Genomic DNA, 54,841 nt, shown 5'->3' with positions numbered 1-54,841 from the left:
CCTGACCAAGACCTATGCCACAGCCGATGGCCCGTTTGACGTATTGCGCGGCGTCAGCCTGGCGCTTGATGCTGGCGAAAGCCTCGCACTGACGGGCGAATCGGGCAGCGGCAAAAGCACGCTTTTGCATCTGATCGGTGGGTTGGACCGGGCCGATGCGGGCCGGATCGTGCTGCAGGGTCAGGACATCGCCCAGATGGACGACGCAGGCCGCGCGGCGTTGCGGCGCGGTACGGTGGGTGTGGTGTTCCAACAGTTCAACCTGATCCCCAGCCTGAAAATCGCTGATAACATCGCGTTTCAGGCCCGCCTTGCCGGGCGGTATGATGCCGATTGGTGCGCCACGCTGGCGGATCGGATGGGCCTGCGGGACCATTTGCGCAAATATCCCGAACAACTTTCGGGTGGCCAGCAGCAGCGCGTGGCGATCGCGCGCACGCTCGCACCGCGTCCCGCGCTGGTGCTGGCCGATGAACCCACCGGCAATCTGGATGAAACGACCGCCGCGACAGTGATGGACATGATGCTGGAACTGGTCACCAAATCCGGCGCGGGCCTGCTGATGGTTACCCATTCGCAAGCGCTCGCCGCACGGCTGCAGCGCCGTTTGCATCTGCGCGCGGGGCAGGTGGCATGACGCGCACGGCCTTTACTGCGCTTTTGTCACATTGGTGGCGCAATCCGCTGCAATTGTTCACGCTTCTGGCGGGTCTGGCGCTGGCTACAGGCCTGTGGTCCGGCGTGCAGGCGATCAATGCTGAAGCGCGGGCAAGCTATGACGCCGCCGCCAGCACCTTGGATGAAGGTCGCTATGATCGGCTGGTTGCCCGCGATGGCGCGCCGTTCGCGCAGGATATCTATATCGCGCTGCGCCGCGCGGGCTGGCAGGTCAGCCCGATGGTGTCGGGCGAACTGGAGGGCATCACCCTTGTCGGTCTCGATCCACTGACAGCACCGGTCGAAATGGGGCCGACAGCCCTTGGTGGTGATCTCGATATCGCGGCGTTTCTGACCGGGGGCGCGCAGGTGCTGGCAAATGCCGCGACCGCCCCCCGGTTGCTGGACCTTGATGTGATCGTGACCGATGATTTGGCCGATGCCAGTGCCGTCACCGATATTGGCACGGCGCAGGACCTGCTGGGGCGGGCGGGCCAAGTCGACAGCTTGCTGGTGTTGCCCGATCAGCCCATCGGCCTCCCAGATCTGGCACAGATCGCCCCCACCCTGACGCGGCAAGCCGCACAAGGCGGCAACGATGTCGCCGGGCTGACTGACAGTTTTCATCTGAACCTGACCGCCTTTGGCCTGCTTTCCTTCGCCGTCGGTATTTTCATCGTGCATGGTGCCATCGGACTGGCGTTCGAACAACGTCGCGGCATTGTGCGCACCCTGCGCGCGCTTGGCGTGCCACTGAACCGTTTGATCGGGCTGATGCTGGCGGAGCTTCTGGTCTTTGCCTTGGTAGCGGGCGTGATCGGCGTCGCACTTGGCTACGTCATCGCTGCGCTGTTGTTGCCCGATGTCGCGGCCACATTGCGCGGGCTTTATGGTGCGGATGTTTCGGGCAATCTGCAATTGCGCCCGGTCTGGTGGCTGTCGGGGCTGGGTATCGCTTTTGCCGGAACACTTCTGGCGGGCGGATCTGCACTGTGGGGCATCGCGCGCATGCCGCTGCTGGCGGCGGCACAGCCGCGCGCCTTGGCAATGGCGGCCGGGCGCAGGGCGCGTTGGCAGTTGATCGTCGCGCTGGTGCTGTTGGGGTTGGCGGCCGTGCTGGTCTTTACCGCCGACGGGCTGGTCGGGGGCTTTGTCCTGCTGGGGGCGTTGCTGGTCGGTGCGGCCTTTGCCCTGCCACCGGTGCTGAACGCGGTGCTGGCCTTTGCCTCTGCGCGCGCTAAAGGCGTCACCGCGCAATGGTTCTGGGCCGATAGCCGCCAGCAATTGCCGGGCCTCTCGCTGGCGCTGATGGCGCTGATGCTGGCGATTGCGGCCAATGTCGGTGTGTCGACCATGGTATCCAGCTTTCGGCTCACCTTTACCGGGTTTCTGGATCAACGGCTTGCCTCGGAACTCTACGTCACGACGGAAAGCGCCGACCAGACCGCCGCCTTGATCGCCTACGCCGCGACGCAAGACGTCGCGGTCCTGCCGATCCAATCCACCGATATCGCGGTTGCGGGACTGCCGACCGAGGTGTTCGGCACCCGTGACCACGCCACATACCGCGACAACTGGCAATTCCTGCAAAGCCGGCCCGGCGCATGGGACGCCACCTTTGCTGGACAGGCGGTGGTGATCAACGAACAACTCGCACGGCGCGGCGGGCTGGCGCTGGGTGATCCGGTCAACATTGGCGCGCAGACCTTGCCGGTCGTGGGCATCTACGGCGATTATGGCAATCCCATCGGGCAGGTCGTGCTGGGCGAGGATATCTTTGCCATTGAATTTCCCGACGTCACAGCACGCCAGTTCGGGCTGCGTGTGCCCGGTGACGTGGCGGATTTCGTGATCGGCCTGACGACGGCCACCGGCATTGGCGCGGGCCAGACCATCGATCAGGCCGGGATCAAGGCGGTGTCGCTGGCGATTTTCGAACGCACGTTCACTGTCACGACGGCGCTGAATATCCTGACCCTTGCCGTTGCCGGTTTCGCCATTTTGATGAGTTTGCTGACACTGGCCGCGATGCGCCTGCCGCAACTGGCCCCTGCCTGGGCCATGGGGATGACGCGTGCCGCACTTGGCCGCCTGGAATTGCTGCGCGCGGTGATGCTGGCGGTGTTGACCGCCGTGCTGGCCTTGCCTTTAGGGCTGGCGCTGGCCTGGGTTCTTTTGGCCGTAGTCAATGTCGCGGCTTTTGGCTGGCGATTGCCGATGTATCTGTTCCCGCTCGATTACGCCCGCCTTGGCGGTTTCGCGCTGCTTGCTGCTGTGCTTGCTGCAGGCTGGCCCGCATGGCGTTTGGCGCGCACGCCGCCCGGTGAACTGCTCAAGGTTTTTGCCAATGAACGCTAGAATACTGATCCTTTGCCTGCTGCCGGTCAGCGCAACGGCCCAGGGGTTTGCCGGTCTCGGCACCGATGTGGATGGCTTCTCAACCCCCGCCCCCAACCCCGAGTTCGATTTTCCCGCCGACCACGGCCCGCATCCCGATTACCGGATCGAATGGTGGTACCTGACCGCCAATCTGGAGGATGCAGACGGCACGCCTTATGGCCTGCAATGGACACTCTTCCGCTCTGCGCTTGCCCCCTATGACACGACAGGCTGGCAAAGCCCGCAATTGTGGATGGGTCACGCGGCGGTCACCACGCAGACCCACCATTTCGTCGCTGAACGCCTTGCGCGCGGCGGCATTGGGCAGGCGGGCGTTGTCGCCGATCCGTTCAACGCGTGGATCGACGACTGGACGCTGCAAGGCGATTGGCAGACCATGCAGATGCGCGCGACCAGCGCGGAATTCGCCTATCAGATGGAGTTGACCGCGACCGGCCCGTTGGTGTTTCACGGTGATAACGGCTATTCCGTCAAATCGGCCGTAGGGCAGGCGTCGTATTATTATTCGCAGCCGTTCTTCGACATCACAGGCACGCTGCAATTGCCCGATGGCGATGTGGCGGTATCGGGCAGCGCATGGCTTGACCGTGAATGGTCGTCGCAGCCTCTGGCAGAAAACCAGACGGGCTGGGACTGGTTTTCGCTATCTTTCGACGATGGTGCCAAGCTGATGGGCTTCCGGCTGCAACAAACGGACGGGAACAACTTTACCTCTGCCACATGGATCACGCCGCAGGGCGACACGACGCCATATTCCGATGGTGCGTTGCAGGTGGAACCGCTTGGCCTGAACGCTGCGGGCGTGCCGGTGCGCTGGCAACTGAGTCTACCCGCACGCGACGTCGACGTGCAGGTAGAGGCGCTGAATGACGACGCATGGATGACGACCAGCGTGCCCTATTGGGAGGGGCCCGTGACCTTCAACGGCAGCCATCAGGGCCGCGGCTATCTGGAGATGACAGGCTATGACTGACCGGTTTGAGACGCTCGACGGGTTGCACGCAAAAGCATGGGAGCTGCTGGGGAAGGGCGTGCACGATGCCAGCCATCCCTGCCGCTTGCCCACCATCAGCACGATCAGCCCAGACCACTGGCCAGAGGCGCGCACGATGGTCCTGCGCTCCGCCGACAAGGCGGCAGGCGGGCTGACCCTGCACACCGATCTTCAATCCACCAAACTGGCAAGCCTGCGCGTCAACGCGCGTATCGCCCTGCATGTCTGGGATGCGGAAACTGCGCTGCAAATCAGGCTACAGGCGAGCGTTGCGATTACCAGCGGCGATCCGGTTCGCGCGTTATGGGACAAAATCCCCGACCACGCACGCCAAAGCTATGGCGTCATCCCGCCCCCCGGCACACAGATCGCCACCGCGCTTGATTACGTCAAATCGCCCGATCCCGCGACCTTCGCGGTGCTGGATTGCCGCGTGATGCAGATCGACCTTGTTCATTTGGGCGAAGATCACCGCCGTGCCACCTATTCACGAAGCGATGATTGGGCAGGGCAATGGCTATCGCCGTGATCCGCCGTGGACTAGAGCGGACAGATGGATAAATTACCCCTCACCCGCGACCTTGTCCTGATCGGCGGCGGCCATACCCATGCGCTGGTCCTGCGCAAATGGGGGATGCAGCCCTTAGCCGGGGTGCGGCTGACTGTGGTCAATCCCGGTCCTACGGCGGCCTATTCAGGGATGCTGCCGGGGTTTGTGGCGGGGCATTACAGCCGCGATGACCTCGATATCGATCTGGTCAAACTTACCCGCTTTGCAGGGGCGCGGTTCATCGATGGCGCGGCCAACGCAATTGACCGTAAGGAACGGACCGTCACCGTCGGGGGTCGCCCACCCATTCACTATGACGCGCTGGCCATTGATGTTGGCATCACATCGGAAATGCCCGCCTTGTCCGGTTTTGCCGCGCATGGCGTGCCGGCCAAGCCCTTGGGCGACTATGCGCGCGCATGGGACAGGTTCCGCAGGGCGGCCAAGGCCCCGCAGATCGCGATCATCGGCGGCGGCGTCGCCGGGGCAGAATTGGCGCTGGCCATGGCCCATAACCTGCGCGCCAAAGCGCCCCAGGTCCGCGTCATCGACCGTGGGCGCGCGCTGTCTGGTCTGGGCTACAAGGCACGGCAACGCATGCTGGCAGCGATGACAGCCTATGGGATCGAACTCGTAGAAAATGCCGAAGTCACCCAAATCTTTCCCGAAGGTGTGCTTCTCAAGGATGGCCGACTGATCAACAGTGATTTCACCACAGGTGCTGCAGGGGCCAAACCGCATGACTGGCTTGCGGATACCGGGCTTGATCTGCACGACGGCTTTGTCGCGGTGAACCCACATCTGCAAAGCTGCGATCCGGTGATCTTTGCCGTGGGCGATTGCGCGCATATGTCCGCCAGCCCGCGACCCAAGGCCGGGGTCTATGCTGTCCGTCAGGCCCCGGTGCTTTATCATAACCTGCGCGCGGTCCTGTCGGGCGGGGCAATGCGTGCCTACACACCGCAGCGCGATTACCTCAAACTGATCTCGCTGGGTGGCAAATCGGCGCTGGCGGAAAAGTTCGGCATCACATGGCAGGGCGGGTTGCTGTGGCGGCTCAAGGATCGGATCGACCGCCAATTCATGTCGCAATTGGCTGACCTGCCCGTGATGCCCGCGCCCGCCCTGCCGCGTGTCGCAGCGCTTGGCCTGCGCGCGGCACTGGGCGACAAACCGATGTGCGGTGGCTGCGGGGCAAAGGTCGCGCGCGGCGCGCTGCAACAGGTCCTGGGTGACGTTTTCGGCGATGACGCGGGCGACGTGCAGCCGGGACAGGTGATCAGTACCGATCATCTCCGCGCGCTGACCGCCGATCCCGTCCTGATGACACGGATCGCCGCAATCCATGCGCTGGGCGATATCTGGGCGATGGGGGCCAGTCCACAGGCTGCGACCGCCAGCATCATCCTGCCCCGGATGAGCGCAGACCTTCAGCAGCGTACAATGACGGAGATCATCGCAACCGCGACTGACACCATGACAGCCGCGGGCGCGCGGATCGTCGGCGGTCATAGCTCGCTTGGGGATGAACTGACCATCGGCTTTACCATCACCGGGCTGGTGGACCGGCCCATCACCCTGGCCGGGGCGCGGGCGGGTGATGTATTGATGCTGACCAAACCACTGGGCAGCGGCACGATCATGGCGGCCGAAATGGTCGGCCAGGCGCGCGGCGCCGATGTGATCGCCTGTCTTGATCTGATGATCCAGCCGCAGGATGCAGCCGCCCGCATCCTGCGCAACGCGCATGCGATGACCGATGTGACGGGCTTTGGCCTTTTGGGGCATCTGCGGGGTATCTGCGATGCATCAGGCACCGGCGCGATGGTGGACTGGCCGCAGGTGCCATTGATGCAAGGCGCAGCGCACATGTCGGCGCAGGGCATCAGGTCCAGCCTTTTTGGCGATAATCAGGCCGGGGCCGGGGCCGTCACGGGCATTGTTCCCGATCTGGCCTATGATCCGCAAACAGCGGGCGGGTTGCTGGCCGCGGTCGCCGCCGAAAGTGCAAAAACCCTGTTGGCGCAACTGCAAAGTGCCGGTTACCGCGCCGCCATCATCGGCCAGATCACCGCCGGGCTCGACATCACTCTGCGCTGACCAGCGGCAGGATCGCCGCGATCAGCCGATCCTGTCCCGCGTCATCCAGCGTGTCAGTCACCAGTTCCGCCAGCACATCATGGTCCGCCGCCTTGCGCGATTTGGCATAGGCCGGGTCGTAATGCTGGCCCATGATCGCGGTGGCAAACCCCGTCAGATCACCCGCCCGCAGCAGCGCGATCCAGCCATCCACCACATCATGGCCGCGCACATAGCGCAGCGGTGCCAGCCGTTGCGCCACCCGATCGGGGGCAGCGCCAATATCGGCATAGGCCTGCGCCAGAAACCCCGCCCGCGCCTCCAGCGGCGCATGCAGCACGATCCGCCCCGCGCCACACATCGCCGCCCAAAGCATTGGGGGCACGATCAGACGGCCGATCTTGCTGCTTTCCGCCTCGATCACCACCGGGCGCGCGGGGTCGAGCCGGTGCAGCGCCAGCGCGATCCGCGTCTCGAACGCGCGCTGGGACGGCTGGCCTTCGTCCCTGCCACCCAGCAGCGACCCGCGATGATGTGCCAGATCCTCCAGATCAATGACCTGGACATTTCTGGCGGCCAGCCGTGCCAGCACCGCCGTCTTGGCGGTGCCGGTATTGCCATCCAGCAGGATGATCCGGTGCGGCAAAGGGGTTTCATAGACCGCCTCATGCACTAACCGGCGAAAGGTCTGATAACCGCCCTGCACCGTCTCTGCGCGCCAGCCTATCTGGCTCAGGATCGATGCGAAGGACCCCGACCTTTGTCCGCCCCGCCAGCAATAGACCAGGGGCCGCCAACTGCCGTCCTTATCCGCCATTGCCTGCGCGATATGGTCCGCGACATTGCGCGCGACCAGCGATGCACCCAGCTTGCGCGCCTCGAACGGGCTGATTTGCTTGTAGATCTTGCCGACCCGGGCGCGTTCCGCATTTGACAGGGCGGGTAGGTTGATGGCACCGGGAATATGGTCAATCGCAAATTCCGCAGGCGAACGCACATCGATCACGGTGTCGCTACCGTGGTTCAGGATATCGCCGAGTGATAGGAAATTGCGCGCCATGCGTCCTTCTACCTTGAAGGGATGTGGCGCGAAAGTCCCCCGCGCCCTGTCAGGCGCGGGGGAAGGATTGCTCAGATATCAAACCGCAGCGGCTTGACCTGCTTGAACTTGCCTGTCGCTTTCAGCTCTGAAATCGCGGCCTCTGGCAGTGGCTCGTCAAGGTACAGAAGGGCAATCGCCTCGGCCTTTGCCTCGGCGCGGCCCAGGGTGAAGTTGGCGATATTGACGTCGTTGTTGCCAAGGATCGTGCCCAGCAGGCCGATGATCCCGGGGGTGTCGTTATTGGTCGTATAGGCCATATGCGCCCCGATCTCGGCATCGATATTGATGCCCTTAATCTGGATGAAACGCGGTTTGCCATCGCTGAACACGGTGCCCGCAATCGACCGTTCCCGACTTTGGGTGACAACAGTGACTTTGATATAGCCGTCAAATGTGCCGGACTGGTCCTGCTTGGTCGTGGAAATCTTGACGCCGCGCTCCTTGGCCATCACCGGCGCCGACACCATGTTCACGTCCGGGTTGGTTGCCTTCATGATGCCTGCGACCGTCGAGGCCGTCAGCGCCTTGAGGTTCATTTCACTGGCTTCACCGTCGAACAGGATATTGATCGCCACAATCGGATCATCCGTCATCTGGCCGATGAAATTGCCCAAATGGCCGGATAGGGCGATCCATGGCCCCATGATCTTGGCTTCTTCCGCCGTGACGGACGGCATGTTGAGCGCATTGGTCACGGCCCCGGTCAGCAGGTAATCCGACATCTGTTCGGCAACCTGCAAGGCGACGTTTTCCTGTGCTTCGGTGGTCGCCGCACCCAGATGCGGGGTGACGACGACATTGGGCAGGTTGAACAGCGGGCTGTCGGTCGCAGGTTCGACGGCAAAGACGTCGAAGGCCGCACCGGCAACATGACCCGCCTTCAGCGCATCAGCGAGCGCCTCTTCATCCACCAATCCACCACGGGCGCAGTTGATGATACGCACGCCTTTTTTCAGCTTGGCGATGTTTTCGCGGGACAGGATGTTCTTGGTCTGCTCGGTCAGCGGGACATGCATGGTGATGAAATCGGCTCGCACCAGCAGATCGTCGAGTTCGACCTTTTCGACGCCGATTTCCGTGGCGCGATCCTCGGACAGAAAAGGATCGTAGGCCACGACCTTCATCCGCAGACCCAGCGCGCGATCAATCACGATCGACCCGATATTGCCCGCACCGATGACGCCCAGTGTCTTGCCGGTCAGTTCCACGCCCATGAAACGGGATTTTTCCCATTTCCCGGCATGGGTGGATGCGTTCGCTTCGGGGATCTGGCGCGCGACGGCCATCATCAGCGAAATCGCATGTTCGGCGGTCGTGATCGAATTGCCGAAAGGCGTGTTCATCACGATGATGCCCTTTTTCGACGCGGCGGGGATATCGACGTTATCGACACCGATGCCAGCGCGCCCGATCACCTTGAGGTTGGTGGCAGCAGCGATGATCTTTTCGGTCGCCTTGGTGGCGGACCGGATCGCCAGGCCGTCATAATTGCCGATGACTTCGAGCAGCTTGTCCTTGTCTTTGCCAAGGTCAGGCTGAAAATCCACGTCAATGCCGCGATCCTTGAAGATCTGCACGGCGGCGTCGGAAAGTTTGTCGGAAATAAGCACTTTGGGGGCCATGATGGCGCTCCTCTATCAGAATGGGGAAAGGGAAGCCGGGGTAAAAACCCCGGCCTACGCGTTGATCTCGGCCTCGAACGCCCAGGTGAGCCAGGGCAGCATCGCCTCGATGTCGGAGGTTTCCACCGTCGCACCGCACCAGATCCGCAGACCGGCAGGCGCGTCGCGGTAAGCCCCGATATCCAGCGCGATATTCTCGGCTTCCAGCCGTTTCGCGACAGCCTTGGCAAAGGCCGCACCATCTGTGATCCGGTCATCGGTGAATTTCAGACAAACCGATGTATTGGACCGTGTCGCCGGATCAACCGCCAGATTGGCGATCCAGTCATTGGCTGCGCAAAAGTTAAAGATCGCGCGCGCATTGGCATTGGCGCGGTGAATCAGCGCATCAAGGCCACCGATGGACCGGCCCCATTTCAGCGCGACCAGATAATCTTCGACCGCCAGCATCGACGGCGTGTTGATCGTCTCACCTTTGAAGATTCCCTCGATCAGCTTGCCCTCGGATGTCAGGCGGAAAATCTTGGGCAGCGGCCATGCGGGGGTATAGCTTTCCAAGCGCTCCACCGCGCGCGGGCTGAGGATGAGCATGCCATGTGCGGCCTCCCCGCCCATGACTTTCTGCCAGCTGAAGGTGGTCACATCCAGCTTGTCCCAAGGCAATTCCTGCGCAAAAGCGGCAGATGTCGCATCGCACAAGGTCAGTCCCGCACGATCCGCTGGGATCATATCGCCATTGGGCATCCGCACGCCGGATGTCGTGCCGTTCCATGTAAAGCAGACGTCATTGTCATAATTCAGCGCTGCCATATCGACGATTTCGCCATAAGGCGCTTCATGCACGGTGGCGTCGATTTTCAACTGCTTGACCACATCGGTGACCCAGCCTGCGCCGAAACTTTCCCAGGCGACCATTTCGGCAGGGCGTTCGCCCAGCAGCGACCACATCGCCATTTCATATGCGCCGGTATCAGAGGCTGGCACGATCCCGATGCGGTAATCGGCAGGCACGCCAAGGATCTCGCGGGTCAGGTCAATCGCCTCGGCCAGTTTCGACTTGCCAACGCTGGCGCGGTGCGACCGGCCCAAAGGGGCGTCGCGCAGGTCATCAAGTTTCCATGTGGGGGGTTTGGCACAAGGGCCGGAAGAAAAACGCGGGTTTGCCGGCCGCGCGGTCGGTTTGGTCATAACCATTTCTGGTATCCTCTCAGATATATGCCCTTCGTTGGGGAAGGGTGTCCCAAGACGGCACCTACAGAAACCCAGAAAAAACAGCAAGCCCCCTTGATGATCGCGCGACTGAATTGTGTAGCGGCGTTCGTTGATCAGCTCTGTGCGGATCAGTTGCGCCAAGACGGGTCGGTTTTGTCCAGTTGCGATTTGAGATAGTCGAAATGCGCCGTCGCCATCCCACGGTAATCGTGCCAACCCTCTGCCGTCTTTTGTGCCACCTCATGCGACAGCACGTTCAGGGGCTGGCCGCTGGCATAGGCAAGCATCAGCGTTTGCGCGGCCTTCTCGAAGAAATAGAGTTTTTCAAAGGCTTCGGCCACCGTCGCGCCGCTGACCGAGACGCCGTGGTTGCCCATCATGAGGCAGGAATGGTTGCCCAGTGCCGCGGCAAGCCGCACGCCTTCATCGGCCTGATCGGCAATGCCCCCAAAATCCGTGTCGATCGCCACATCGCCGTAAAAACGCGCGGTGTTGTTGTCCAGAGGCAGCATCGACGGGTCCTTTAGCACCGACAGCGCCGTCGCATAGGGCGTATGGGCATGGATCAGGACCCGCAGTTCGGGCCGAAGCCGGTGGATCGTGCCATGCACAGTCCAGGCCGATGCATCCGGGGCATTCGCGCGCTGCATCACCCCCGTGTCGTCGGCATCCAGAAGCAGCAGATCGCTGGCACGGATCGATCCGAAATGACGCCATTTCGGGTTCATCAGAAAGCGTTTCCCATCCGCCGACACGGCGGCGCTGAAATGATTGCCGACGGATTCATGCCAGTTCATCTGCGCGCAGAGACGAAAAGCTGCGGCCAAATCCAGCCGCAGATTCTGCAGCTCCGTGCCGTTCAGGTCGTCGGCTGGGTTGGCCGCCTCTTTCATTTGAACCGTCCCTCGCTCATGATCGCGCGGTAGGCGCTGCGCATCTCACCCCGGTCGGAATAGCAGCCGCGCAGATAACGTTCGCCGCTGGTCGCACTATAGGCAGCGCGGCCATGCACGATCCGGTGATTGTCAAAAACGATACATTCCGAGGCATTCAGCCGGAAACGCATCATATACTTATCCGATTGCAGCAAGCGCCCGAACTTGCAGAACGCGGGATAGTAATCGTCGAGGAATTCCTGCGGCAGATCGAAAATATCCGCCATGTGCTGGCTGATCGTCACGCCGGACACCTCGCCATGCTCGTCAAGTTCGATCACCCTTTGCCGCGCGCGCATGTCGTAATGGTCATGTTCACAGTAATAGGGAATGTCTGTTTCTGACAGCAGCCGAAAGGCCTCGGGATCTTCGCGGTGCAGGTCATTCGCCACCGCCATACCATCAAGAAACAGGTTCAGCCCGCCTTCGACGCTGTTGGCACGGCAATGCAGGAACTGCATGCCGGGGGCCATGTCTTCGGCTGGGGTGTCGGTGTGCATCTCAAGTGCCTTGGCGGTATAGGCCAGATTCGTCGGCTTGATATGGGTCCTGACATCAAAGAAATCGCCAAAGAAGGTTGGGCGCACATGGCCGATCAATCTGACCGTCTCGGTCAGCCCCTCGTGGCTGTCGGGCATGTCGGTCACGACGGCCACGCCTTCGGTCAGCAATGCTTCGATCCAGCGCGCAACCTCGGTCTTATCCGCCATTAGCTTGGGCTGCGAAAAACGGGCGACCGTGGCATAATGATCGCCAAACCAGGCCCGGCGCGGCATGTCGGCGGGATCCTTGCGGCGTTCGCCCGTGGCATAACTTTCAAGAAATTCCATGGAATAAGTCGAGACATGGCCATCGTTCCAAACCACGGAAAGGCCATCTGCCGCCAACTCTGCCTTTTGTGGATGTGGCGGTTTGTCGAGATGGAAGATATCGAACGTGCGTTCGCGCGTCTCGCTGTCAAACGAACTGGGGCAGTTGTCGCGCAACCAAAAGTAATTGAAATAACCTGTCTGGCCCGAAGCCAGCGGAACGCGAAGCCCCTTATCCTCGACCATCACCGGCGTATCGATCATGATGTTCATAGCGTGTTTCCTTATGCAGCGTTGCGCGTGGACCAGATCGCGGATCTGATGTTTCAACGATGATAGGGGCTGGATCGCAAAAACAGAATGCGGTAAATACTATCCCTAAGTTAACCGTAGGATTATGATGGCCTTGCACCGCCTGCCTCCCCTTCGCCTGTTTGCGGTATTCGAGACCGTGTTGCGCACCGGCAGCCCGACGCGGGCGGCGGCAGAGTTGAACGTGTCGCAACCGGCCATCAGTCAGGCAATCAGAACGCTGGAGACTCACGTCGGCGTGCCTTTGCTGGACCGCCGCAGCCGGCCCCCGACGCTGACTGAGGCAGGGCGTATCCTGCAGCGCGCCGTGACCGATGGTCTGGGACGGATCACCGAAGCGATAGATCAGATTAAGGCGCTGCAGATCAGGTCGATGGGGTCGGTGACAATCGCCTGTTCGGTCGGTACTGCGACTTACTGGCTGATGCCGCGCCTAACCGAATTCTACATCGATCATGGCGATCTGTCAGTGAACGTGATGACCACGGCGCAAAGCGCGCCTGCCTTCATGACGGGTATCGACCTTGCCATTCGCTATGGTCTGGGCGGCTGGACAGACGGTCGCGTCGTCAAACTGTTCGAAGAAAGCGTCGTGCCGGTCTGCCATCCCGCCCTTCACCAGAAGGTGGTCGCAGAAGGATCTGGTTTCAGCGATCTTCCCCTGCTCCACGTCAATTCCGGAGAGGTTAATTGGCTCAGCTGGCGGGACTATCTGCGTTTGGTAAATCAGCCAGAGCCACCGGGGCCTGGCCGCAGTTTCACCAATTATGTGCAGGCCACGCAGGCCGCGTTGGACGGGCACGGTGTCATGCTGGGCTGGGATTCGAACACGGCCGACCTGATCGCGCGCGGCAGATTGGTGGCGCTGCCCTTTCCGACCGTGCAGCCCAAGGAAGCCTTCTATCTTGTCACCCCGCATGACAGCGAGGATCAGCCTGCCGCAAAAGCAGTGATCGACTGGCTTTTGCGCTCGGTCGCGGCGCAGGCATCATAAAGCCTGCCGCCGAAAACGCCCGCCAGATCGCAGCCACCGACTACTTTCACAATCGGGAAAATACAGCTAGACCGCCGCGTACCCGCATCTGCATTCCCTTTGCTGCGGCTCGGAAACTGCGCCCCGGAAAGGATGATACGACATGTTCACCGCGACCTTGCTGACAAATCCCGTGGCCCGCGGCCTTGACCCAGCCTTGGTCGAGAATTTGCGCAATGCCTGGGGTGGGGGCGATGCGCTCTGGCTCGCGCCGGATGAGGCTGCGGAATTTGCACTGCCGATCATGCCGGGGAACAGTTGGGATGTCTGGGACGATCTGCAGAATCAAGGCGTCGATCTGGTGGTCCAGCCTGCGCAGAACCGGCGCAAAAAGATGCTGCTGGCCGATATGGACAGCACGATGATTCAGCAGGAATGCATAGATGAATTGGCGGACGAGGCAGGGGTAGGGGCCCATGTCGCCAGCATCACCGCAAGGGCGATGAATGGCGAACTGAATTTCGAATCGGCATTGCTCGAACGTGTCGGACTGCTGCGCGATCTGCCGGAAAGCGTGATCGCGCATGTTTTGGCGACCCGCATCACCTATATGCCCGGCGGTGCCATGCTGGTAAAAACGATGAAGGCGCAGGGGGCCTATGCGGCGCTGGTCTCTGGCGGGTTCACTGCCTTTACCGCATTGGTCGCGGCAGAGCTGGGCTTTGATGAAAACCGCGCCAATACCCTGCTTGTCGCGGACGGCCGGCTGACCGGCGACGTTGCCCGTCCGATCCTTGGCAAGGCCGCCAAAGTCGCCGCTCTGGACGACATCACAGCGCGTCTGGGGATCGCACCGGCTGATGTGCTGGCCGTCGGTGACGGGGCCAATGATCTGGGTATGTTGTCCCGCGCGGGGGCAGGCGTGGCGCTGCACGCCAAACCGGCGGTGCAGGCGGAATGCAATATCCGGATCAACCATGGTGATCTGACCGCGCTGCTTTATATCCAGGGCTACGCGCGTTCAGAATTCGTGATCTGAGGGCTTGCGCACGAAGCTGAGACTGCGCCAGATGGTAGCATGAAAAAGCCATTGAACCCCGCCACCATCGCCGCGCATGCGGCAGGTGCTCTGGACCTGCAATCGGGCGGCGTTGTGCCGGCCTTCCAGCCTTCCACTACCTTTCTGCGCGACGAAGATTATGCGCTGATCCGGCCCGACAACATTTACTCGCGGGATAATTCAGACAATCTGCGGCAGGCAGAGGCGGTGATCCGCGCGCTGGAAAACGCGCAGGACACGCTGCTTTTCCCCTCCGGCATGGCAGCGATTGCCGCCGTGTTCCGCGCATTGCCCAATCGGGCCACGGCGATCGTGCAGTCGGGGATTTATTGGGGTACCACCGCATGGGTCCGCGATTTCTGCGCGCGGCGAGAGATCATCCTGATCGAAGTCGCAGCCGCCGATCTGATCGCCACCTGTGCTGCGCAACCCGCCAATCTGGTGCTGATCGAAACGCCGTCCAACCCATGGTTGCTGACGGTCGATATCGCCGCCGTCAAAGCGGCGACCAACGGCATTGTGCTGGTCGATAGCACGGCGGCGACGCCGATCCTGACCCGCGCGCTGGATCACGGGGCGGATATCGTCATGCATTCCGCAACAAAGGCGATCAACGGCCATTCCGATGTGCTGGCAGGGGTGTTGTCCACGCTCCATTCCGAGGCCGGTCTCTGGCAGGCGATCAGGACCGACCGCAGGATGGCCGGCGCCATTCTCGGCCCGTTCGAGGCGTGGCTGCTGACGCGTGCGATGCGGACCTTGCCCTTGCGGATGGAAAGGATGTCAGAAAATGCGCTGGCGCTGGCGCATTATCTTATGGGCCACCACGCGGTCGCAGATGTCTATTACCCCGGCCTGCCGCATCATTCGGGCCATGACGTAGCGCTGCGGCAGATGCAGGGCGGCTTTGGCAGCCTGTTGTCTGTGCTGGTAAAAGGGACACGGCAAGATGCGTTGCGCGTGACGGGCAAGTTCAACCTTTTCCTGCGGGCCACGTCACTGGGTGGAGTCGAAAGTCTGGTGGAACACCGGCACACGATTGAACCGCATACCGGCATTCCGGAAAACCTGATCCGCGTCAGTGTAGGGATCGAACATATCGACGATCTGATCGCGGATTGGGAACAGGCGCTGGGTTAGTCTTCGACCGGGCCGCCGGCCTCTTTCCAGTCGGGGAAACCGCCGACATTGGTGACTTTGGTATAACCCATGTCCTTGAGCGTCTTGCCCGCCAAAGCGGCCTGCCCACCGGCACCGCAAATCAGATAAAGATCGGCATTCTTGTCGAAAATCGGTTTGTGAAATTTTGTCTCTGGATCGGCGGCGAATTCGATAAAACCGCGCGGCACACGATGCGCACCCTTGATCGTGCCGGACTTGGCGATATCGCCGCTGTCGCGCACATCGATGAATGTGGCGTCGCCGGAGTCGTGTTTCGCTATCGCGTCCTGGGCGCTGATGCGCGGCACTGCGGTATTGGCTTCGTCAAGGTACGTCTGTGCGGTTTTCATCGCTCTCTCCTCTTTAAGTGAAACATCTGTGGAAAAAACGCCCGGGCACAAGGCCCGGGCAGTCCAACAGAGAGGTTGGTGATATGACCCGATCACCGGCGGGATAGTTATGAAACCAGTCTGTAGCCACCTTGTTCCGTCACCAAGAGGCGGGCGTTCGACGGATCGGGTTCGATCTTTTGCCGCAGCCGGTAGATATGGGTTTCCAGCGTATGGGTGGTGACCCCGGCATTGTAACCCCACACCTCGTGCAGCAGGACGTCGCGGGCGACGACTCCATCGGTGGCGCGATAAAGGTATTTGAGGATGTTGGTTTCCTTTTCGGTCAGCCGCACCTTTTTGTCATCCTCAGTAATCAGCATCTTTTGCGCGGGCTTGAACGTATAGGGCCCCAGCTGGAAAATCGCGTCTTCGGATTGTTCATGCGTACGCAACTGGCTGCGGATACGCGCCAGCAACACCGGAAACTTGAAAGGTTTGCTGACATAATCGTTCGCCCCGGCATCAAGGCCAAGGATCGTGTCAGCATCGCTGTCCTGCGCCGTCAACATGATGATCGGTGATTTGACACCTTGCTTACGTAGACGGCGGCACAATTCACGACCATCGGTGTCGGGCAACCCCACATCAAGGATCATGAGGTCGTACAAGCCTTCCTTGGCTTTCGTGATGGCGCTGGCACCGTCATCGGCCTCGAATACGTCGAAATCTTCGGTCATCAATAATTGTTCGCCCAGCGCCTCGCGCAGGTCGTCATCATCGTCCACCAACAGTATTTTTTTGAGTTGCCCCATGACATCCTCCGTCATTACGTCACTGATCTGTGAACAAGTAACGTTTCAAACAAGATTTCCGGTCCCGGGCTCACACGGACGTGTAGTCAGGCGGGGTTTTGTTTCACTTCCGGCTGAAAAGCGCTATCAGGTGAAACAATTGACAGGTGGCTTATGGCAGGTTTCTCTCCCGACATCACGGAACGTCTGGCGCGCGCGCGGGCGGATTTACGCATGGGCGTGCCCGTCGTGCTGGAGGGTGGCGCCGCAGTGCTGGCAGCCGAAACGCTGGATGCGGATCGTCTGGCGCATCTGCGCACATTGGGCGGTGCGCCGGTGCTGGCGATCACCTCATGGCGGGCCGAAACGCTGAAGGCACGCGCCTATGACGGTGATCTGGCCCGGATCATTCTGCCCGCAGATGTGGGCCTGTCCTGGGTCCGTGCTGTCGCTGACCCCGCTGACGATCTGCGCGCCCCGATGAAAGGCCCGCTGCGCAGCGCACGCGACGGTGACGCGGCCTTGCACCGCGCCGCGATTGCGCTGACCAAGGCCGCCCGGCTTTTGCCTGCCGCGCTCGTCCTGCCGCTGGATGATGCGGCGGGTTTTGCCCGCGCGCATGACCTGACCTTTCTGCCGGGGGCCGCAGCGCTCGGCACCGATCTCAGCCCGTTCAGCCCCGTGATCAGCGCCCGCCTGCCGTTGGAAGTGTCCGAGGCGGGGCGCCTGCATATCTTCCGCCCCGACGACGGTGCCGAAGAACATTACGCCGTCGAGATCGGGCAACCCGACCGCGCCGTCCCGGTGCTGTCGCGCCTGCATTCGGCCTGTTTCACCGGCGATCTGCTGGGATCGTTGAAATGCGACTGCGGCCCGCAATTGCGCGGTGCGCTGGCGCAGATGGGGGCCGCAGGGGCAGGGGTGCTGCTCTACCTCAATCAGGAAGGGCGCGGAATCGGGCTGGCCAACAAGATGCGCGCCTATTCGCTGCAGGATCAGGGCTTTGACACGGTCGAGGCCAATCACCGGCTTGGGTTCGAGGACGACGAACGCGATTTCCGCATCGGCGCGGAGATTTTGAAGAAAATGGGCTTCAACGCCGTCCGCCTGCTGACGAACAACCCTGCGAAGGTTGACCGTATGGAAAGCTGCGGGATCAAGGTGGTCGAACGCGTCCCGCTGAAAGTGGGCGAAAACCGGCACAACCTGGGGTATCTGGCAACAAAGGCCGCGAAATCGGGGCATTTGTTGTAGGTACCTGCGCGGCTCAGACGGGATGTATCCTTACCATCAGAACCGTTATGCTCACCACCCCGGCGTGACGGCCAAAAAGCCGCAAAGCGAGGTCAAGCAGCGTCGCGACGATGGTGTTCCCTTTCCGGCAACTTGCCTGCTGACAGATGCGCTCAGCGGCGCTATCTCTCGGCCCATGAAACCCACCGATATGGTCCTGACCCCCACCCACCTGCGGTTCCTGAACCGGCGCTTTCCCTGCACCATCGGGCGCGGTGGGCTGACCAACCGCAAGAAAGAAGGCGACGGCGCAACCCCGCGCGGCACGCATCGACTTGTCGGGATGCTTTACCGGCCTGACCGAATGGCGCGACCCGCCGATTGGGCATTGCCGATCAAACCGTTCGATCTGTGGTCCGACGATATCCGCGACCCTGACTACAACATGATGGTCCGCGCGCCACACGCCTACAGCCACGAACGCCTGCGCCGGGCGGACCCGATGTATGACGTGATCATCCTGACCGGCTGGAACTGGCCGTATGCGGTCAAGGGGCGCGGCTCTGCGATCTTCATCCATCAGTGGCGCGGGCCGGGGCGGCCCACAGCGGGTTGTATCGGGCTGGCGCGTCGCGATCTGCGTTGGATCGCGGCTCGCATCAGGTATGAAACACGGCTTGTTATCGCATAACCACTGGACCTTATGCCTATCTCTTGGTCAAAGCATCAGGAGCAGACAATGAAACACCAAGGCCCGTTCATGACCATCGATGAGATTGCGAATCTTCCCTATCGCCCCTGCGTCGGCGTCATGCTGATCAATCCGCGCGGGCACGTCTTTGTCGGCCAAAGAGTCGACCGCGACACCGACGCCTGGCAAATGCCGCAAGGCGGTGTCGACAAGGGCGAAAACACACGCGACGCTGCCCTGCGCGAATTGTTGGAAGAAACCGGCATCACCCCCAATCTGGTCAGCATAGAGGCCGAAACCGCAGGCCTGATCCCCTATGATCTGCCCGCTGAACTGGTGCCGCATATCTGGAAAGGCCGCTACCGGGGGCAGGAACAGAAATGGTTCCTGATGCGCTTTCACGGCCAGGACAGTCAGATCGACCTGCAGACCGAGCACCCCGAATTTTCCGCGTGGAAATGGGTGCCGCCGGCCGATCTGGTCGCAGGCATCGTGCCGTTCAAACGCGCGGTCTATGAACAGGTGCTGGCTGAATTCGCGGGTAAGCTTTGATGCGCGTCCTTATGCGGAAAGGCAGCTTTGCACTGACGGCGGCGCTGCTCGTCGTCGCGGGCCAGGTGCAGGCGCTGAGTTGTCTGGCACCAGATGCAGTCCGCACATTTATAGAACTTGATGCGGCGTCAGAAACCTACGTCGTCCTGCACGGAAGTCTGTCGTTCGACGAAAACAATCTGCCGCCCTTCGTCCAGGACGACCCTGTGCCGGACCCTGCGCCAATCATGGCAGAGTTTACCGGCAAAGGGCTGACGACCGACGGCTTTACCTTTGATTACACGGGGCCGGTGGTCTTGCAGGTCACCTGCGCGGGCCCGTGGTGCGGGACAGCGCAAAGTGATCAGGATGCTGTCATCTTTGTTGCCGCCGATGAAACGCCTGTCACAGTGACCGCAGATCCATGTGGCGGACGGTTGTTTTATAATCCCACGCCAGAAACAATCGCGATGCTGACATCCTGCATGCAGGGCGGCGCCTGTTCACCGGAATAGGTGCAACAACGCCGCCGCCCCGAGCCCATCTTGCGCGCATAGATCCCCCGCCGGGGGGATCGAAGGCCTTCGGCGCGACAACCGTCAGGTCCGGCTGCGTTTGACCTTGCGCGCGACCCGCGCCGATTTTGTCTTGGACTTCACCAATTTGCGCCGCACCGGCTTGCCACGCCCCGCGCTGACCCCGCGCGGCATGTCGCGATCGTCCAGCGTCAGCAATGCCACGATCAAACCACCTGTCACTGGCGCTGCCTCGATCAGTTTCACCGTCACGCGCTGTCCCAGCCGGATCAACGTGCCGCTGTCGGACCCCATCAGGGTCTGACTGTCGGGATCATAATGGAAATACTCGCGCCCCAGCGTGCGGATCGGGATCATGCCATCCGCGCCGGTTTCATCCAGTTTCACGAAGACGCCGAATTTCGCGACCCCGCTGATCCGCCCGCCCATCTCGACCCCGATCCGGTCCGACAGGAACGCCGCCAGATAGCGGTCGGTCGTATCACGTTCGGCTGCCATCGACCGGCGTTCGGTGTCGGAAATCTTTTGCCCGGTCTCCCCGAGATTCTCGATATCCCATGGCGATAGCCCGTCCTTGCCCCAGCCATGCGCCGAAATCAGCGCGCGATGCACGATCAGGTCGGAATAGCGGCGAATGGGCGAGGTGAAATGCGCATAGGACCGCAGCGCCAGCCCGAAATGGCCGAAATTTTCCGGGCTGTAATAGGCCTGCGTCATCGACCGTAGCGTTGCGATGTTGATCAGTTCCGATTGCTCGGTCTCGCGCGCGGCGATCAACAGCCGGTTCAGATGCGCGGTTTTCAACACCTGCCCCTTGGCCAGTACCAGACCTGATGCCTGCGCCACCTCACGCAGGGCATCCAACTTATCCGCGTTGGGTTCTTCATGCACGCGGAACAGCAGGGGTGATTTCTTCGCAATCAACGTCTCGGCGGCGGCGACATTGGCCAGCACCATGAATTCCTCGACCAGCCGGTGCGAATCCAGCCGTTCCTTGAACTGCACCGACGTCACCTTACCGTCGTCATTCAGAATGATCTGGCGTTCCGGTAGATCAAGCTCCAGCGGTTGCCGCACAGCACGCGCCTTCACGAGCGCTGCATAAGCACCATAGATCGGGCGGATCACCTCGGCCATCAGCGGCGCGACCTTGTCGTTGGGCTGTCCGTCGATCCCGTCCTGCACCTCTTCATAATTCAGCGAGGCGATGGATTTCATCAACCCGCGATGGAACGCATGGTCAATCTTCTGCCCCTGCGCATCGATCCGCATCGCGACAGCAAGACAGGCGCGGTCCACGCCTTCATGCAGCGAACACAGATCCCCCGACAGCCGGTCCGGCAGCATCGGCACGACACGGTCCGGGAAATAGGTGGAATTGCCGCGGTTGCGCGCCTCGTGATCCAGTGCAGAGTTCGGCTTGACGTAACAGGCGACATCCGCAATCGCGACCCAGATGATGAAACCACCCGGATTGGCGGGGTCTTCGTCCGGCTCGACAAAACAGGCATCATCATGGTCGCGCGCATCCCAGGGATCAATCGTGATCAAGGGCAGATCACGCAGGTCCTTGCGGCCTTTCAGACCTACAGGTTTGGCGGCATCTGCTTCGGCCACCGCATCATCGGGGAAATGGTCGGGAATGCCATGCTGGTGAATCGCAATCAGCGACACCGCACGTGGGGCAGTCGGATCACCCAGCCGCGCGACAATCCGCGCTTTGGGTAGGCCGAGGCGGCCCTTGGGGCCAGCCTGTTCCGCCTCGACCAATTCGCCGTCCTTGGCACCACCCGTCGCACCGGCGGCAACGACCCATTGCTTGTCAGCACCTTTGTCGATGGGCAGCACGCGGCCACCCTCGGACCCGGCGCGGAACACACCCAATATCCGCATGGGATTGGTGCCGATGCGGCGGATCATCCGCGCGGTATGCGTATGCTCTTCGTTCTTGTCCACGGTCAGGCGGCCCAAGATGCGGTCACCCGCGCCAAGCGCCGGATCGCTGGACCGCAGCATCATCAACACGCGCGGTTCCGGCCCTTGGCCGGTCCATTCCAGCGGCCGCGCGAACAGATCACCGTCACCATCGGGGGCCATGATTTCCAGGACCGCGACAGGCGGCAATTCCTCGACATCGCGATAGGACGACCGGCGCTTGGTCAGCTTGCCCGCTTCCTCCAGCTCTTTGAGGATGCGTTTGAGGTCAATCCGTGCTGCCCCCTTGATCCCAAACGCCTTGGCGATGTCACGCTTGGCGGTCTTGGTCGGGTTGTCAGAGATAAAGGCGAGGATGTCGGATTTGGAAGGGATCTGTGTCATAACGCTGCCCTAGCATGGTGCGCGCGGGGCGTCATCACAATTGCCGGTAGGGTGGATGTAAATCCACCTTACGCGAAATATTCCGCCAATATCCGCCCATAGATCGCCTTCAGCTGCACGATCTGATCCACCGCCACCCGCTCATCAACCTGATGCATCGTCCGGCCCACCAGCCCGAATTCCACGACCGGGCAATGGTGCTGCACGAACCGCGCATCTGATGTCCCGCCAGAGGTTGACAGTACCGGGTCGCGCCCGGTCTCGGCCTTGACCGCACGGCCGACCAGATCGGACAGCGCACCGGGCGGCGTGATAAAACTCTCACCCGATATTTTTACCTGCATCGCGATCTGCACGCCGAAATCCGCCGCCACCTGATCAGCGATGCCTTGCATCCAGTCGGTCAGGCTCGCCCCGCTGTGCAGGTCGTTGAACCGGATATTCACGCCGGCCCTGGTCTGCGCCGGGATCACATTGGTCGCCAGATTGCCGGTATCAATCGTCACCACCGCCAAAGTCGAGGCATCAAAATGCGCGCTCCCCTGATCCAGTTCATGGCTCGCCAGAATATCCACCAGCCGCGCCACCGCCGGAAGCGGGTTTTTCGCGCGGTGCGGATAGGCCGAATGGCCCTGCACGCCCGTGACGGTAAAGGTGGCGTTCAGCGACCCGCGGCGCCCGATCTTCATCGCCTCGCCCATCACATCGGGACAGGTGGGTTCCCCCACCAGACAGGCCGACATGTTTTCCTTGTTGTCTGCCATCCAGTCCAGCAAGGCGGTGGTCCCGTCCAGCGCATCGCCTTCCTCATCCCCCGTAATCGCCAGAATGATCGCACCATCGGGTGGCGTCTGCGCTACGAAATCAAGCGCCGCCGCAGCAAAGGCCGCGACACCGGATTTCATATCCGTCGCGCCACGCCCGTAAAGGTAACCATCCTTGATCACCGCACCGAAAGGCGGCACCGTCCACGCCGCCTCATCCCCCAAGGGCACGACATCGGTATGCCCGTTGAACCCGAAGGTCCGGTTCGCCCGCTGCCGCCCCCAGCGGGCGAACAGGTTCGACACACCGCCGCGATCTACACGGGTGCAGGTGAAACCACCTTTGGTCAGCAATTCCTCCAGCAATACCAGCGCGCCGCCTTCATCCGGCGTGACGGACGGACAGCGCACCAGAGCGGCGGTCAGGGCGACGGGATCAATCATGGGATTTCTTGAACGCCTCTTGCGCATCGGGGGAAGCTTCGGTTTGATGCTGCGCCTTCCACTCGGCAAAGGGCATGCCATAGAACACCTCGCGCCCGTCTTCCTTGCTCATGTCGATGCCACGTTCGTTGGCCGCTTCCTGATACCAGCGCGACAGGCAATTCCGGCAGAAGCCGGTCAGATTCATCATGTCGATATTCTGCACATCTGGCCGGTCTTCCAGCAGGTGCTTGCGCAACCGGCGAAAGGCTGCCGCCTCAATCTCGGTCCTTGTCTGATCATTCATGTTCCGTCTCCCTATAAATCCGTCTCTGCCAGCACGCGTTGCAGGATCGGGGCCAGCTTTGCGGCCCAATCCCTTTGCCCCGCCTCATCCGCAATCAGATCGTGGCGCAATTCAATCAAGACATTGGGCCGTCCATGTTGCAAGGCATGCCGGTCAATCGCATCACCCGGCAAGTGACCCGTGTAAGGCTCATTCGCCCCCACACACCACCCCTGCGCGCGGCAGGCATCAATCAGCGGCAGGGCAAGCCGCGTGTCATCCGCGTATAATACACCCACCTGCCACGGGCGCGGCGGCCTTGCGCGCAATTGTGGCGTGAAACTGTGCATGGCACAGATCACCGGCACCGCCATGCCCGCCGCCAATCCGGCGTAGGCGGCGTGATAGGGACGATAAAGCCGGTCCAGCCTTTCTTCCAGCTCAGTCGCCCCGGCATAACGATTACCGGGAATGATCGTGCCATCATAAAGCCGCATCAGAAGCGTCGGATCATCCTCGCCCCTGTTGGGATCGATCACCAGCCGCGAAAACCCCGACAGGATCGCCGGGCTGTCCAGCATATGCGCCAGATGCCGCGTCACCCCCGCCGCGCCGATGTCATAAGCGATGTGGCGGGTCATGTCGGCGGCAGGCAAACCTAGATCGCCGCCAGCCACCCAGTCGGGCACGTGATTGGTGGCATGATCGCAGGTCAAAAGCCAGCGACCGGGCCTGTCGGCACCTTCAATCGTGTATGCAGGGTCTGTCATTCTCATGTCACCGCATTTAGGCTAGTTTACGTGGGAATGGAATTGCGCAATAAGGGCCCAAAGCGGAGTGTTACCGCTAACGGCTTTGACCAGAGGGAATACAGATGAAACGCCACCGCAATGTAAAGATCGTCGCCACGCTTGGGCCTGCATCGAATGACTATCAGATGATCCGGGCGCTGCACGAAGCGGGCGCAGATGTGTTCCGCCTGAACATGTCGCACGGCGATCACGAAGAAATCCGCGCGCGGCATGCGATCATCCGTCAGGTGGAAAAAGACCTTGACAGCCCGATCGCCATTCTGGCCGATTTGCAGGGACCGAAACTGCGCGTCGGCGTCTTTGCCAATGGCGAAGAAGAACTGGTGCCCGGTGCATCCTTCCGCCTCGATCTGGACAAGGCGGAAGGCGATGTGAACCGCGTCTGCCTGCCGCACAAGGAAATCTTCGACGCGCTGGAACCCGGCGCGCATCTGCTGGTCAATGACGGCAAGATCAAACTGCGGGTCAAGGATTGCGGCGCAACATTCGCCGATTGCGAAGTCATCGTCGGCGGCACCATCTCTAACCGCAAGGGCGTGAACGTCCCTGATGTGGTGCTGCCGCTGGCCGCCCTGTCGGACAAGGACCGCAAGGATCTGGAATTCGTCTGCGAACTGGGCGTTGACTGGCTTGCCTTGTCCTTCGTCCAGCGCCCCGCCGACGTGGACGAAGCCCGCGATCTGTGTAAGGGCCGCGCCGCGATCCTGTCCAAGATCGAAAAACCCGCCGCGGTGAAAAACTTTGACGATATTCTGGCGGTCAGCGACGGCATCATGGTTGCGCGCGGTGATCTGGGCGTCGAACTGCCGGTGCAGAACGTGCCACCAATCCAGAAACGTCTGGTGCGCAAATCCCGTGCCGCGGGGAAACCCGTGATCGTGGCGACGCAGATGCTTGAATCCATGATTGACAGTCCGATGCCGACACGCGCCGAAGTCTCCGACGTCGCCACCGCGATCTATGAAGGTGCGGATGCGATCATGCTGTCAGCAGAATCTGCCGCCGGGTCCTATCCCATCGAAGCTGTCCAGACGATGAGCAATGTCGCGGGCGAGGTTGAATCCGACCCGACCTACACTGAAATCATCGAATCCTCGCGGCGTGCGGTGCGCAATTCCGTCGCCGATGGCATCGTCTCTGCGGCGCGCGAAATCGCGGAAACCACCAATATCAAGGCGATCTGCTGCTTCTCGCAATCCGGCACCACGGCTTTGTTGGTTGCGCGCGAACGGCCCCGCGTGCCGATCATCGCGCTGACCAGTTATATCCGTACCGCACGCCGCCTTTGCCTGTCGTGGGGTACCAATTGCGTGGTGACGGGCGAGGTAAGCCGGTTCAAAGACGCCGTGGTCGCTGCCGTCCGCGCAACCCTCGCGCAGGGACTAGCCAGCAAGGAAGACATGATCGTGGTAACGGCAGGTGTGCCCTTTAACACACCCGGCACGACCAATATCCTGCGCGTTGCACCCTGCGAGGAAAAGCTGATCTTTGCGTCCGAGACCGAGTAACGCAGCATCAAGGAACGCCAGCGTGGAGTCTGATCTGATCATTGTTGGTGGCATGGTCGCCGTGATCATCGGGATCACGGCTCTTGTCAGCGCCATAACGGACCTGCGCTGGCCTTGGGTGGCCCTTGTACTTTTTCTGACGGGGGGCGGGGCCATCGCCTATGCCGCAGTGAACAATCCGGGGCGCTACGCAATTGACCGGCTCGATGAGCCGATCTTCAACGTCGTCGCCTGGATCATCAACTAAATCGGCTTGCACCGCAGGGCTTTGCGTCCTATAGCGCAGCTTCACCCGCGCGTCCGGCCAGTATGGCATGCCGAGTCGCGCGTCCGACCGACCTTTGAAGGAGACGGAAATGCCGAAAATGAAAACGAAATCGAGCTGCAAAAAGCGGTTCAAAGTGACGGCCACTGGCCGCATTCTGGCGGGACAAGCCGGAAAGCGTCACGGCATGATCAAACGCAGCAACAAATTCCTCCGCAACGCGCGTGGCACCACGACGTTGAGCAAGCAAGACGAGGGTATCATCAAACCGATGATGCCTTACGCACGTTAATTAGAGGGATTTGAGATATGCGCGTTAAAGGCGGAACAGTTACACATCGTCGGCACAAAAAAGTCCTCGACGCTGCCAAGGGTTATTATGATCGCCGGTCCAAGACCTTCAAGGTCGCCAAACAGGCCGTCGACAAAGCCAACCAATATGCCACCCGCGACCGGCACAACCGCAAGCGCAACTTCCGCGCCTTGTGGATCCAGCGGATCAACGCCGGTGTGCGTTCGGTTGACGAAACACTGAACTATTCCAAGTTCATCAACGGTCTGGCATTGGCCGGCATCGAAGTTGACCGCAAGGTTCTGGCCGATCTGGCCGTCAACGAACCCGATGCGTTCGCGACAATCGTGGGTCAGGCGAAAGCGGCGATGGCGTAAGCTAACCGGTTGACTGACACCACAAAGGCCGCTCTGAAAAGGGCGGCCTTTTGCGTTTGCGGCCCCACACCTTGCAAGCACCCCGCCCTTTCGCTAACCCCTGCACAACCGGATCAAGAGGCGCGCCATGGACGACCTGAAAGCCAAATACCTTTCCCTGATCGCTGCAGCCAGCGACGAAGCACAGATCGAAGACCTGCGCGTCACAGCCTTGGGCAAGAAGGGCGAGATCAGCCTGCAAATGCGTGAACTGGGCAAGATGTCGCCCGAGGAACGGCAAACCGCCGGCCCCGCCCTCAACGCGCTGAAGGACGAGATCAACAGCGCCCTTGCCGCCAAAAAAGCCGCCCTCGGCGATGCCGCCCTTGATGCCCGCCTGCGTGGCGAATGGCTCGACGTGACGCTACCATCGCGCCCCCGCCGCCAAGGCACGATCCACCCGATCAGCCAGGTCACCGAAGAGGTTACCGCAATCTTCGCCGATATGGGCTTTGCTGTCGCCGAAGGGCCGCAGATCGATACCGATTGGTATAATTTCGATGCGCTGAACATCCCCGGCCACCACCCCGCGCGGGCCGAGATGGACACATTCTACATGCACCGCGCGCAGGGCGATAACCGGCCGCCGCATGTGTTGCGCACCCACACCAGCCCGGTCCAGATCCGTCATATGGAAAAGTTCGGCGCGCGCTGCCGCATCATTGCCCCGGGTCGCGTCTACCGCGCCGATTACGACCAGACCCATACCCCGATGTTCAATCAGGTCGAAGGGCTGGCGATTGACAAGGACATCTCGATGGCCAATCTCAAATGGGTGCTGGAAGAGTTCTTTGCCGCCTTTTTCGAGGTGGACGGGATCAAGACCCGGTTCCGCGCCTCGCATTTCCCCTTCACCGAACCCTCGGCCGAGGTGGATATCCAATGTTCCTGGGTCGATGGCCAGCTCAAGATCGGCGAAGGCGACGGCTGGCTCGAAGTGCTGGGGTCCGGCATGGTGCATCCGCATGTGCTGCAATCCGCAGGCGTGGACCCGACCCAGTGGCAGGGCTTCGCCTTTGGCATGGGCATCGACCGGATCGCGATGCTGAAATACGGCATCCCGGATTTGCGGGCGTTTTTCGACAGCGATCTGCGCTGGCTGCGGCATTACGGCTTTGCGGCCCTCGACGTACCGACGTTGCATGGCGGCCTATCCCGGTAGGATGCGTGCTTGCACGCATCCCACGGCGTCACGCCGTCCGCATCGTTAACCCTTTAATAATTCTTTCGAGATAGATTGTCCCCACGGCGTCCAGGTTTCCCGCCGCCTGACCTGTGAAGGCCTCTCGCCGCGACGGCCTCTCGCAGAACCTTCCCCGCGGGGAAGATAACGCCGCCCAAACCCCGTGAAAGGCCAGAACATGACCGACGACACCGAAGACCTGCAAGACACCTACCCCGGCGCGGGCACGTTCCGTTTCGGTGACACGCCGGAACTCTGCCAATATCTGATCGGCCTCGTCCGCCAGCGCAAGAAAACCGCGACCTGTGCTGCCGCGTCCGATTTCGACGATGACCCCGATTCCATGCCCGTCGTGGGCCGCTGCGACATTGCCGCCAATTGGGACGGCACGCCCGCGCTGGTGATCCGCACAACCAAGGTCGAACGCATCCGCTATTGCGACGTGACCGAGGAAATGGCGCTGGCCGAAGGCGAAAACGACAGCCTGCTGGGCTGGCGCAAGGATCACAAAGCCTATTTCAAACGCAACGGCGGCTTTGATCCCGAAATGATGCTGGTGTTCGAACATTTCGTTCTGATCGAAGATCTCGCCGGGCGCGAGCTCTGACAGCCACCGCGACCAACTGACTTTCGCACCGCCGCAATATCGGTTAGATCGCATGCAAATGACTTGTGCTGGATAAACAGATGAAATTCACGCTCTCCTGGCTGAAACACCACCTTGAAACCGATGCCTCGGTCGATCTGATCACCGAGACGCTGACCGACCTCGGGCTGGAGGTCGAAGGCGTGGAAAACCCCGCCGCAAAGCTGGCGGATTTCACTATCGGCTATGTCGAAAGCGCGGAGAAGCATCCCGATGCGGATAAGCTGCGCGTCTGTCAGGTCCAGACCAAGGATGGCCTCACCCAGATCATTTGCGGCGCACCCAATGCGCGTGCAGGGATCACCGTGGTCATCGCCAGCCCCGGCACCTATGTCCCCGGCATCGACACGACCATCGGCGTGGGCAAGATCCGGGGTATCGAAAGCTATGGCATGATGTGTTCCGAGCGCGAGATGGAACTGTCAGAAGAACATGATGGCATCATCGAACTGCCGTCCGGAACCGTGGGCCAGACCTTTGCCGACTGGCTGGCCGCCAACCAGCCAGACAAGGTCGATCCCGTGATCGAAATTGCCATCACCCCGAACCGCCCTGACGCGCTTGGCGTGCGCGGCATCGCCCGCGATCTGGCAGCGCGCGGTCTGGGCAGGCTTAAGGAGGTGAGGGTTGATCCGGTCCCCGCCAGTTTTGCCGCTGACCTGAATGTGTCTATCGCCGATGATACACGCGATGGTTGCCTGGTTTTCTATGGCCGTTTGATCCGTGGCGTCAAAAACGGCCCCAGCCCTGCATGGCTGCAAACCCAGCTGCGCGCCATTGGCCTGCGCCCGATCAGCTTTCTTGTCGATGTGACGAACTGGTTCACCTATGACCTGAACCGCCCCCTGCACGTGTTCGACGCGGATAAGGTGCAGGGCAATCTGCGCGTTCACCGCACCACGGGCGGCGAAACCATCACAGCGCTGGATGACAAGACCTACACCTTGCAACCTGGCCAGATCGTGATTTCCGATGATCAGGGCGTCGAAAGCATCGCGGGTATCATGGGCGGTGACACGACCGGCTGCACCGAAGATACCGTGAACGTCTTCGTCGAAAGCGCCTATTGGGACCCGGTGCAGATCGCCTATACGGGCCGTGCGCTGAAAATCAACTCCGACGCCCGCTATCGGTTTGAACGCGGGATTGACCCGGCCTTCACGCCTGAAGGTCTGGAACATGCCGTGCGGATGATTGTCGATCACGCAGGCGGTGAAGCGTCCGGCCTGATCATCGCAGGCGAAGTGCCCGACACATCGCGCGCCTACCGTCTGGATGCGCAGCGCGTGATCAGCCTTGTCGGCATGGATATCCCCGAAAGCACCCAGCGCCAGACGCTCACATCGCTGGGTTTCCGGCTCGAAGGCGACATGGCGCATGTCCCAAGCTGGCGTCCCGATGTGCAGGGCGAGGCTGATCTGGTGGAAGAAGTCGCGCGCATTGCGTCCCTGACCAAGCTGCAAGGCAAACCCATGCCGCGGATGCAGGCCGGTGTGCCGAAACCGATCCTGACCGTGGGCCAGCAGCGCCAGCAATCGGCGCGTCGCACGATGGCGGCGCTGGGCTATAATGAATGCGTGACCTATAGCTTTGTCGATCAACAGGCAGCATCCCTGTTCGGGGGTGGCGATGACGCGACAATGCTGGAAAATCCGATTTCCAGCGACTTGTCCCATATGCGCCCAAACTTGTTGCCCGGCCTTCTGCGCGCCGCGGCCCGCAATCAGGCACGTGGTTTCATGGACATGGCCCTGTTCGAGGTTGGTGCAGGCTTCCACGGTGGTGAACCCGGCGAACAACACAACCTGATCACTGGCGTGCTGATCGGCAAGACCGCCAGCAAGGATGTGCATGGCATGTCGCGCGCTGTCGATCTTTACGACTCCAAGGCCGATGCCGAATCCGTGCTGGCCGCCATCGGCGCGCCCGCCAAGGTGCAGATCCTGCGCGGTGCAGCGGCATGGTGGCATCCCGGACGGCACGGCATGATCTGCCTTGGTCCGAAAAAGATGCTGGCCGTCTTCGGCGAATTGCACCCCAAGGTCCTGCGTGAGATGGATATCAAAGGCCCCGCCGTCGGCTTCACCATCTGGCCGGATGAAGTGCCGATCCCGAAGTCGAAGACAAACACGCGCGCGGCCCTTGTCGCGACCGATCTGCAAGCGGTGGAACGCGACTTTGCCTTTGTCGTGGACAGTGGGGTCGAGGCGCTGACGCTGGTCAATGCTGCAATGGGTGCGGACAAAGCGCTGATCACCGATGTGCGGGTCTTTGACCAGTTCATCGGCGGCAATCTGGGCGAAGGCAAGAAATCTCTCGCCGTGACGGTGCGCCTACAACCCACGACCACCACGCTGAAAGATGCCGATATCGAAGCGGTCAGCGCGAAAATCGTGGGCAAGGTGACCAAGGCAACCGGCGGCACGCTACGAGGTTGAAAATTGTCATCTTCCTGACGGGCAAACATCGTATAGTGCCCGTCAAAGGAGACGACGATGACTGACGCAAGATTCTGGGACAGAGAAGCCGAAAAATACGCCGCATCCGCGATCGGTAATCCGGCTGCTTATGAATATACGCTGGGCAGGACCCGCCTCTATCTGCGGCCGACGGATCATGTGCTGGAAATCGCCTGCGGCACGGGATCGACCGCCGTGCTGCTGGCGCCGCAGGTGGCCAGCTATCTGGCCACCGATATATCGCCGGAAATGATCCGCATCGCGCGCGGCAAGCTGCCCGTTGCGGGTGCCGATCTGCGGTTCGAGGTGGCGGGCGAACTGCCGGACAGTGGCCCCTTCGACGTGATCCTCGCGCATTCATTCTTTCACCTCGTGCCGGATATGGAACGGCGCATGGCGCGGATTTACGATCTTTTGCCAGCGGGCGGTTATTTCATTTCCAAGACTGCGGCGTTGAACGGGCGCGGTCTGAAATGGTCCTTGATCGCCGCGGTGATCCCGCTGGCGCAGATGCTGGGCAAAGCGCCCTATCTGCGCAAATTCAGCACGGAAAACTTGGAAGCCGCGGTGGTCGCCGCCGGGTTCGAGATTGTCGAAAGCGGCGATTTCGCCGTTCCCGCTCGCTATATCGTTGCGCGCAAACCGGGGGTGGCGGACAGCGGTCAAGACGCTGGTGTCGCCCTGAACACAGGAGGCACAACATGACCTTGCAAATCTATCTTTCCGGCGAAATTCATACCGATTGGCGCGACCAGATCACCAAGGGTGCATCGGATCTTGATGTCGCCTTTGCCGGACCAGTGACCGATCATGGCGCATCGGACGATTGCGGCGTGGCGATCATGGGGCCGGAGCCGGATAAATTCTGGCATGACCATAAAGGCGCGAAACTGAACGCGATTCGCACGAGGCATGGGATCGAGGCTGCGGATATCGTCGTCGTCCGTTTCGGCGATCAGTACAAGCAATGGAATGCCGCCTTTGATGCGGGCTATGCGGCGGCGTTGGGGAAGTCCTTGATCGTGATGCACGGGCCGGACCACCAGCATGCACTGAAAGAGGTGGACGCCGCCGCCCTTGCCGTCGTGGAAACGCCGCAGCAAGTGGTGGATGTGCTGGCCTATGTGCTGAACGGGACCTTGCCGCAGGGGCGGGGATAACCCCGGCCTGCGCCGCTGAGGAAAGCCGTGGCATTATAGAACGGTGTCGCTAATATGACACCCAGTTGCGCGCGGGATGCGCCAGTCTATCAGACACGGGAATACAGAAATGATCAATGAATTCAGGGATTTTATCGCCAAGGGCAATGTCATGGACCTTGCCGTCGGGATCATTATCGGCGCGGCCTTTACCGCGATCGTCAACAGCCTCGTGGGCGATCTGATTCAGCCATTGATCGGGCTGATCGTCGGGGGGCTGGATTTCAGCGCGCTCAGCTTCGGGGTTGGTGAGGCGCAGTTCATGTATGGCAGTTTCATCACCGCGCTGATCAATTTTCTGATCATCGCCTTTGTGGTGTTCCTGTTGGTGAAAATGGTCAATCGAGTGAAGTCCATCGCCGAAAAACCCGATGACATCGCCCCCGAGGTCAAGACCGGGCCGTCCGAGCTGGATATCCTGATCGAGATCAGGGATTCTCTGGCCAAGCAGCCCTGACGCCTGGATATGAAAGGCCCGTGTGACAGCGGGCCCTTGCGATTATGCCTTCAGCGCCAGCGTGGGTGACAGCACGTCGATGCCCAGCGCCTTGCCCACGGCGAAATAGGTCAGCCTCCCGGCATGGACATTCAGACCCGCCAGCAGATGCGGATCATCTTCGCAGGCCTGCCGCCAGCCTTTGTCGGCGAGCGCGAGCATGAAGGGCATCGTGGCATTGCCCAAGGCGATCGTGGATGTGCGCGCGACCGCGCCGGGCATATTGGCGACGCAGTAATGCATGATCCCGTCGACATCATAGACGGGGTCCTGATGCGTCGTGGCGCGTGAGGTTTCAAAACAACCGCCTTGGTCAATCGCCACATCGACCAGCACCGCGCCGGGTTTCAATTCGGACAGTTGCGCGCGGGATATCAGCTTGGGTGCGGCGGCACCGGGGATCAGCACGGCACCGATAATCATATCGGCCTCGCGCGCCAGCGTGATCGTGTTGGCCTTGCTGGCATAGCTGGTCTTGAACTGCCCGCCGAAGGCATCATCAAGATAGCGCAGCCGGGGGAGGGACCGGTCCAGCACGGTCACATCCGCCCCCATGCCTGCGGCGATCCTTGCGGCATGGGTGCCGACCACGCCGCCGCCGATCACGACGACACGGGCCGGGGCCACGCCTGGCACGCCGCCCATCAGCACACCGCGCCCGCCATTGGCCTTTTGCAGCGTCCACGCGCCGACCTGCGGGGCAAGTCTGCCCGCGACCTCGGACATCGGCGCCAGCAAGGGCAGCCCGCCACGGTCATCGGTGACGGTTTCATAGGCGATACAGGTGGCACCCGATGCCATCAGGTCGCGGGTCTGGTCGGGGTCGGGGGCCAGATGCAGATAGGTGAACAGGATCTGCCCTTCGCGCAGCATCTTGCGTTCACCGGGCTGCGGTTCCTTGACCTTGACGATCATATCGGCGCTGGCAAAGATATCCGCTGCATTGCCCGCGATCTGCGCCCCGGCTGCGGTGTAATCGTCATCGGTGAAACCCGCGCCCAGCCCTGCGCCGGTTTCGATCATGACGCCATGGCCGTGGGCCACGGCCTCTTGCGCCGCATCGGGGGTCATTCCGACCCGAAATTCCTGTGGTTTGATTTCCCTTGGACAGCCAATCAGCATATTTTCCTCCCTTTTATAGGGACATTCTGCGCCCAGAATTCCGCAATGTCTTGGAGTTTTCTCTTGGGTCGGATCGGATGAAACGCTAGGATCATGCGTCATGCCCGTATTTCACACAAGGATATTGCACGAAATGGAACTGGACAGCATCGACCGCAGAATCCTTGAAGTTTTGCAAAGGTCCGGGCGTATTTCCAATGCGGATCTGTCAGAGGTCGCAAATCTTTCGCCCTCCGCCTGTCACAGGCGGGTGCAGCGGTTGGAAAAGGACGGCTATATCCGCGAATACGTCGCGCTGCTGGACCCGCGAAAGATGGGGCGGCTGACCACGGTATTCGTGGAAATCACGCTGAGCGGGCAGGCCGATGAATTGCTGGATGCGTTTGAAAAGGCCGTGGCGAATGTGCCCGATGTGCTGGAATGTCATCTGATGGCCGGACCTGCGGATTACCTGCTGAAGGTCGTGGCGGGCGATACCGAGGATTTCGCCCGCATCCATCGCAAGTATCTGGCCCGCCTGCCGGGTGTCGCGCAGATGCAATCATCCTTCGCGCTGCGCAATGTGCGCCAGACAACCGCGCTTCCTGTATAGTAACATTTTGACGCAGCGACAGATCGTCCTAGCTGGAAATACACTGAATGTGATCAACAGGAAGGATGTTTCCCATGGCCGACAATACACGCCCCGGCAGCCGCTTGATGGACCGCAGCGAATATCCCGGCAAGCCCAAGCCCCTGACCAGCGGCCCTGACGCCACCGTGGCCGAGGCTGTGGCCAAGATGTCAGACAAGAATTACGGCTGCGTGGTGATCACCGACACGGTGGAAAAGGTGATCGGCATCGTGACCGAACGCGATATCATGAACAAGCTGGTGGCCAAGGGGCTGGACCCGAATACGACCAAGCTGTCCGATATCATGACGCCCCATCCGCGTCTGGCGAAAGAAACCGACGACATGCTGGACTGGCTGCGCATCATGTCGAACGAACGGTTCCGCCGTCTGCCGGTGGTCGATGATCAGGGCCGGATCAAGGCGGTGTTTACCCAGGGTGATTTTGTCAGCTACACTTGGCCCGACATGATCGTCCAGATGCGCGCAATGGCCAAGGCGCAGTTTGCGGGCAATTTCCATTATCTGTTGATCGGTGGCGGGATCGCGCTGTATTCATTGCTGATGGTGATCATCCTTGGGTTTCGCTGAGATTTCATTCGCTGTCGGTGTCAGCCCGTAAGGCGCGGCAAGGTTCCAGACATGAGTGGGGACCATATTCTTCATCTTCGCCGGTTCTTCGCGGCGTAGATGAAGGATAGCTTCTGCCGCCTTCATTTCGAGCCGCGCGCGGGCGAATTCCAGCCCGCGCGGCCCGATTTTCGGCATCAGCCAACCCATCATCCCGCGCATGAAATCAGGCATCCTGCGCAAAGGCAGGCCACCAGCGGCGCGGCGTGTATTCTCGACAAAGCCTTTCACGGCGCTGGCGCGTTTGCCGCGCGTGCCGGGTTTGGCCAGCGCGACCTCTGCGCCCAGAGTGTCCAGCATCGCCTGCCCCCGCGCATTGCGCACGATCAGCCATTGGTCGCCTTCGCCCGCCATATAGCCGACAGTGATATCGGCGAGCCGGTTGGTGTAATCCACGCAGGTCCGGCAGGTGGTGGGGAAGAAATCAGGCGGCAAATCGGAGATCGGCAGTTTCAGGAACGGGATCAGCCGGTTTGTGCCATCGGTGAAACGCAATTCAACCCGGTAATCGGCGCGGAATTCCAGATAGGTGACAGTGTCGGGCGCATCGGTCAGGCGGGCAAGGAAGCCGTGGAAATTCTCGGTTGTGGTGTTGTCGGAACAAGGCGTGCCGATGACGTAGAGCGCGTCGAAGCCCAGCTTCGCCTCCAGCGCGCGGAGGGCATAGATATGGCAGGGGATGCCGATCACGGCGATTTTGCGGTGTCCTGCGGCGCGGGCGGGTTCCAGTAAGGCCAGCAGGGGGGCATAGCCCATCCGCATGCCGCGCGCCTCGGCCATGTCCGCCGCATCGGTGATGATCGCGGGGCGCGGGCGCCAGCGGTCATCGGGGTCAGGCACCATTGTCAGTACGGCATCGACAGTGCCGGTTTCCAGCAGACGTTCGGCCAGCCGCGTGGTCAGGCCGGTCCATTGTGCGCCTTTGCGCGCAGGGGTCAGCGCGGCGCGGTACATCGCACCGGTAACGCCAAAGAATGCCTCATCCCCGTCAATGCCTGCTGCACGCCCATGCACCCGCGTTTCCATGCCCGGATAGTCGGGTTTGATGAACTGGCAGGCGGTGCCGCAGGCGCTGGGGTCGGCCATCCGCGACACCCCGCAATCGGTACAGAGGGTGCGCGGCGCGGGGCTGGCGAAATCAGGTGTGGTGACTGTCATGGGGCGACCTTACCCGGCGATATGAAAGTGTCCAGTTTGATTTACACTTTCGCTGCTTTCGCGCGGCCCCTTTCCCTGAGGTGCCTGACACGGTAAGAGGCGGCACTCGCAATCAAGGAGCCAATCAAATGGGCTATCGAATCGCCGTTGTCGGCGCCACGGGCAACGTGGGCCGCGAAATGCTGAATATCCTCCACGAACGGACCTTTCCGGTGGATGAAATCGTCGCACTTGCCAGCCGCAAATCGCTGGGGACCGAGATCAGCTTTGGTGACAAGACCCTCAAGACCAAGGACCTTGATACGTTCGATTTTACCGGCTGGGATATGGCTTTGTTTGCCGTTGGTTCTGACGCCACGAAAATCTATGCCCCGAAAGCTGCGAAAGCAGGCTGTGTGGTGATCGATAATTCATCGCTTTATCGCTATGACGCCGATGTGCCGCTGATCGTGCCAGAGGTGAATGCAGATGCGATCCATGGTTATTCCAAGAAAAACATCATCGCGAACCCGAATTGTTCGACAGCCCAGATGGTTGTCGCGCTCAAGCCCCTGCATGACCGCGCGCGGATCAAGCGGGTGGTGGTGAGCACCTATCAATCCGTGTCGGGTGCCGGCAAGGAAGGCATTGATGAGCTGTGGGACCAGACCAAAAGCATTTATAACCCCACCGACAGCAAGCCGCCCCGCAAGTTCCCCAAGCAGATCGCGTTCAACGTGATCCCGCATATCGATGTGTTTCTGGATGACGGGTCGACCAAGGAAGAATGGAAAATGGTCGCCGAGACCAAGAAGATCCTTGATTCCAAGATCAAGGTGACCGCCACTTGCGTGCGGGTGCCGGTCTTTGTCGGCCATTCGGAATCGATCAATATCGAGTTCGAGGATTTTCTGGACGAACATGAAGCCCGCGATATCCTGCGTGAATCGCCCGGCATCATGGTGATCGACAAGCGCGAGGATGGCGGCTACGTCACGCCGATCGAATGCGTCGGCGATTACGCGACCTTTATCAGCCGCATCCGGCAGGACAGCACCATCGACAACGGGCTGAACCTGTGGTGCGTTTCCGACAATTTGCGCAAGGGTGCTGCGTTGAACGCGGTGCAGATCGCGGAAGTGCTGGGGCGTGAGTGCCTGAAAAAGGGCTGAAACCCGCCTGAACCGAATTGAAAGGGGGCGCCTTTCCGGCGCCTCTTTTTTTTGCGAATATTTCCGCTGATGGGTGATGTCATCTGGTGCGACAATCCGCCCCGGCCTGTATAGCTGTGGCATTCAATCAGGAGACGCCCCATGTTCCGCCTTTTACTGACCACCAGCGTTATGGCTCTTTCCGCCCCCGCCTTTGCCGACACGATCACCGGACAGGCCCGTGTGGACAGTGTCACCATCTATCCCGGCCTTGCCAGTGTGACCCGACAGGTGACGCTTGACCTGCCTGAAGGGCAGCATGAGGTCATCATCCCCGGTCTGCCGCAGAATCTGCGGACTGACGGGGTGCGCATCGCGGCACCGGGGCAAGTGCGTCTGGGCTCGGTCAATCTGGCGTTCGACCGTCTGCCTGTGACGCCTGATCAGGCCAGCCCCGCCGTGCAAGACGCGCGCGCAGAGGTAGAGCGGCTGGAAGAGGTGGTGCGGATGCGCGACGTTGCCATTGCCGAAATCCGCCTGCGTGTGCAGGCAGCGGAAGACCAAATCGCGTTTTTGCAAAGTCTGGGGCAGGCCAGCGCCGGTGAGACGCTGAGCAATGCGACGATCAGCGATATTCAGGCGCTGGCGCAGATGGTGGGCGCCGAAACGCTGGCGCTGCGCAGTGCTGCTTTCGCGGCTGAACAAGAGGCGCAGGCCGCGATCCGTGCGCGCGAGGATGAGGCTGATGCATTGGCGGATGCGCGCCGCGCGCTTGATGCCTTGCTGGCACCCGAAGAGCAGGGGTCAGTGCTGACATTTCGCGTTGATGCGGCAGAGCCGGGTGAGGTGACGTTTGACATCACCACCACCGAAAACCTTGCCAACTGGTCGCCGGTCTATGACATGCGCCTGGCCACAGGTGACGCGCCGCGTGTGGAAGTCGACCGGGCGGTGGTGGTCAGTCAGGCCACCGGTCAGGACTGGCTGGATGTGCAACTGATCCTGTCCACCGCCCGCCCCGGCGAGCAGATCGCGCCGAGTGGAGCCTGGGCAGACCTGCGGCGGATCATTTCGCGGGCCGATCTTGACCGGGAAAATGCTGCAGCCATGGGGGCGGCGGATATGATGTCGCTTCAGCGCAACGGACCCATGCTATCCGCACCCAGAACAGAGGCGAGCCCGGTGACCGCCCAGGCCGATTTCAGCGGCGCGGCGGTGACTTATGTCTATCCGACGCGTGTCGATATCCGCAACGGGGTCGAGGAACTGCGCCTGCCTCTGGACCAGCTGACATTCGACGCGGAGGTCTGGGCCGAGGCGACGCCGATGTCGGATGCCAATGCCTACCGGGTGGCGGAATTCACCAATACAACTGATGAAATCCTGCTGCCCGGTCCGGTGATGGTGCAGGCAGATGGCACGATGGTGGGCTTCAGCTATCTGCCGCTGCTGGCGGCGGGGGCCGAGATGGATATGGGCTTTGGTCCGCTGGACGGTTTGCGCCTGACGCGCCAGACGCCCAGCAGGTCCGAGGGGGATGTCGGCGTGTTTTCATCCGCGACCCAGTTGGTTGACCGCACGATCCTGAAGGTTGAAAACCTGACCGGACAGGATTGGGATGTGCTGCTGCGTGACGCGGTGCCTTATTCCGAACAGGATGATCTGGAGGTTTCGCTGACGGCAAGCCCCGCCGTGACCCGCCGCGACCCTGAGGGTGAGCGCGGCATTGTCGAATGGGACCTGCGCGTGCCAGCCGGAACCGAACAAGAGGTGACGATGGAATACACCCTGCGCTGGCCCAGCGGTTACGTGCTGAGGTAAGTGTCGGTTGCAGGCGCGGGCAGGTGATCTGCCCGCGCCTGTGTCTGCTGCCGTTCGGACAGGTCGCGTGGCGTGTTCACGCAGGCGTTCCCTTCACCCCGGGATCATATCACTTCGTGCCCGGCGTCGCGGATGGCTTGGGCAAGGCGTGCGATATGGACGGGCCCGACCTCGCAGCAGCCGCCGACGATGGTGGCACCTTGCGCGATCCAGCCCATCGCAAAGCCAGCATAGGCGTCCGGCCCCAGATCGCGACGGGAGTGCAGCGCATCGACTGTCGGTTTGTCCTGCAGAAAATCCTTGGTGATCTGGGTGAAGCCATTGGCATAGGCCCCGAACGGCAGATCGCCTTGCGCGAATATGTCCATCGCTGCTGCCATCGCCTCTGGCGCGGAACAATTGGCAAGCAAGGCGCCGGCATCTTTCGCCAGTGCCAGCACATCGCCGACAGCTTCGCCGGATCGCAGGCGGCTGCCGTCTTCGTCATCCAGCGTGACGGACAGCCAGACGGGCTTGCCCGTGGGCAAGGCCCCCTCCAGCACCGCGCGCGCATGGGCGAGAGAGGCGACCGTTTCGCAGATGATCAGATCGACTTGCGGGGCAAGGAGACCGGCCACTTCCGCATAAAGCGGGACGGCGATGCCGTGGGCGGGATGCACGTCTGGGCGGTAGCTGGCCACCAGAGGTCCGATTGTGCCGGCGACGCGGCCAGTGCCCTGTGCTTCTTGCACGGCGGCGGTGATCAGCGTTTCCAATTGCCCGTCTAGCGCGGTGCCTGCCAGCCGGTCACGGTGCAGAGCATAGGTATTGGCGGAATGGACCGTCGCCCCCGCCGCGCGGTAATCGGCATGGACGGCGGCGACCATGCCGGGGTGGTCGACCATGACCTGCGTCGACCAGAGCGGGGTGGGGGGCTGGCCGGAGCGCCGGACGAGTTCCTGGCCCATGCCCCCGTCAAGAAGGATGATCTGTGTCATGGATAGACCTTTGCAAAGCGGGTTTTGTAATATGCGATCATTGTATCCTCTGTCGTGCCATCGTCATAGGGTGGCGTCCAGATCATCGATGCGGTTTTGATCCTGATTTCGATCAGGGCGCTGGCCCTGTTCGCCAGACCACCGAAGACTTCGATCCACCGCGGGTGCATTTTGGCGAACCAGTCACCTTCTTCGCGATGAATGTTTGCTTGGCCTGATAGGCGCACGGCCTTGCGCGCGAAAGGGTCGATGAAATTCACCTCGACTCTGGGATTGGCAGCAAGGTTGCGCCTTGTCCCGGGGGACCGGATATCTGCAAAGGCGATGGTCGTGCTGTCGAGCACCAGAAACGTGCCTTTGGGCGATACCGCAGGCGCGCCGTCGGCTGTGACGCTGGCGACAAATCCCAGCGGGAAATTGGCGATCAGGTCCTGCATTGCAGCGTCCAGTGTCATGGTGTGATCCTCAGCGCGCAAAAACGTCTTGCAGGATGCCAGCCAGTGCATCGGCGTCTTGCCGAGTAAAGGCATCCGGCTGGTTGCTGTCGATGTCAAATACACCGATCAGCGTACCGGACCCGTCAAAGACCGGCAGCACCAGTTCCGACCGCGTGCTGCTGGCGCAGGCGATATGACCGGGAAAGGCATCGACATCGGGCACCAGCTGCACCTGCCCGGTACGTGCAGCGGCACCACAGACGCCGCGTGCAAACGGGATGACAAGGCAGCCGTGGCCGCCTTGATACGGCCCGATCTTGAGCAGGTCCGGCGCGGTGACGCGGTAGAACCCGGTCCAGTCGAAACGATCGTCGCTGTGGTGCACTTCGCAACTGATCGTGGCCATCAGGGAGATGGTATCGGTTTCGCCTTCGGTCAGCGCGGCGATGGTTTTCTGCAATGTCATGTAGTCAACGCGCATGTTGCGTCCTTTCGCTGTTGCAGGGGGCCTGCCCCATGCCTTCAGGGCGGGTATATCCGAGCATGTGCCGCGCGCAAGCGCCCCAGATTGCCGTTGCAGCCGGGCGTGATTGCCCTAGGGTCGTGCGGGTATCGACGTTGGGGGAAAGACAGATGCGCGATTTTCACAGACCGGGGCGGTCGGCGGTTCATGTGGCCAATGGCATGTGCGCGACATCGCATCCGCTGGCGGCCAAGGTCGCGGTGCAGATGCTGGAAGCGGGCGGCAATGCCATGGATGCCGCGCTTGCGGGGGCCGTCCTGCTGGGGATTTGCGAGCCGCATATGACCGGCATCGGCGGTGATTGTTTCGTGCTGTTCAACCCGCCCGGCGAAGACCGAGTGCTGGCGCTGAACGGGTCCGGTCGCGCGCCTGCGGGGATCGATGCGGATGCCTTGCGCGCCAAGGGTGGGGTGATTGCGCCCTATAGCGCCGATGCGGTCAGCGTGCCGGGGGCGGTCGATGCGTTCTGTCGTCTGTCCCGCGATTGGGGCACGCTGGGGCTGAAGGCGGTGCTGGCCCCCGCGATCCATTATGCCGAAACCGGGGTGCCGGTGGCCGAACGTGCCGCAAGCGACTGGGCGCAGGCGGATCATCTGTCGGGCGTGGCCCGCGATCTGTTCCTGATGGGCGGGCAGGCACCGCGACCGGGCCAGATGTTCAGCGCACCCGGCCAGGCAGAGGTCTTGCGCCGCATCGCGATGCAAGGCCGCGCGGGTTTCTACGAAGGCGAGGTGGCCGAGGATATGGTCACCGCGCTGCGCGCCCGTGGTGGTACGCATACGTTAGAGGATTTCGCGGCGACCGCCTGCGATTACACCGAACCGGTGTCGGGCGGTTATGGCGGGCTGGAGTTGTTCGAGCATCCGCCGAACGGGCAGGGGGCGACGGCGATCTTGCTGCTCAATATCCTCAAGCATTTCGATATCGCTGCGATGGACCCCTGGGGTGCCCAGCGCGCGCATATCGAGGCGGAGGCGACAAAGCTGGCCTATGACACCCGCAACCGGTTCATGGCTGATCCCGATCATATGGCGCGGCTGGATTATATGCTTTCACCCGACACGGCGGCGAATCTTGCGGCATTGATCCACCCTGCGCGCGCGATGCCCGCCGGGTTGCCGGGCGCAGAGGCAGTGCACAAGGACACGGTCTATATCACCGTGGTGGACAAGGACCGGATGGCGGTATCGCTGATTTATTCGCTGTTTCATGCCTTCGGGTCGGGTATCGCGTCCGACAAATTCGGCATCATGTTCCAGAACCGTGGCGCTGGTTTCACGCTGGAACAAGGCCACCCGAACGAGGTGGGCCCCGGCAAGCGCCCGATGCATACGATCATCCCTGCGATGCTGAAAAAGGACGGCAAGGTCATGATGCCGTTTGGCGTGATGGGCGGGCAGTATCAATCGACGGGTCATGCGCGCTTTGTCAGCAATATGACCGATTTCGGCCTGTCACCGCAGGCTGCCATTGACGCTCCACGCTGTTTTGCCGACGGCGATGTGCTGAATGTCGAGGATGGCTATGGCGATGCGGTCAAGGCGGCATTGGTGGATCTGGGCCACAAGGTGCAGCGGCCCGACACCGCGATTGGTGGCGCGCAGGCGATCCTGATCCATGATGATGGCGTGTTGGAAGGTGGCAGTGACCCGCGCAAAGATGGCTGTGCCTTGGGCTATTGAACCGGGGCGGTCAGCTGGATTTGCGCAAGGATCGCAAAAACAGGCCGAGACCGCCCACCAGCAGGACCATGATGACCAACAGGTCAAAAATGCTCAGCCGCGCGAATTGCACGGTCGTATTGGCGATGACGCCAAAGACCAATGCGATCAGCGAAGCCCCGGCTATGATCCAGCCCAGCCAGTTTTTAGCATTATAGAAAATCAGCCCAATCCCGAACATCAGCGGGATCAGGATCATGCCGGACGTCACCGGCATACCGCCCATGCCAAAGACCCTGCCGCCAAAATTGGGGCGCACCACGATTCCGTTAAGCAGCAGATAGCCGCCGCCGATCATCATGATCAGCCCGATCAGAAACTGATTTGTGCCGCCGTCACTGCCGCCTGCGCCTCTGGGCATGGAAAATCCTTTCGCATTTTGCGGCACTTTAGACCAATGCGCGCAGTTCATCCATCAGTTCCGTCAGCAGTTTGACATAGGTTTCGCCTGTCAGGATGCCCTTGTCGTCAAATTCCTTGGCGGACCCTGCGACCAGCACCTCTGGCCCCTGCAGGATACGCGGGCGGAAGGTCATCATCCCCAGCCGCAGCGAAAACTGCGTCCTTTCGCCGCCCGCACGTCCGGCAGTCGCCGACATGATCGCGAGCGGCTTGTTTTTCCATGGGTTGCCTTCGGTCCGGCTGATCCAGTCGAGCGCGTTTTTCAGCGAACCCGACATGGCCTTATTGTATTCGGGGCCCGCGATGATCACCGCATCGGCGGCTTTGATCTGGTCAGACAGGGTCTGAACCGCGTCGGGGATGCCTGACGCGTCTTCCAGATCACCGTCGTAAAGCGGAAAGCGGATGTTGCCTTCGATAAAGGTGTCGGGGTTGAAAATGCGCGCGGCGTTGCGCAGCAGCATCGTGTTGGTAGAGGCTTTGCGCAAAGAGCCGGAAATGCCGAGCAGGGTTGTCATCAGGATACCTTTCACTGTTCGCACTGATACTTAAATCGTTTGCCGGATTGAACAACCCGGGCCTTTGGCACATGATCCGGGCGACTGAGGAGAGGTGATCCAGATGCAACGACACGGCGGCAAGATACTGAGCGATCAATTGTTGAAACTGGGCGTGCGCCGGGTGTTTTCGGTGCCGGGCGAGAGCTTTCTTGCGGCACTGGACGGGCTTTATGACAGCGGGATCGCCAATATTGTCTGCCGTCAGGAAGGCGGCGCCGCGATGATGGCCGAGGCCTATGGCAAGATGACCGGCCAGCCCGGCGTGTGTTTCGTCACGCGCGGACCGGGGGCCACCAATGCCAGCGCGGGCATCCATGTCGCGATGCAGGACAGCACGCCGATGGTGCTGTTCGTCGGTCAGATCGACAACCGCCACACGGATCGCGAAACGTTTCAGGAGGTGGATTACCGCGCGATGTTCGGCGGTATCGCCAAATGGGTGGCGCAGGTGGATGATACCGACCGCCTGCCTGAATATATTGGCCGCGCTTTTCGTGTGGCGATGTCGGGCAGACCCGGACCTGTGGTGCTGGCCCTGCCCGAAAACATGCTGAGTGCGGCGGCGGATGTGCCTGACGTGCGCATCCCCAATATGGTGCCGGGTGAATTGCCGGGTCATGCGACGCAGGCGATCCTGCAGGCGCTGGGGCAGGCCAAGCGCCCCTTGGTCGTTGTCGGTGGGCCGCATTGGAATGCGCAGGCGCAGGCGGATGTGCAGAGCTTTGTCGAAAGGCAGCAGATACCTGTCGTGGCGGGTCTGCGCAGGCAGGATTATGTCGATAACCGCCATCCCTGTTACGGGGGCGACCTGAATGTCGGGGTCAATCCGCGTCTGGCCAGTCGGGTCCGCGAGGCGGATCTGCTGTTGCTGATCGGCACAAGGTTTGGCGATATCGAGACACAGGGCTATACGCTGGTCGATCCGGGCGATCCGCAGAAGACCATCATCCATATCCATGCCTCTGGCGACGAGATTGGCCGCGTCTATGCCCCCGATATCGGTGTGGTGGCCACGGCCCCTGCGGCCCTGCGCGCGCTGGCTGCGGCGGAGCCTGTGGGCGAATGGGCCGCGTGGACCGCTGCCACACGGGCGGATCATGATGCATGGATAGCACCTCAGGAAAGTCCCGGCGCGCTGAAGCAGGAAGAGGTGATCAGATGGTTGTCGGACAATCTGCCGGATGACGCGATCCTGACCAATGGCGCGGGGAATTATGCTGCCTGGTTGCACCGGTATTTCGTGTACAAGCAGCATGGCACGCAATTGGCACCGACATCGGGGTCAATGGGTTACGGGTTTCCGGCGGCGATTGCCGCATCGCTGGAATATCCGGACCGTAGGGTGGTCTGCCTTGCCGGTGATGGCTGTTTCCAGATGACCTGTAATGAATTGTCCACTGCTATTCAGCATGGGGCCACACCGATTGTCGTGGTGATGGACAATGGCCGCTATGGCACGATCCGGATGCATCAGGAGAAGACCTATCCGGGGCGAGTGTCGGGGACGGCTCTGGTGAACCCGGATTTCGCGGTTCTTGCCCGCGCCTATGGCGGTTATGGCGAGGTCGTCACCTCGACTGCGGATTTTGCCGCCGCATTCGGGCGCGCGCAGGATTCAGGCAAGCTCGCGATCATTGCCTGCAAGGTGGATGAAGAGGCTTTGTCCACTGGCGCGACGTTGAGTGCGGTGCGGGACGCGGCTTTGTCGCGCTGACGCGACAAATGCCTCCGGCAGGAGTATTTTTGGAAAAAAGAAGCTGAAGGCTGCCGGGCGGCCTTTAGCGTTTTACCCAGTGCGATCCGGTGTTTTGCTGCCAATCCGTGCGGTGCAGCAGCGGGGTGTCGTCGTCCTGCGCGGCTTTGCCCAGGCAAAGATAGCCGGTCAGATGCCAGTGGTCCGGCACATCCAGCGCGCGCGCCACAGCAAGCGGATCAAGGATCGATACCCAGCCTAGCCCGAGATTTTCGGCCCGTGCGGCCAGCCAAAGAGTGTGGATCGCGCAGACGGTGGAATAAGTCAGCATTTCGGGCATGGATTGGCGGCCCAGCCCGTGGCCTTCATCCGGATCAGCGGCGGTAAAGACGGCCAGATGCACTGGCGCGTCGCGCAAGCCTGCGAGTTTGAGGGCGAGGTAATCCTGTTGCCGGTCCGCATCATAGATCGCGGCGGCGACGGTATTGGCGGTTTCGAAATTGGCGATGATGGCGCTGCGCACGGCGGGGGAAGCCACCTCGATCACGCGCCATGGGCGGGAATTGCCGACCGAAGGGGCAAGGTCCATGGCGCGGCGCAATCTGACCATGGCGGTGGGATCGACCGGGTCGGGTAGAAAGTGCCGGACGTCGCGACGCCATTGCAGCAGATCGTGCAGGGTGTCGCGATGATGGGGCGACATCTGCATTCAGGTCAGCCGCCATTTGCCGTCCTGGCCGGGCAGGAAAGCCTCGACCGCGGCGGTTGCGATGACGGCGGTGTTGCCGGTTTCGGGATTGGGCACGTTCAGCCCGCCTTTGACAGCCCGCACGCTCGCGTGTCCGCGCGGCAGACCGGCGGCGAGGGCTGCGCAATCGATCTTGTCGGGGGCCTGCACGGCAACAGTGACCTGCACCCGCATCGCCGCGTGGTCCAGCCCGATACTGTCAAAGATCGGCAGGGTGGAATGGCGGATCGCGTCTTCGATCGCGCGGGCGGCGGCCTTTTGATAATCCATCCCGTGCAGGTCGTTGCCCATGCCCATTTCGATGATCACGCGTCGGTCGGTCATGCCGGCACCATGTCAAAGCCGACGCTGATCGCGACGTTGGCGATCACGGTCGGCGGGCCGTCGGGACGGGGGATATCAAGCCCGCCGTGTTCCACGCGGATGATGGGTTGGCCGTAGGGAAAGATGTCCAGCAGGCTGGTGGCGTCCACCCGGTCGGGGTGTTGCACGCCGATCACCACCTCGATCTGCATGGCTTCTTTTGGAAAGCCGAAGAGTTCGGCCATATTGATCGAATTGTGCCAGAGCGCATCCTGCAAGGCCCGCCTTGCGGCCTGGGTGTAATCCTGCCGGCGCAGGCTGGTGCCCATGCCGAATTCGGTCAAGACGCGGTGGTGTGCCATGATGTCGGTCCTTTAGTGTGGCCTGACGCCACACTAGACCAAGCTTAGCGGGGGATCGAGAACTCTTGACGATCAGGGTGCCAGATCAGGCCCGTGTTGCGCGCCAGCCGCTTGCAGCTGTCATTGAGGCCGAGCCGGTTGGACCAGCGCGCCATGGAACGCACCGGAATTGCGTGGATATCGCCGAAGCCATCGACAAGGACGCATTCGTCATCGCCCGGCCCGGTGCCGTTGTCGCGCCGGCCAAAGACGAAGTTGTTGGGGTTCATATCGCTGGCGCGGATATCATGGGCGTAGATCCGGCGGATCGTGTCGTTCAGCATGTCGATATGCGCCTGTGCCAATGTGCCTGCGCGCACCACGGCACCCAGCGTTTCGCCGATCTGACCGCCGGGTTCCATCACCCGTTCGGTGACACAGCCCAGCCCTTTGGTTGTGGGGGTGAAGCCGAACATATGTGCGATGGGCGGGTGGAAATCCGGGCCGGGATTGCGCAGCATGATCCGCAGATATTCGGCATATTCCTTGCGGATCTGGCGCAGACGCGTGCTCGGCAGCAGGCGGTCGATGATACCGTTGAAATTGTTGCGTCTGGGCATCAGCGTCGCAGGCTGCAAGACCTTGATCAGTTTGGTCGGATCAAGCGGGTGCAGATAGACCGCGCGCTGGATGCCCGTCGCGACAAGATCTGTGCCTGAAAGTGCTAATGCGACCACCATGCCTTGAGTTAGATGAACGGATCGGTTCAGTTCAACTCCAGAAGCGACATGTAACAATTATGTGAAGGTGGGATGACGCCCTAAAATTCGACCCCGATCTGAGCCTTGATGCCAGAGCGGAACGGGTGTTTGACCAATTCCATTTCGGTCACCAGATCGGCCAGTTCGATCAGGTCGTCATGCGCGTTGCGCCCGGTCAGCACCACATGGGTCATGGGCGGTTTGTGATCGCGCAGGAACGCCACGACATCGGCGATGGCGACGTAATCATAGCGGATCGCGATGTTGATCTCATCCAGCAGGACCATCGTGTTGGTCTCATCCAGGATCAGTTCCTTCGCCTTGGCCCAGGCGGCCTGTGCCATTTCGGTATCGCGGGATTTGTCCTGCGTTTCCCAAGTGAAACCTTCGCCCATGGTGTGAAAGGCGCAGGTATCGCTGAATTTGGCAAGGATCAGATCACGTTCGCCGGTGGACATGCCGCCCTTTATGAATTGCACTACGGCGCATTTCATATCATGTGCGATGCAGCGGAAGATCATCCCGAAAGCGGCAGAGGATTTGCCCTTGCCCTTGCCGGTATGGACGATGATCAGGCCCTTCTGGTCGGTCTTGGTCGCCATGATCTTGTCACGGGCGGCTTTTTTCTTGGCCATTTTCACCGCGTGGCGGTCGGGGTCATCGGTCATGGGGTTCTCCGGTCGGCTGTAAAGGTTTTGTTAATCATAGCCATCTATAAGGTGAGGTGTAACAAGAGAGTTCACCATGCACCTTCGTCACTACCTCGCGATACTGGGCTTTTGTATTTCGGGCTGCAGCAGCGGGACCCCGGATTTCTTTGGCGTGCCTGCAGAAACGGTCACGGTTGCGCAAAGCACCTTTGCCGTCCGGCGCAAGGATGATCAGGTCGAAGTTGTGCGCACCAGCCGCGAGGCGGTCTTTTCACTGGCAGCGATCATCCCGCGCGCCGAACAGGCGGTAAGCGCTGTCACCGGCTGCACGCCCCGCCCGGGGACGTGGACGGGGGATCAGGCCGTGGCGCGGGTCAGGATCGACTGTGTGGATTAGCGCATCTGCACAATGATGGGATTATAGCCGAAATCGTCGTTCAGGTTGTCACGGTTGGCCTCGTTCACCGCGCCGATGATAATCGCCCCCAAAAGTCCGGTGCCGGCCGCTGACTGGCTGCGCTGCTGCGCGGTCATGTTGACGATTGAAGCGGTGACGGACCCAGACTGATCGGGTGTCGTACAACGCACAAAAAGCGCGGGCGAGCTTGGGCCGTAATCTGGCACGATGACGTTGGCGGGTGTGATAAACTGCGCCCGGTACACGCCGGAATCCAGGTTGCAGGCAACGCCGGTCAGTTCGGACCGCGCCTTGCCTTCGGCGTCGCCCCAAGTCCGGATCTGCACCGTGTTCTGTCCGCGAAACGCAGGCACCGGATTGCCGCGGCTGCGCGGACGCGCATAGACATCAAGGCCGACCGCATCGGCCTGCACATTCGGGATTATGTTGATAGGTGGCTGCGTGATTTCTGCCTGTTCGCAGCCCATGACCGCCAGTGCGACGGCAGTGATCGCAGCATTTTTGAAAAAAGACATTTAATAAACTTTCACTAATTCCCCACCCTTTCTTCTAAACCTGAGCGCGAGCACTGCGACAACAGCAAGCGTGTTAAGGTGCAGTGCGCAGCCGGAGTTGTGACAAGAATAGCACTCTTGGGTTGTCTGAATTCAACTTAGGTCGCGTCGAGTAGACCCGCAATCCGGGCGCGCGCTGAATTCGAGGCGGGTTGCCACAGGTTGCGGTCGATCGCTTCCTGCAGGCGCCCTGCTATTTCACGCAAGGCGGGGGCGTTGGCGTTTGCGATGAAATTGCGGGTGTCGTCGTCTTTCACAAACGCCTCTTCCACCAGATCGAAATGATGATTGCGCACGGCTCCGGTGGTGGCGGCAAAGGCGAACAGGTAATCGACCGTCGCGGCGATTTCGAACGCGCCTTTGTAGCCGTGTCGTTTCACGCCCTCGATCCATTTGGGGTTCACCACGCGGGACCGCACGACGCGGCCGATTTCATCGTCCAGCGTGCGGATGACGGGCCGTTCGGGGCGGGAATGGTCGTTGTGATAGATCGGCCGGTCGCGCCCTTGCAGGGTGCTGACGGCGGCGGCGGCACCACCTTCGAATTGGTAGTAATCGTCGCTGTCCAGAATGTCGTGTTCGCGGTTGTCCTGATTTTGCACGATAGCTTCGACCTGTGACAGGCGGGTCTTGAAGGCTGTTTCCGCCCGTTCGCCGCTTGCCTTGGCACCGTAGGCGTAGCTGCCCCATGCCAGATAGGCGGCGGCGAAATCGGATTTGTCCGACCAGATGCGTTCGTCGATCAGGGCTTGCAGGCCTGCGCCGTAAGCGCCGGGTTTGGAGCCGAAGACGCGGGTGGCGTCTTCGCCTGCTTTTGTGCGCGCGGCGGCGGGGTTGAGGTCGGCGGGTTCGTCGAGGTCCTGCACCGCGCGCGCGGCGCTGTCGACAAGCGCGATCAGTTGTGGGAAGGCGTCGCGGAAGAAGCCGGAAATCCGCAGGGTGACGTCGACGCGCGGGCGGCCGAGGATGGATTGTGGTAGCACCTCGAACCCGGTGACGCGCCGGTTGGCGCTGTCCCATGTCGGCTTGACGCCCATGAGCGCAAGCGCCTGAGCGATATCATCGCCGCCGGTGCGCATATTCGCGGTGCCCCAGGCGGTGATCAGCATGGTCCGCGGCCAGTCGCCGTGGTCCTGCAGATGTTTTTCGATCAGCAGGTTGGCGGATTTCCAGCCCAAGGCCCAAGCGGTGGGTGTCGGCACGGCGCGGCTGTCGACACTGTAAAAATTGCGCCCGGTGGGCAGCACATCAAGCCGCCCACGTGTGGGCGCACCTGATGGGCCCGGGGGGATGAAGCGCCCCGCAAGGGCGGTGAGCAGGGCTGATCCTTCTGCAGGGCCGCAGGCTTGGATCGTGGGCAGGATGCGGTCGCGGATTTCGTCCAGAACGGCAAGTGATGCGCGTGGGGTAAACCCCACGGCCCCCTTCCCGCAGTCCCGCAACAGGGATTGCGACAGGTTTTCCAGCCGTTCGATTGTGTCGCCATTCGTGCGCCATGTGGTGTCATCCGCGAGGATGGCTGGTTTCTCGGTGGCGGGGGCGGCCATGTCGCAATCGAGCGGATCAATGCTGATCCCAAGGTCCGCTGCCAAAGTGCGCAAGAGCGAGGCATTACGCCCTCTGCCATCGCCACGCGCCACGCGGGCCAACGCTATGGCGAGGTCGATTTCCTGTTGGCCGGTGGGCGATTGGCCGAAGATATGCAGCCCGTCCCTGATCTGCGCCTCTTTCAACTCGCACAGATAGGCGTCAAGCTTGCCCAGATCACTGTCATTGTCGCCGGTGAAGCCTGCGTCTTTGGACAGGCCTGTAACGTCGGAGAGTGACAGGATTTCGCGCCGCAGATGGGTGACGCGGCGCGGGTCAACGCCGGCGGCTTCGTAATACTCATCCACCAAGGCTTCCAGATCGCGTAGGGGGCCATAGCTTTCGGCGCGGGTCAGGGGGGGCGTCAGATGGTCGATGATGACCGCTGATGTGCGCCGTTTGGCTTGCGTGCCTTCGCCGGGGTCGTTGACGATGAAAGGGTAGATATGGGGGGTGGGGCCGAAGACTGCCTCGGGCCAGCAGGTTTCCGAAAGGGCGACAGATTTGCCCGGCAGCCATTCCAGATTGCCGTGTTTGCCCATGTGGATGATCGCATCAGCCCCCCAATAATGCCGCAGCCAGAAATAGAAGGCGAGGTAGTTATGCGGCGGGACCAGATCGGGGGAATGGTAAGTGTCGGTCGGGTCGATGTTGTAACCCCGTGCGGGTTGCAGGCCGACGATGGCATTGCCAAAGCGGTGGATTGAGAGCGCGAAACCTGCGCCGCTGGCGCGGCTTGGGGTCTCCGGCGGGAGTGTTTCGGACAAAGCGAGGAATGGGTCATCCTCGGGGGCGCCCCAGCGCGTGGTGATCTGTTCTTTGATGTCCCAGGGCAAAGCGTCGAAATGCTGCCGGTAGGTGGCGAGCGGCAGGAATTCACCACCTTGTTTATCCGCCCGGTCGGTCAGCCAATTGGTCGGGCCTGCCATCATCTGTGCCATCAGTGCGGCGCTGTCGGTGGGCGGGGTCACATTGTAGCCTGCGTCAGTCAGAAGGTTCAGCGTGTGCACCGTCGCAGCAGGTGTGTCGAGGCCGACGCCATTAGCGAGCCGTCCGTCCTTGTTGGGGTAATTGGCGAGGATCAGGGCAACGTTCTTGTCCTTGGCAGACGTCTGCCGCAACCGTGCCCAATTAGCGGTCAGTTGCGTGACGAAATCGACCCGGTCGCCGCGCGCCTGATAGGTTGCGATGGGACATTCGGTGGCATCGTCAAAGAAAGCCTCGCCCTTGAAGCTGATCGCGCGGGACAGGATGCGGCCGTCAACCTCTGGCAGGGCGACGTTCATCGCGATGTCGCGCGCGGTCAGGCCATGCAGACCGTCGGCCCATGACGCCTCGGAACTGCCCGACAGGATCACCTGAAAGATCGGGGCGTTGTTGGCAAGCAGCGGGTTTTGCGGGCTGTCGTCGCCGTCGTGCGGGGAGCCTACGGAGAAGGCGGTACAGTTGAGGATCACGGCGGGGGGGGCGGCGCTGAAGATATGGTCCAGCGTGGCGGTGCTGACCGGGTCTTTCAGGCTGGCGACGAAGATGGGCAGGGGGTTCAGGCCCGCGCGCGACAGGCTGCGGGTCAGGCGGTTGATCGGGTTCAGACCGCCACCCTGTACCAAGGCGCGGTAGAAGATGATCGGGATGACGGGCGCGTCCGGCGTCCATGCGGCCTGCGCCGTCGCCAGATCGGCCAGTCCTGCACCGGGCCAGTAGACGCCAGCACGCAGCAGGGGGGCGGGGGCTGCGGGTTTGTCGCTGCCGTCCAGCATTGCCTTGGCATAGGCCAGCGCGTTGACGCTGTTTTGCGGGCCGCCTTCGACCAGATAGGACCAGAGCGCGTCATAGTCGGTGCCGCTGACGGTGGATAACCCGCGCAACTCGGGGTCGGGTTTGTCGTCGCCGGGCAGGAAGGCCACCGGCACGCCCGCCTCGTGCAGCCTCGCGGCATATTGGGACAGGCCGTACTTCCAATAGCCAGCGCCACCTAGGATGCGCGCGATCACCAGACCGGATTTCGTGGCGCAATCGTCCAGATGCAGATCGACCGACATCGGATGCGCAAGGTGCATCATATTGGCCAAGCGCAGCGTGGGCGGGTCTTTCATTTCGGCGCGGGCTTCGGCCAGCGCGGCAAGTTCCGTGTCGGCGGCGGAGATGATCACCACGTCGGCGGGTGTCTGGCCCAGATCGACGGGTTCCGAGCCGTCCGAAATCGCACCGGGGGTGGCGGCGAGCAGGTGCATCAGCTTTTGCCTTGTGCTATGTGGCGGCCAAACACGAGGATCACACCATGGATTACAACGCTGCAGGAGCACCGAAGATGGCTAAAAAAGGCCCCAAACACGAAGAACACAACGCTCCGGGTTCGAAGAAAAAACCGTTCGGCGCGCGCCCCGACAAGGCCGAATTGCTGGCCCGGATGAAAAAAGCCGCTGAAGAAAAGAAAAGCTGAACTCACAGCGTCTTTTCCATGAAGACTGAGCTTTTGACCGCCGGATAGTCGCCGAACGGACCGCAGAGCGTGAAACCGTGCCGTGCATACATCTTTTGTGCGGCATGCAGGATGTTGCCGGTTTCAAGTTTCAGCATCTGCAGGGACAGGGCGCGCGCCTGATCTTCGATCTGGCGCAGGATCGCATCGGCCACGCCCTGACCGCGCGCGGTGGTGTCCACGAACATAGATTTGATCTCACCATATCCGTCACAGACCCGCAGTGCGCCGGTGCCTACGATTCGGTCGCCGATCCGGGCCGTGTAGAAATGGATGTCCTGTGCCGTCAGATCGTCGATGGAGAGGTAAAAGTTTTCTTCTGGCGGGAAAAGCTCCTGCATGAGTGCGTGGCTCTGGCGCAAGAGAGCGGTTGCCTGTGCGTCGTGCGGATCGGTGAGGCTGACGATGATCATGCTTGCAGCGCTGCCGTGATCGCGGATTGGTCCAGGCCGGCCTGGCCGATCACCACCAAGCGGGTCTGCCGGGGTTTATCACCGAAAGGCTGGTCGAAATAGGTTTCGACGCGGGGGCCGACCGCTTGCAGGGTCATGCGCATCGGTTTGCCAGTGACGGCGACAAAGCCCTTCAGGCGCAGGATGTTATTGGCCTTGATCGTAGCGCTGACCTGCGCTGCAAAGGCTGCGGCATCGGTGACTTCATCGCGGGTGACGATGAAGGACTCAAATTCATCATGGCCGTGGTCGTGATGGTGATCTTCTTCGTGATCATCATCATGGTGGTGATGGTGGTGGACTTCGTGGCGCGATTCCAGATCAGCCTCGGCGCCGATCCCCTGACCCAGTAACACATCGATGGGTAGCGCGCCCATCATGGTTTTGACCACCTGCACCCCGTCGCGGCTGTCGGCGCGCAATTTGGCGGCAAGCCTGTCGGCTTCTTGCGCTGTCAGCAGGTCGGTCTTGTTCACCACGATCATGTCGGCACAGGCGATCTGGTCTTCGAAAAGTTCGGACAAGGGTGTTTCATGGTCGAGGTTGTCGTCGGCGGCGCGCTGAGCGTCGACGGCGGCAATGTTGTGGGCGAATTGGCCGTCCTGCACCGCGCGGCCATCGACCACGGTCACGACGCCGTCTACCGTCACCCGGGTAGAGATATCCGGCCAGTTGAAGGCACGCACCAAGGGTTGCGGCAGGGCAAGGCCT

General features: G+C 61.4%; 57 protein-coding genes (1 of these 57 cut by a window edge). 30 read left to right on the top strand and 27 right to left on the bottom strand.

Features of this window, described 5'->3' with window-relative positions; translation table 11 throughout:
• The 5 genes in view from ACK4TM_RS02070 to selD are tightly spaced (at most 24 nt apart) and all read left to right on the top strand, a layout consistent with a single transcriptional unit that may run on beyond the window.
• Positions 1 to 637: the 3' portion of an ABC transporter ATP-binding protein gene (locus ACK4TM_RS02070; RefSeq protein WP_409695970.1), read on the top strand. It extends 23 nt beyond the left edge of the window; only the last 637 of its 660 coding nucleotides appear in the window; its start codon lies beyond the left edge, outside the window; it ends in the stop codon at positions 635 to 637.
• Positions 634 to 3,015 (top strand): FtsX-like permease family protein, encoded by a 2,382-nt coding sequence (locus ACK4TM_RS02065; protein ID WP_409695967.1) that lies wholly within the window; start codon positions 634 to 636, stop codon positions 3,013 to 3,015. Before ACK4TM_RS02070 ends, ACK4TM_RS02065 begins: the two co-directional genes overlap by 4 nt.
• Positions 3,005 to 4,030, top strand: coding sequence for a lipocalin-like domain-containing protein (locus ACK4TM_RS02060; RefSeq protein WP_409695964.1), 1,026 nt, complete (start codon positions 3,005 to 3,007; stop codon positions 4,028 to 4,030). The genes ACK4TM_RS02065 and ACK4TM_RS02060 overlap by 11 nt, the downstream gene beginning before the upstream one ends.
• Positions 4,023 to 4,580, top strand: coding sequence for a pyridoxamine 5'-phosphate oxidase family protein (locus ACK4TM_RS02055; RefSeq protein ID WP_409695961.1), 558 nt, complete (start codon positions 4,023 to 4,025; stop codon positions 4,578 to 4,580). The genes ACK4TM_RS02060 and ACK4TM_RS02055 overlap by 8 nt, the downstream gene beginning before the upstream one ends.
• A gap of 24 nt (positions 4,581 to 4,604) precedes the next feature.
• Positions 4,605 to 6,701 (top strand): selenide, water dikinase SelD, encoded by a 2,097-nt coding sequence (gene selD / locus ACK4TM_RS02050; protein WP_409695958.1) that lies wholly within the window; start codon positions 4,605 to 4,607, stop codon positions 6,699 to 6,701.
• On the opposite strand, the gene mnmH is transcribed toward selD, so the two are convergent.
• From mnmH to ACK4TM_RS02025, 5 genes are all read right to left on the bottom strand, one after another.
• Entirely contained in the window at positions 6,688 to 7,740 is a 1,053-nt protein-coding gene (mnmH, locus tag ACK4TM_RS02045; protein ID WP_409695955.1) for a tRNA 2-selenouridine(34) synthase MnmH, read from the bottom strand. The two genes, selD and mnmH, sit on opposite strands and share 14 nt — an antisense overlap.
• A gap of 71 nt (positions 7,741 to 7,811) precedes the next feature.
• Entirely contained in the window at positions 7,812 to 9,404 is a 1,593-nt protein-coding gene (gene serA, locus ACK4TM_RS02040) for a phosphoglycerate dehydrogenase (protein ID WP_409695952.1), read from the bottom strand.
• A 54-nt stretch (positions 9,405 to 9,458) separates the two neighbouring features.
• Entirely contained in the window at positions 9,459 to 10,598 is a 1,140-nt protein-coding gene (locus ACK4TM_RS02035) for a phosphoserine transaminase (protein WP_409695949.1), read from the bottom strand.
• A gap of 146 nt (positions 10,599 to 10,744) precedes the next feature.
• Positions 10,745 to 11,509, bottom strand: coding sequence for a class II aldolase/adducin family protein (locus tag ACK4TM_RS02030; protein ID WP_409695946.1), 765 nt, complete (start codon positions 11,507 to 11,509; stop codon positions 10,745 to 10,747).
• Positions 11,506 to 12,633 (bottom strand): TauD/TfdA family dioxygenase, encoded by a 1,128-nt coding sequence (locus ACK4TM_RS02025; RefSeq protein ID WP_409695943.1) that lies wholly within the window; start codon positions 12,631 to 12,633, stop codon positions 11,506 to 11,508. Before ACK4TM_RS02025 ends, ACK4TM_RS02030 begins: the two co-directional genes overlap by 4 nt.
• Positions 12,634 to 12,760: 127 nt before the next feature.
• Between ACK4TM_RS02025 and ACK4TM_RS02020 the strand changes: the two genes are divergently transcribed.
• From ACK4TM_RS02020 to ACK4TM_RS02010, 3 genes are all read left to right on the top strand, one after another.
• Positions 12,761 to 13,666 (top strand): LysR substrate-binding domain-containing protein, encoded by a 906-nt coding sequence (locus ACK4TM_RS02020; RefSeq protein ID WP_409695940.1) that lies wholly within the window; start codon positions 12,761 to 12,763, stop codon positions 13,664 to 13,666.
• A gap of 142 nt (positions 13,667 to 13,808) precedes the next feature.
• Entirely contained in the window at positions 13,809 to 14,684 is an 876-nt protein-coding gene (gene serB, locus ACK4TM_RS02015) for a phosphoserine phosphatase SerB (protein ID WP_409695937.1), read from the top strand.
• A gap of 39 nt (positions 14,685 to 14,723) precedes the next feature.
• Positions 14,724 to 15,845, top strand: coding sequence for a trans-sulfuration enzyme family protein (locus ACK4TM_RS02010; RefSeq protein ID WP_409695934.1), 1,122 nt, complete (start codon positions 14,724 to 14,726; stop codon positions 15,843 to 15,845).
• Here the strand turns inward: ACK4TM_RS02010 and ACK4TM_RS02005 are convergent.
• Positions 15,842 to 16,216, bottom strand: a complete 375-nt coding sequence (locus tag ACK4TM_RS02005; RefSeq protein ID WP_409695931.1) for a rhodanese-like domain-containing protein — start codon at positions 16,214 to 16,216, stop codon at positions 15,842 to 15,844. The two genes, ACK4TM_RS02010 and ACK4TM_RS02005, sit on opposite strands and share 4 nt — an antisense overlap.
• A gap of 107 nt (positions 16,217 to 16,323) precedes the next feature.
• A complete protein-coding gene (locus ACK4TM_RS02000) occupies positions 16,324 to 17,010 on the bottom strand; it encodes a response regulator transcription factor (protein ID WP_409695928.1) in 687 nt (228 codons plus the stop codon).
• A 153-nt stretch (positions 17,011 to 17,163) separates the two neighbouring features.
• Here ACK4TM_RS02000 and ribA point away from each other — a divergent pair, with 153 nt between their 5' ends.
• The 4 genes from ribA to ACK4TM_RS01980 all read left to right on the top strand — a co-directional run bounded on the left by ribA (position 17,164) and on the right by ACK4TM_RS01980 (position 19,959).
• Positions 17,164 to 18,243: a GTP cyclohydrolase II gene (gene ribA / locus ACK4TM_RS01995; RefSeq protein WP_409695925.1), complete on the top strand. Its 1,080-nt coding sequence runs from the start codon at positions 17,164 to 17,166 to the stop codon at positions 18,241 to 18,243.
• A gap of 175 nt (positions 18,244 to 18,418) precedes the next feature.
• On the top strand, positions 18,419 to 18,913 hold the full coding sequence (locus ACK4TM_RS01990; RefSeq protein WP_409695922.1) for a L,D-transpeptidase: 495 nt from the start codon (positions 18,419 to 18,421) through the stop codon (positions 18,911 to 18,913).
• Positions 18,914 to 18,961: 48 nt separating this feature from the next.
• Positions 18,962 to 19,465 carry an RNA pyrophosphohydrolase gene (locus ACK4TM_RS01985; protein WP_409695919.1) on the top strand — a complete coding sequence of 168 codons (504 nt, stop codon included), beginning with the start codon at positions 18,962 to 18,964 and terminating at the stop codon, positions 19,463 to 19,465.
• Complete coding sequence (locus ACK4TM_RS01980; protein ID WP_409695916.1) at positions 19,465 to 19,959, top strand: hypothetical protein; 495 nt, start codon at positions 19,465 to 19,467, stop codon at positions 19,957 to 19,959. Before ACK4TM_RS01985 ends, ACK4TM_RS01980 begins: the two co-directional genes overlap by 1 nt.
• A gap of 84 nt (positions 19,960 to 20,043) precedes the next feature.
• Here ACK4TM_RS01980 and rnr read toward each other — a convergent pair whose 3' ends face one another.
• The 4 genes from rnr to ACK4TM_RS01960 form a co-directional block, all read right to left on the bottom strand.
• Complete coding sequence (gene rnr, locus ACK4TM_RS01975; protein ID WP_409695913.1) at positions 20,044 to 22,299, bottom strand: ribonuclease R; 2,256 nt, start codon at positions 22,297 to 22,299, stop codon at positions 20,044 to 20,046.
• A 68-nt stretch (positions 22,300 to 22,367) separates the two neighbouring features.
• Positions 22,368 to 23,507: a succinyl-diaminopimelate desuccinylase gene (dapE, locus tag ACK4TM_RS01970; RefSeq protein ID WP_409695910.1), complete on the bottom strand. Its 1,140-nt coding sequence runs from the start codon at positions 23,505 to 23,507 to the stop codon at positions 22,368 to 22,370.
• Positions 23,500 to 23,793 carry a DUF1244 domain-containing protein gene (locus ACK4TM_RS01965; RefSeq protein ID WP_409695907.1) on the bottom strand — a complete coding sequence of 98 codons (294 nt, stop codon included), beginning with the start codon at positions 23,791 to 23,793 and terminating at the stop codon, positions 23,500 to 23,502. The genes dapE and ACK4TM_RS01965 overlap by 8 nt, the downstream gene beginning before the upstream one ends.
• Before the next feature lie 11 nt (positions 23,794 to 23,804).
• Positions 23,805 to 24,542 (bottom strand): N-formylglutamate amidohydrolase, encoded by a 738-nt coding sequence (locus ACK4TM_RS01960; RefSeq protein WP_409695904.1) that lies wholly within the window; start codon positions 24,540 to 24,542, stop codon positions 23,805 to 23,807.
• A 104-nt stretch (positions 24,543 to 24,646) separates the two neighbouring features.
• On the opposite strand from ACK4TM_RS01960, the gene pyk reads away from it, so the two are divergent.
• The 10 genes from pyk to mscL all read left to right on the top strand — a co-directional run bounded on the left by pyk (position 24,647) and on the right by mscL (position 33,009).
• Positions 24,647 to 26,092 (top strand): pyruvate kinase, encoded by a 1,446-nt coding sequence (gene pyk, locus ACK4TM_RS01955; protein ID WP_409695902.1) that lies wholly within the window; start codon positions 24,647 to 24,649, stop codon positions 26,090 to 26,092.
• A gap of 22 nt (positions 26,093 to 26,114) precedes the next feature.
• Positions 26,115 to 26,339 (top strand): hypothetical protein, encoded by a 225-nt coding sequence (locus ACK4TM_RS01950; protein WP_409695899.1) that lies wholly within the window; start codon positions 26,115 to 26,117, stop codon positions 26,337 to 26,339.
• A gap of 109 nt (positions 26,340 to 26,448) precedes the next feature.
• Entirely contained in the window at positions 26,449 to 26,649 is a 201-nt protein-coding gene (gene rpmI, locus ACK4TM_RS01945; protein ID WP_007205995.1) for a 50S ribosomal protein L35, read from the top strand.
• Between the two features lie 17 nt (positions 26,650 to 26,666).
• Complete coding sequence (gene rplT / locus ACK4TM_RS01940; protein ID WP_409695895.1) at positions 26,667 to 27,026, top strand: 50S ribosomal protein L20; 360 nt, start codon at positions 26,667 to 26,669, stop codon at positions 27,024 to 27,026.
• 127 nt (positions 27,027 to 27,153) lie between these two features.
• On the top strand, positions 27,154 to 28,227 hold the full coding sequence (pheS, locus tag ACK4TM_RS01935; protein WP_409695892.1) for a phenylalanine--tRNA ligase subunit alpha: 1,074 nt from the start codon (positions 27,154 to 27,156) through the stop codon (positions 28,225 to 28,227).
• 199 nt (positions 28,228 to 28,426) lie between these two features.
• Positions 28,427 to 28,855, top strand: coding sequence for an ASCH domain-containing protein (locus ACK4TM_RS01930; RefSeq protein ID WP_409695889.1), 429 nt, complete (start codon positions 28,427 to 28,429; stop codon positions 28,853 to 28,855).
• Positions 28,856 to 28,935: 80 nt separating this feature from the next.
• A complete protein-coding gene (gene pheT / locus ACK4TM_RS01925) occupies positions 28,936 to 31,332 on the top strand; it encodes a phenylalanine--tRNA ligase subunit beta (RefSeq protein WP_409695886.1) in 2,397 nt (798 codons plus the stop codon).
• Between the two features lie 57 nt (positions 31,333 to 31,389).
• Complete coding sequence (locus tag ACK4TM_RS01920) at positions 31,390 to 32,058, top strand: class I SAM-dependent methyltransferase (RefSeq protein ID WP_409695883.1); 669 nt, start codon at positions 31,390 to 31,392, stop codon at positions 32,056 to 32,058.
• Complete coding sequence (locus ACK4TM_RS01915; protein ID WP_409695880.1) at positions 32,055 to 32,513, top strand: YtoQ family protein; 459 nt, start codon at positions 32,055 to 32,057, stop codon at positions 32,511 to 32,513. Before ACK4TM_RS01920 ends, ACK4TM_RS01915 begins: the two co-directional genes overlap by 4 nt.
• A gap of 109 nt (positions 32,514 to 32,622) precedes the next feature.
• Positions 32,623 to 33,009, top strand: a complete 387-nt coding sequence (gene mscL, locus ACK4TM_RS01910) for a large conductance mechanosensitive channel protein MscL (protein ID WP_409695877.1) — start codon at positions 32,623 to 32,625, stop codon at positions 33,007 to 33,009.
• 42 nt (positions 33,010 to 33,051) lie between these two features.
• Here mscL and ald read toward each other — a convergent pair whose 3' ends face one another.
• A complete protein-coding gene (ald, locus tag ACK4TM_RS01905) occupies positions 33,052 to 34,170 on the bottom strand; it encodes an alanine dehydrogenase (protein WP_409695874.1) in 1,119 nt (372 codons plus the stop codon).
• A 133-nt stretch (positions 34,171 to 34,303) separates the two neighbouring features.
• Between ald and ACK4TM_RS01900 the strand changes: the two genes are divergently transcribed.
• Positions 34,304 to 34,762: an Lrp/AsnC family transcriptional regulator gene (locus ACK4TM_RS01900; RefSeq protein WP_409696016.1), complete on the top strand. Its 459-nt coding sequence runs from the start codon at positions 34,304 to 34,306 to the stop codon at positions 34,760 to 34,762.
• 74 nt (positions 34,763 to 34,836) lie between these two features.
• Positions 34,837 to 35,373, top strand: coding sequence for a cyclic nucleotide-binding/CBS domain-containing protein (locus ACK4TM_RS01895; RefSeq protein WP_409695871.1), 537 nt, complete (start codon positions 34,837 to 34,839; stop codon positions 35,371 to 35,373).
• On the opposite strand, the gene ACK4TM_RS01890 is transcribed toward ACK4TM_RS01895, so the two are convergent.
• Entirely contained in the window at positions 35,338 to 36,570 is a 1,233-nt protein-coding gene (locus ACK4TM_RS01890; protein ID WP_409695868.1) for a Coenzyme F420 hydrogenase/dehydrogenase, beta subunit C-terminal domain, read from the bottom strand. The two genes, ACK4TM_RS01895 and ACK4TM_RS01890, sit on opposite strands and share 36 nt — an antisense overlap.
• 128 nt (positions 36,571 to 36,698) lie before the next feature.
• On the opposite strand from ACK4TM_RS01890, the gene ACK4TM_RS01885 reads away from it, so the two are divergent.
• Positions 36,699 to 37,721, top strand: a complete 1,023-nt coding sequence (locus ACK4TM_RS01885; protein ID WP_409695865.1) for an aspartate-semialdehyde dehydrogenase — start codon at positions 36,699 to 36,701, stop codon at positions 37,719 to 37,721.
• 141 nt (positions 37,722 to 37,862) lie between these two features.
• Positions 37,863 to 39,521, top strand: coding sequence for a DUF4139 domain-containing protein (locus ACK4TM_RS01880; protein ID WP_409695862.1), 1,659 nt, complete (start codon positions 37,863 to 37,865; stop codon positions 39,519 to 39,521).
• 104 nt (positions 39,522 to 39,625) lie between these two features.
• Here ACK4TM_RS01880 and ACK4TM_RS01875 read toward each other — a convergent pair whose 3' ends face one another.
• Genes ACK4TM_RS01875 through ACK4TM_RS01865 form a run of 3 tightly spaced genes read right to left on the bottom strand, consistent with a single transcriptional unit; the run spans position 39,626 to position 41,416 of the window.
• A complete protein-coding gene (locus ACK4TM_RS01875; protein ID WP_409695859.1) occupies positions 39,626 to 40,498 on the bottom strand; it encodes a homocysteine S-methyltransferase family protein in 873 nt (290 codons plus the stop codon).
• Positions 40,495 to 40,953 carry a pyridoxamine 5'-phosphate oxidase family protein gene (locus ACK4TM_RS01870; RefSeq protein ID WP_409695856.1) on the bottom strand — a complete coding sequence of 153 codons (459 nt, stop codon included), beginning with the start codon at positions 40,951 to 40,953 and terminating at the stop codon, positions 40,495 to 40,497. The genes ACK4TM_RS01875 and ACK4TM_RS01870 overlap by 4 nt, the downstream gene beginning before the upstream one ends.
• 10 nt (positions 40,954 to 40,963) lie before the next feature.
• On the bottom strand, positions 40,964 to 41,416 hold the full coding sequence (locus ACK4TM_RS01865) for a GAF domain-containing protein (protein ID WP_409695853.1): 453 nt from the start codon (positions 41,414 to 41,416) through the stop codon (positions 40,964 to 40,966).
• A 152-nt stretch (positions 41,417 to 41,568) separates the two neighbouring features.
• Between ACK4TM_RS01865 and ACK4TM_RS01860 the strand changes: the two genes are divergently transcribed.
• Positions 41,569 to 43,140: a gamma-glutamyltransferase family protein gene (locus ACK4TM_RS01860; RefSeq protein WP_409695850.1), complete on the top strand. Its 1,572-nt coding sequence runs from the start codon at positions 41,569 to 41,571 to the stop codon at positions 43,138 to 43,140.
• Positions 43,141 to 43,150: 10 nt separating this feature from the next.
• Here ACK4TM_RS01860 and ACK4TM_RS01855 read toward each other — a convergent pair whose 3' ends face one another.
• Together ACK4TM_RS01855 and ACK4TM_RS01850 are read right to left on the bottom strand one after the other, a co-directional pair.
• The gene (locus tag ACK4TM_RS01855; RefSeq protein WP_409695847.1) at positions 43,151 to 43,540 is read right to left on the bottom strand and encodes a hypothetical protein; all 390 of its coding nucleotides are present in this window, start codon (positions 43,538 to 43,540) and stop codon (positions 43,151 to 43,153) included.
• A gap of 28 nt (positions 43,541 to 43,568) precedes the next feature.
• Positions 43,569 to 44,099 (bottom strand): NADPH-dependent FMN reductase, encoded by a 531-nt coding sequence (locus tag ACK4TM_RS01850; RefSeq protein WP_409695844.1) that lies wholly within the window; start codon positions 44,097 to 44,099, stop codon positions 43,569 to 43,571.
• Between the two features lie 103 nt (positions 44,100 to 44,202).
• On the opposite strand from ACK4TM_RS01850, the gene ACK4TM_RS01845 reads away from it, so the two are divergent.
• Positions 44,203 to 45,855 (top strand): thiamine pyrophosphate-binding protein, encoded by a 1,653-nt coding sequence (locus ACK4TM_RS01845; protein WP_409695841.1) that lies wholly within the window; start codon positions 44,203 to 44,205, stop codon positions 45,853 to 45,855.
• A 64-nt stretch (positions 45,856 to 45,919) separates the two neighbouring features.
• Here ACK4TM_RS01845 and bluB read toward each other — a convergent pair whose 3' ends face one another.
• The 5 genes from bluB to cobO all read right to left on the bottom strand — a co-directional run bounded on the left by bluB (position 45,920) and on the right by cobO (position 48,655).
• Positions 45,920 to 46,543 carry a 5,6-dimethylbenzimidazole synthase gene (gene bluB, locus ACK4TM_RS01840; protein ID WP_409695838.1) on the bottom strand — a complete coding sequence of 208 codons (624 nt, stop codon included), beginning with the start codon at positions 46,541 to 46,543 and terminating at the stop codon, positions 45,920 to 45,922.
• The gene (locus tag ACK4TM_RS01835) at positions 46,544 to 46,906 is read right to left on the bottom strand and encodes a Lin0512 family protein (RefSeq protein WP_409695835.1); all 363 of its coding nucleotides are present in this window, start codon (positions 46,904 to 46,906) and stop codon (positions 46,544 to 46,546) included.
• A complete protein-coding gene (locus tag ACK4TM_RS01830; protein ID WP_409695832.1) occupies positions 46,903 to 47,247 on the bottom strand; it encodes a Lin0512 family protein in 345 nt (114 codons plus the stop codon). Before ACK4TM_RS01830 ends, ACK4TM_RS01835 begins: the two co-directional genes overlap by 4 nt.
• A gap of 44 nt (positions 47,248 to 47,291) precedes the next feature.
• Complete coding sequence (locus ACK4TM_RS01825; RefSeq protein WP_409695829.1) at positions 47,292 to 47,966, bottom strand: YrbL family protein; 675 nt, start codon at positions 47,964 to 47,966, stop codon at positions 47,292 to 47,294.
• A gap of 80 nt (positions 47,967 to 48,046) precedes the next feature.
• Positions 48,047 to 48,655, bottom strand: a complete 609-nt coding sequence (gene cobO, locus ACK4TM_RS01820; protein ID WP_409695826.1) for a cob(I)yrinic acid a,c-diamide adenosyltransferase — start codon at positions 48,653 to 48,655, stop codon at positions 48,047 to 48,049.
• 76 nt (positions 48,656 to 48,731) lie between these two features.
• Here cobO and ACK4TM_RS01815 point away from each other — a divergent pair, with 76 nt between their 5' ends.
• Positions 48,732 to 49,034, top strand: a complete 303-nt coding sequence (locus ACK4TM_RS01815) for a hypothetical protein (protein ID WP_409695823.1) — start codon at positions 48,732 to 48,734, stop codon at positions 49,032 to 49,034.
• On the opposite strand, the gene ACK4TM_RS01810 is transcribed toward ACK4TM_RS01815, so the two are convergent.
• Both ACK4TM_RS01810 and cobN read right to left on the bottom strand, forming a co-directional pair.
• The gene (locus ACK4TM_RS01810) at positions 49,031 to 49,570 is read right to left on the bottom strand and encodes a hypothetical protein (protein WP_409695820.1); all 540 of its coding nucleotides are present in this window, start codon (positions 49,568 to 49,570) and stop codon (positions 49,031 to 49,033) included. The two genes, ACK4TM_RS01815 and ACK4TM_RS01810, sit on opposite strands and share 4 nt — an antisense overlap.
• 137 nt (positions 49,571 to 49,707) lie before the next feature.
• Positions 49,708 to 53,430, bottom strand: coding sequence for a cobaltochelatase subunit CobN (gene cobN / locus ACK4TM_RS01805; protein WP_409695817.1), 3,723 nt, complete (start codon positions 53,428 to 53,430; stop codon positions 49,708 to 49,710).
• Positions 53,431 to 53,477: 47 nt separating this feature from the next.
• Here cobN and ACK4TM_RS01800 point away from each other — a divergent pair, with 47 nt between their 5' ends.
• Positions 53,478 to 53,639, top strand: coding sequence for a hypothetical protein (locus ACK4TM_RS01800; RefSeq protein WP_322894661.1), 162 nt, complete (start codon positions 53,478 to 53,480; stop codon positions 53,637 to 53,639).
• A 2-nt stretch (positions 53,640 to 53,641) separates the two neighbouring features.
• On the opposite strand, the gene ACK4TM_RS01795 is transcribed toward ACK4TM_RS01800, so the two are convergent.
• Both ACK4TM_RS01795 and ACK4TM_RS01790 read right to left on the bottom strand, forming a co-directional pair.
• The gene (locus ACK4TM_RS01795; protein ID WP_409695814.1) at positions 53,642 to 54,091 is read right to left on the bottom strand and encodes a GNAT family N-acetyltransferase; all 450 of its coding nucleotides are present in this window, start codon (positions 54,089 to 54,091) and stop codon (positions 53,642 to 53,644) included.
• On the bottom strand, positions 54,088 to 54,841 hold a 754-nt coding region (locus tag ACK4TM_RS01790), incomplete at its 5' end, for a GTP-binding protein (protein WP_409695811.1). The genes ACK4TM_RS01790 and ACK4TM_RS01795, both read right to left, overlap by 4 nt.

It is taken from the genome of Yoonia sp., assembly GCF_046292185.1.
Lineage (GTDB): Bacteria > Pseudomonadota > Alphaproteobacteria > Rhodobacterales > Rhodobacteraceae > Yoonia.
This window is presented reverse-complemented; position numbering and strand designations above follow the sequence as displayed.

Excerpts from the sequence above, each read along its gene's own strand:
- ACK4TM_RS02065 (WP_409695967.1), top strand. The coding sequence starts at position 634 with ATGACGCGCACGGCCTTTACTGCGCTTTTGTCACATTGGTGGCGCAAT.
- ACK4TM_RS02060 (WP_409695964.1), top strand. The coding sequence starts at position 3,005 with ATGAACGCTAGAATACTGATCCTTTGCCTGCTGCCGGTCAGCGCAACG.
- ACK4TM_RS02055 (WP_409695961.1), top strand. The coding sequence starts at position 4,023 with ATGACTGACCGGTTTGAGACGCTCGACGGGTTGCACGCAAAAGCATGG.
- selD (WP_409695958.1), top strand. The coding sequence starts at position 4,605 with ATGGATAAATTACCCCTCACCCGCGACCTTGTCCTGATCGGCGGCGGC.
- mnmH (WP_409695955.1), bottom strand. The coding sequence starts at position 7,740 with ATGGCGCGCAATTTCCTATCACTCGGCGATATCCTGAACCACGGTAGC.
- serA (WP_409695952.1), bottom strand. The coding sequence starts at position 9,404 with ATGGCCCCCAAAGTGCTTATTTCCGACAAACTTTCCGACGCCGCCGTG.
- ACK4TM_RS02035 (WP_409695949.1), bottom strand. The coding sequence starts at position 10,598 with ATGGTTATGACCAAACCGACCGCGCGGCCGGCAAACCCGCGTTTTTCT.
- ACK4TM_RS02030 (WP_409695946.1), bottom strand. The coding sequence starts at position 11,509 with ATGAAAGAGGCGGCCAACCCAGCCGACGACCTGAACGGCACGGAGCTG.
- ACK4TM_RS02025 (WP_409695943.1), bottom strand. The coding sequence starts at position 12,633 with ATGAACATCATGATCGATACGCCGGTGATGGTCGAGGATAAGGGGCTT.
- ACK4TM_RS02020 (WP_409695940.1), top strand. The coding sequence starts at position 12,761 with ATGGCCTTGCACCGCCTGCCTCCCCTTCGCCTGTTTGCGGTATTCGAG.
- serB (WP_409695937.1), top strand. The coding sequence starts at position 13,809 with ATGTTCACCGCGACCTTGCTGACAAATCCCGTGGCCCGCGGCCTTGAC.
- ACK4TM_RS02010 (WP_409695934.1), top strand. The coding sequence starts at position 14,724 with ATGAAAAAGCCATTGAACCCCGCCACCATCGCCGCGCATGCGGCAGGT.
- ACK4TM_RS02005 (WP_409695931.1), bottom strand. The coding sequence starts at position 16,216 with ATGAAAACCGCACAGACGTACCTTGACGAAGCCAATACCGCAGTGCCG.
- ACK4TM_RS02000 (WP_409695928.1), bottom strand. The coding sequence starts at position 17,010 with ATGGGGCAACTCAAAAAAATACTGTTGGTGGACGATGATGACGACCTG.
- ribA (WP_409695925.1), top strand. The coding sequence starts at position 17,164 with ATGGCAGGTTTCTCTCCCGACATCACGGAACGTCTGGCGCGCGCGCGG.
- ACK4TM_RS01990 (WP_409695922.1), top strand. The coding sequence starts at position 18,419 with ATGAAACCCACCGATATGGTCCTGACCCCCACCCACCTGCGGTTCCTG.
- ACK4TM_RS01985 (WP_409695919.1), top strand. The coding sequence starts at position 18,962 with ATGAAACACCAAGGCCCGTTCATGACCATCGATGAGATTGCGAATCTT.
- ACK4TM_RS01980 (WP_409695916.1), top strand. The coding sequence starts at position 19,465 with ATGCGCGTCCTTATGCGGAAAGGCAGCTTTGCACTGACGGCGGCGCTG.
- rnr (WP_409695913.1), bottom strand. The coding sequence starts at position 22,299 with ATGACACAGATCCCTTCCAAATCCGACATCCTCGCCTTTATCTCTGAC.
- dapE (WP_409695910.1), bottom strand. The coding sequence starts at position 23,507 with ATGATTGATCCCGTCGCCCTGACCGCCGCTCTGGTGCGCTGTCCGTCC.
- ACK4TM_RS01965 (WP_409695907.1), bottom strand. The coding sequence starts at position 23,793 with ATGAATGATCAGACAAGGACCGAGATTGAGGCGGCAGCCTTTCGCCGG.
- ACK4TM_RS01960 (WP_409695904.1), bottom strand. The coding sequence starts at position 24,542 with ATGACAGACCCTGCATACACGATTGAAGGTGCCGACAGGCCCGGTCGC.
- pyk (WP_409695902.1), top strand. The coding sequence starts at position 24,647 with ATGAAACGCCACCGCAATGTAAAGATCGTCGCCACGCTTGGGCCTGCA.
- rpmI (WP_007205995.1), top strand. The coding sequence starts at position 26,449 with ATGCCGAAAATGAAAACGAAATCGAGCTGCAAAAAGCGGTTCAAAGTG.
- rplT (WP_409695895.1), top strand. The coding sequence starts at position 26,667 with ATGCGCGTTAAAGGCGGAACAGTTACACATCGTCGGCACAAAAAAGTC.
- pheS (WP_409695892.1), top strand. The coding sequence starts at position 27,154 with ATGGACGACCTGAAAGCCAAATACCTTTCCCTGATCGCTGCAGCCAGC.
- ACK4TM_RS01930 (WP_409695889.1), top strand. The coding sequence starts at position 28,427 with ATGACCGACGACACCGAAGACCTGCAAGACACCTACCCCGGCGCGGGC.
- pheT (WP_409695886.1), top strand. The coding sequence starts at position 28,936 with ATGAAATTCACGCTCTCCTGGCTGAAACACCACCTTGAAACCGATGCC.
- ACK4TM_RS01920 (WP_409695883.1), top strand. The coding sequence starts at position 31,390 with ATGACTGACGCAAGATTCTGGGACAGAGAAGCCGAAAAATACGCCGCA.
- ACK4TM_RS01915 (WP_409695880.1), top strand. The coding sequence starts at position 32,055 with ATGACCTTGCAAATCTATCTTTCCGGCGAAATTCATACCGATTGGCGC.
- mscL (WP_409695877.1), top strand. The coding sequence starts at position 32,623 with ATGATCAATGAATTCAGGGATTTTATCGCCAAGGGCAATGTCATGGAC.
- ald (WP_409695874.1), bottom strand. The coding sequence starts at position 34,170 with ATGCTGATTGGCTGTCCAAGGGAAATCAAACCACAGGAATTTCGGGTC.
- ACK4TM_RS01900 (WP_409696016.1), top strand. The coding sequence starts at position 34,304 with ATGGAACTGGACAGCATCGACCGCAGAATCCTTGAAGTTTTGCAAAGG.
- ACK4TM_RS01895 (WP_409695871.1), top strand. The coding sequence starts at position 34,837 with ATGGCCGACAATACACGCCCCGGCAGCCGCTTGATGGACCGCAGCGAA.
- ACK4TM_RS01890 (WP_409695868.1), bottom strand. The coding sequence starts at position 36,570 with ATGACAGTCACCACACCTGATTTCGCCAGCCCCGCGCCGCGCACCCTC.
- ACK4TM_RS01885 (WP_409695865.1), top strand. The coding sequence starts at position 36,699 with ATGGGCTATCGAATCGCCGTTGTCGGCGCCACGGGCAACGTGGGCCGC.
- ACK4TM_RS01880 (WP_409695862.1), top strand. The coding sequence starts at position 37,863 with ATGTTCCGCCTTTTACTGACCACCAGCGTTATGGCTCTTTCCGCCCCC.
- ACK4TM_RS01875 (WP_409695859.1), bottom strand. The coding sequence starts at position 40,498 with ATGACACAGATCATCCTTCTTGACGGGGGCATGGGCCAGGAACTCGTC.
- ACK4TM_RS01870 (WP_409695856.1), bottom strand. The coding sequence starts at position 40,953 with ATGACACTGGACGCTGCAATGCAGGACCTGATCGCCAATTTCCCGCTG.
- ACK4TM_RS01865 (WP_409695853.1), bottom strand. The coding sequence starts at position 41,416 with ATGCGCGTTGACTACATGACATTGCAGAAAACCATCGCCGCGCTGACC.
- ACK4TM_RS01860 (WP_409695850.1), top strand. The coding sequence starts at position 41,569 with ATGCGCGATTTTCACAGACCGGGGCGGTCGGCGGTTCATGTGGCCAAT.
- ACK4TM_RS01855 (WP_409695847.1), bottom strand. The coding sequence starts at position 43,540 with ATGCCCAGAGGCGCAGGCGGCAGTGACGGCGGCACAAATCAGTTTCTG.
- ACK4TM_RS01850 (WP_409695844.1), bottom strand. The coding sequence starts at position 44,099 with ATGACAACCCTGCTCGGCATTTCCGGCTCTTTGCGCAAAGCCTCTACC.
- ACK4TM_RS01845 (WP_409695841.1), top strand. The coding sequence starts at position 44,203 with ATGCAACGACACGGCGGCAAGATACTGAGCGATCAATTGTTGAAACTG.
- bluB (WP_409695838.1), bottom strand. The coding sequence starts at position 46,543 with ATGCAGATGTCGCCCCATCATCGCGACACCCTGCACGATCTGCTGCAA.
- ACK4TM_RS01835 (WP_409695835.1), bottom strand. The coding sequence starts at position 46,906 with ATGACCGACCGACGCGTGATCATCGAAATGGGCATGGGCAACGACCTG.
- ACK4TM_RS01830 (WP_409695832.1), bottom strand. The coding sequence starts at position 47,247 with ATGGCACACCACCGCGTCTTGACCGAATTCGGCATGGGCACCAGCCTG.
- ACK4TM_RS01825 (WP_409695829.1), bottom strand. The coding sequence starts at position 47,966 with ATGGTGGTCGCATTAGCACTTTCAGGCACAGATCTTGTCGCGACGGGC.
- cobO (WP_409695826.1), bottom strand. The coding sequence starts at position 48,655 with ATGACCGATGACCCCGACCGCCACGCGGTGAAAATGGCCAAGAAAAAA.
- ACK4TM_RS01815 (WP_409695823.1), top strand. The coding sequence starts at position 48,732 with ATGCACCTTCGTCACTACCTCGCGATACTGGGCTTTTGTATTTCGGGC.
- ACK4TM_RS01810 (WP_409695820.1), bottom strand. The coding sequence starts at position 49,570 with ATGTCTTTTTTCAAAAATGCTGCGATCACTGCCGTCGCACTGGCGGTC.
- cobN (WP_409695817.1), bottom strand. The coding sequence starts at position 53,430 with ATGCACCTGCTCGCCGCCACCCCCGGTGCGATTTCGGACGGCTCGGAA.
- ACK4TM_RS01800 (WP_322894661.1), top strand. The coding sequence starts at position 53,478 with ATGGATTACAACGCTGCAGGAGCACCGAAGATGGCTAAAAAAGGCCCC.
- ACK4TM_RS01795 (WP_409695814.1), bottom strand. The coding sequence starts at position 54,091 with ATGATCATCGTCAGCCTCACCGATCCGCACGACGCACAGGCAACCGCT.